Consider the following 57,671-nt stretch of genomic DNA (forward strand, 5'->3'; position numbering starts at 1 on the left):
CGGAATCTTATAAAGGAATACATGGAGTAGAATACAGCATCTCGGATATACGCTGAACTAAAAAGTACCGGGCGGTTTTTGCCCGGTTTTTCTTATTGCGATTGATCAGCGACCACATTGAATTGAAGTAACAACTAAATAAGAAGCTCATGGCCACTTCGCAAACGTTGATATGTTCGCGTTTATCTTGTGGCCAAGATTCAATTTTAAAATGAACTATTTTTGATTATATATCTGACAACAACCGCCGAGCAATTTGCTCATATTCATCTCTGCCGATACCAGGTGCAAACTCTTCAGGAATATCTTCAAAATCAGGAATTGCATAGCCTTTTGGCATGCCTTCTCTTACAATAAGTTTTTCACCACTACTTGGATTTGTCCCTTTCCAAATCTGGCGTATGTCCTTGTATTCTCCAGTATCATTCCAAGTAAATAATACATTACCGTACCCTTGATCTTCATATTTTCTTGCAGTATCAAAGACACGATTATCTAAATTGGGTATTGGTAGCATCTTTGTTAAATCAGTGCCTGTGGCCATTTCTATCGCTTTTGCATAAGCGAGTATATGTGTACCTCCCCGAACGAGCAAATAGCCAATCATTTCTCTTGCTGTTGGATGGTCTGTCATTTCATATACTCGCATTTTATGCGTTCTTGCTCCGCATTCAAGAAAGAAGTTATGCAATAGGTCAAGGACTAGATTTCCGCTAGAAAACACATAGTCTCCGCGCCATGGATTGCCCATGGAGTCTCCAGGCATTGAAGTTTGCGCATTTGCTATGAAGGCATACGTATTCCGTTTGTTAGTAGCGTCTTGTAAAGGTGTCAAGTTAGGATCTGCCGTAAATGACGTACCTTTGTTCACTATATTTATCGTGTTAGAAACCAGTTCTACGTGGCCGAACTCCTCAGCCGTAATACTTGCAACTAAATCATAGAAAGGCCTGAGCTTGCCTTTCTGCCTAAAATTAAATGATTGGTACATATAGTTATTAAGCGTCGACATTTCTCCAAACTTTCCACCCAACAGTTCCTGAACCGCAGAAGCTGCGTTAGCATCCCCGTATTCTGGGATAGGAAGATCAATCGGTAATTTATTTACACGTTTGATCAATTGATTCACTCCTCTCATTTGAATTTTTGGAATTCATGAAAGTGTAACCCATACGATTTCCTGTACTCGAACGTAAAATGGCGTGCCGCTCACTTCAATTACAACATGATCTGGCATGACTGTTATTAGTGAACCTTGTATTGGATTTTTCGTCGTGTTAATAACGATATTTTTTGACCTGAAACTTAGTAAGGTTTGATAGAAGTAAGGGTCAAATGCACTTACCATTTTGACTTCCGATTGTTGTCCATTCATGCTTTTCCCACCTCTCCTCATAATCGACCTAGTATATGGGGGAAAGCGGAACTTTATGATTATGAGAACCTGCACGCATCTCAAATTTTCAAGATCAAAAAAATAATTAAAGCGATGGGGTTTTTCGAAAAAATGAGTTGTGTAAGTTTATTATGGAAAGGCGCCATATTTTTTTGAATGGTATATAAATTTTCAAATTACACATAATACAAATGACATATTATTTGTGAAGTCAAAAGGAGTGTTTACGTGGGAATATTAAGTGGAAACTCCAAAAACGAACCAATGCATTACGGAGAAGTGATTGGAGTTTGGGCATTTATCGGAGCAAATAATGGCTTGATAAGTGCCTATGAAGTGTTTATAAATCATGCAAGTGATGAAGAATTAATTTCCTTTTTGAGGGAGTCTATTCAGATGATGCAATCTGAAACGAAGGAAGTTGGAAAGTTATTAAAAGCAAATGGCATTACTTTGCCACCTACCTTACCTGAACGTCCAAAGGCGAACGCTGATGATATCCCAGCAGGGGCCCGCTTCATGGACCCTGAGATTAGTGGAGCTATATCCATTAATGTCGGCCAGGGACTTGTGTCATGTAGTCAAGTTATGGGGCAGTGTTTACGAGAAGATATTGCAATCATGTTTGGTAAGTTTCATGTAGAAAGAGCAATGCTTGGCGGCAAACTATTGGCACTAAATAAAGAAAAAGATTGGATTATACCACCACCTCTTCAAACGAGTCCTTCCTAAGAAGTACTCCGTGAAAAAATCAGATCAATTATCTGTTCTTTTTTCTTTGCTTTAAAAATATTGTATAATATCTTTTGTGATAAAATGGACATACAGCCACCTTCTATTAAAAGAGGGCGGCTGTTTTTGATTAATACCACGCACCATTTGGCGCATAGTGATACCATTCATGTTCGTAACACACTTTTAAGCATTTCTCTTTTCTATCGACAACTACTTTACGTATGTTCTCCAGTGAGTGTTTTTCTTTTTCTATTTGCCCCATCGTTGCAGTGTGTTTCGCATGCACTCTCAAGAGTAATTCTTTTGTTTTCTGATGCAGGTTATCCATCAGATTTCCTCCTTTTTCATAAAGCAACACAAAAGCAACACAAGGTCTAACAAAAGCTACATCTATAAGAGTTTTGACCTTATTTGCACGTCTACCTGGGACGTAAGTAATTGGGCGATAAAGCCCGATATAAACTGCCTACCGGCGAGGGAGCCCCCGAAAGAGTCGGGGGGCTTGATTGAAGGGTGGCGAGGGGAAATTTTTCCCTCGTGGGTTTGGGCAAAGCCTAAAGTCTTTTCTTTTGAAATTGGGGGGAAAGAATGTGAACCGTTGCGAGAATCGGCAAAGGTGAAAAATGCTTTTCTGTTACTAGGAAAAAAACAACGGCTGCAGGCGATTTCAAGACGCCGAAGTTTTTCGAGGCAGCGAACCGAATGGGAACAAAATGCAACACCCCCTGCGGATTATTCAGACGGAAGATAGAAATGGCAATTCCGTTACGATTGTGACAAGCTGTTTCGATCTTTCCGCGAAGGAAATTGCAGATCTTTATCGTTATTGCTGGAAGATTGAAACGTTCTTTAAATGGATGAAGCAACATATGAAAATCAAATCCTTTTAAGGAAAGAGCCAGAATGCCGTTTACAATCAAATCTGGATTACGCTCATCACCTACTGCTTAGAAGTGCTACTTCAACTGAAAGTTGGGGATACAGGAAGTTTACTGAACTTGAAAAGAACCCTGGAAACCCATCTATTTAAAGGGATTAAAGCTTTTAAAAAAGCCTTATTCCGTAAGCCTACCCGAACTTCAAACGGCCGAAGGAAACAGAATTGGCTAGCTGAGTTTAGCGTAATTGAGCAGCAATTTTCCGAAGGTGGGGTGAGCCATTTAGCCGATTTGACAAACGAAATAATTATTTATGCAACGCCACTGAGGATAGATAGAAAAAATACGCCTGAAAAGGCGTATTTTTTGATGGCTTTGAACCTTTCTTTTCTATCTTGATACTATTAAGCTTGAAAGATTTTCCGTTTTCCTTCAGCCAATTGGCCGCCTCCGTTTTTGAGATACTTCTCAATCCCTTCTGACGCCCGATAAGCCAACGCTCCAATCGTTGCGGTCGGATGATGTCCTCCGAAATGTGGAAATGCAGAACCGCCCACGACAAAGAGGTTGTCTACATCCCACATTTGCAAGTAGTTGTTCACTGCAGACGTTGCTGGATCGGCTCCCATAACGACTCCTCCCGCATAATGCCCGCCTTGATAGATGTGATCGAATTCTTCCGGGACCACGTCCTCATCGATAATATCTGCACCCATCTGTTCCATGATTTCCTTGGATTTTTGGACACCGAATTTGGCAATCGTACGATCCTGATCTGTATATTTATTCGTTATACGCAGGAGGGGGTCATTAAACTCATCTTTATACGTTGGATCTAAATCCAAATAATTATGCCACCAAGACATGATTGCCGGGGTATACCATACCACCAGATTTCGGTTCGTATAAAGAATAGACTTTTCTTTAAACTCTGCACCCCATCTTGGCGTACCTTTTGGGACATGATTACTGGCAATAGCCGCATCGCCATACTGTCTAAGTTCAATGCCCCCACCGTTAATGAAATTTAAATTCGTATGATCGAAATTATCACCTGCAAAATCACTTAATGCACCGCCTAATGCGCCTGCTCCCATATAGAGATTAAATTTGCGTTTATTAAAAAATCCTCGAGCACCCAAAAAAGTGACATTAAATTGACCGTTGAAGTTTCTTCCAATCACACCTTTTCTCGTCTTTGGATTATAAGGCTGACCGATAGTAGATAACAATAATAAACGGTTGTTCGTAAATGTAAAAGCAGCTAATACGACTACATCAGCAGGCTGTTCATATTCTAGTCCGGTGTTTGTATCAACATACAGCACACCCTTGGCTTTGCCGCCTTCGTACAAGACACGGCGGACGTAAGAGTCTGTTCTTACCTCGAAATTACCCGTCTTTTTGGCTGTTGGAATCACCGTTACCAGCGGATCTGATTTCGCTCCGAAGTCACATCCATATTGTGTGCAATAAGAACAAAACATACATTGATTCAGTACTTCACCATCCGGATTCTCGTAAGTTTGCGACAGATTCCCTGATGGAACCTGATAGGGGTGATAACCTAACTGTTTAGATGCCTCTTTAAATAAAGAAATGGCTGGTGATTCCATCATCGGCGGGTTCGGATAGTCATTTGAACGCTCTTCACCAAACGGATCCCGTTCACCGGATATGCCGGCTGTTTTTTCAAACCGATCATAATACTTTTCAAAATCAGCATAGGTGATTCCCCAGTCCTGTAGCATCATGCCTTCCGGAATCTTCTTTTTGCCATAGCGTTCAACGGTCTTGCTATATATTTCAAAATCATAAGGCATAAATCGATACGTGGCTCCTGCCCAATGGACACTACCGCCTCCTAAATCCGTACCAGCCATCATTTCATGACGCGTTCTTACAGGTAATGCGATTTCCTCCAGCGTATTACGGGAAGTAATGGTTTCAGGAGAGAGATTCTGCATCATTTCAAATCGATTTGTAAAACGTAGCTCATCTTTAACGCCCGTGTAATCCTCCCTCTCTTTATTCCCCCCGCGTTCGAGTGCGACAACTTTATAGCCTGCTTTAGCTAGCTCGGCTGAGACAATGCCGCCAGCCCAACCTGTTCCCACTACAACCACATCTACTTTTTCTAGTTTTTTTACCATGTGAACCACCTCCAATTATCCGTAAGTTTGGTAATCCTTTAAACTTTCTTGATCCATAATAATAAATTCTTTTTCTTCTATCTGATTCATATATCCCATCCGTGGACCAGGATATTCTTTCATTTTCCATCCCATCATTTCTTTATTGCCGCCATATAAAGGATCTGCATAAGCCCCTTCTATAGTGGTCTGCAAAAGTAAATTGAAAAAGGTCTGTGCTTCTATCCCTGTTAAATTGATTTTGTTATCTTCAAACATGTGTAACATTTCATCTTGCTGATCTCCTGTCGCTTCTACAAACTTCATACCGAATTTTTCCTGGGACACGCTATCGAATTTTCTTAAACCTATGATGAAAATTTCGCTTCTATTTAATCGCGTTTGGTACCTAGGAGTAGGGGTCGGAGATTGCGTTGCTGTATTAGGCCCTTGATTATCCTGATTCCTTTTACTATCTTGATACCCTTGGGCTTGAAGGTTTTGGGTGAAAGGACCTCGCATATAATCCTTGGCGTTCATTCCCCACGACCCGGCCAATTGTTTATCAATGAAGTAGGGAACACCCAATTCAATCGCACCCGGACCGTTGTCATTTTTCGGGAAAATACGTTCCGTTGCTGCAGATAATATATCAAAATCTTCTTTACGGCTGAAAAACATTCGAGCATCTTGTAAGTTTGCCATGTCTTTTTTGTTAGGTACCGTTTTTTTCTGAAACTGGTTTGTCAACAAGCCCCCAAATAATGATCCGCCAACTACACCGCCAGCAACCAATCCGCTATTTTTAAGAAATTGGCGTCTACTTAACCCCTCTTTCCCGTTCGTATCAGATGGTTTATCTGTCATTACGTTTTCCTCCTCAAAGGTAAGTTTTACTAATGTCAACTTCTATTATTTCCAACATTATCCGTAAATAAACACACTTGTTTGCCGCACAGGCAAACAACAATTAATAGAATATCAATAAACACAAAAAACCAGCGATTTATGTCATCTGCTGGTTTCTTGGTCTTTCAGTTTTTCTTCTTGTAGCTATAAATTTAAATCTGCAGCTTCAACACCAAAATCGACAATATAATCGCCAAGTGTGAAGCCTTTCATAAGCACGCTTGTCTTGATTATGATTGAATTTTTTTTCGTCTTTCTATTCTCGCAAACGCTCTAAAACTTATCAAAGTAGCCAAATATGCAAAAATACTTCCAGTAAAAAAGGGGGTAATCCCAGGGGAAATCGTAGCAATAAAATAGATGACTACCGCTGAAGCGCCTATAGCAATGACTTCAATGGGGGATGTAATTGCTATTAAGAAAGACTGTTTGATGTATTGAAAGAACTTTAAATTAAAATTTGCATAGACAGGAAAAAAAACTAATAATGTAACGACGCTTGAAATAAGTATGAAACTTAATAGAGGGAACAAGAATTGCAATTCACCGTTATTTAACTGCAAGAAATAAAAGTCGAAATACAAGAAGTAGCCAATGAGTAAGAAAATAAGTCCTAAACCATTTACTTTTAAAAAGTCAGTACGGAATAATGTCCAAAATGCAGGGAATATTTTGAAATCCTTCTCGTCATTAATCAATTTACGGATAATCGCAAACATGGCAGCTGTAGCGGGAAAAATTCCAAAAGCGATTAACCCAACTAATGTAAACAGTATCCAAAGTACATTAATATAAGCTAATTCAATCATTCTATAAGCAATTCTATTGAATTTATCCCAACCAACCAAACTTCTCACCTCTCAAAGCATAACTATATGTTAAAGCCTATCTTAATTACAACTATTTTTCCACATATAAAGGCTGCAAGAACTTCAACTATTAATAAATGCACGGCTTTAATTAAAGACGCTTTAGAGACTTGTCTCTTGTTAAGAAATAATGTAGGGTAATAATCAGTAGTCAAACAATTGCGTAAAGTCTGTCTGTTAAGTTAGTTCAGAATGATAGCTAAAAAGTTATCTTATAAGTATTTCTCTGTTTACCTTAGTAACGGAAATTTGAAGTAATAGTTTAGGGGAATGATAGCGCTTTCACTTCCGCCTTTTGACTACTACATAGAGAAAGCATGGTCTGGAAATAAGATAATGACTTCAAATATTAAAGGGGGTGGAATCATATAGTAGTAGTTAAACAGTGGCGTTGTCATTCTAATAATAAAAATTGAGAGGGGTCATTTGGATGAAAAAAATTGGTTTTTTTCTATTACTAATTTTAATGGGAGCACTAATTGTAGGATGTAGCGCAAGTGAGACTGGTGCAGGTGATAAAAAGACTAATGAAAAGAAATCAGAGGAAACAGGAAAGGAAGAGGGACTCAGTGGTGAAATAACAGTTTGGGCACATCCATTTACGGGCAATCAAGAAACTGAAGGAGCAATGTGGGATGAAGTCATTGCTTCATTTGAAGAAGAAACGGGAGTGAAAGTAAACTTTGAACAAATTCCATGGGCGAATCGTGACCAAAAAGTACTTACGGCCCTAGCAGCAAACAATGGTCCTGACGTGTTTTATGTGATACCAGACCAGATGCCACAATATGCTGATGCAGGTATGTTACTAGCATTGGATCCTTATTTAGAAGGCTTTGATATTGATGATTTTGTAGATACAGCATTAGTTTCTACTACTTGGAAAGATGAGTTATATGGACTTCCAATCTTACAAGAAGCGTACACGTATTTATATAATGTCGATGTAATCAAAGCGATTGGCGAAGATCCAGAAAATTTACCGGCAACGTGGGAAGAGTTTGAAAAGTGGGCTGAAAAAGCAAAAGACAAGGATTTTTATGCCACAAGTTTTCAAGGTGGCGGGTCTATGAATGGAACGCTATATCCTTTCTTATGGCAAGCGGGTGGAGATGTTATCACAGCAGATAATAAAGTTTTGATAAACAACGAAGCAGGAGTAGAAGCATTTGAGTTTATCAATAAGATGTATAGCAATGGTTGGATCCCGAAAGATTCAATTACAGCAATGGAACATGATGCGCTATGGGAAGGCGGAAAAATGTTAGCAGTTCAAGGTTCAGGTATTTCAGTAAGTCGTATGTTAAGCCAAAATCTTTTTGAATTTGTTATTGCTCCACCGATGAAGAATAAGGAACAATTAACTTATGGAACAACAGGTATGTTCGTAGCACCCGCTAATACGGATAATCCAGCAGCAGCAGCAGAGTTTATCAAAGTGATGACAAACTCGGAGAATCAGAAGAAATTTAATACAGTCACACAGTATATACCTACTAGGGAATCGGCCAAAGATATCTTTGGAGAGCAAAAATATCTTGCGCAGCTAGCGACTTATACTGAATTTGCATTGCCTGGGGTTATTCATCCAGAGGGACGTACAATTATGCCATTAATTCAAGCAGAACTTCAAACAATGATGGAAGGGAAGAAAACACCACAAGAAGCAGCAAATGACGCTGCAAAAGCTATCGAAGGTAAAATTAACTAATGAAATGTTAGCAAAGTAGAGAGTTTGATCGCTTATCGAACAAACTCTCTGTTACTAACTTACATATGAAAGGGTGATTACACTGAGTAAAGCATTGACTTCTAAAAAGAGTAAGTTGCCACTCGGAGAAAGAGTGAAGCGTGAGTGGAACCGCAATGCTATTGTATATATTTTTCTAATCCCTGTTTTAGGCCATTTTATTGTTTTTCAAATATATCCTTTTATATTGAGCTTTTATTTAACATTTATGGATTGGAAGGTAATTGGTGACCCGGAATTTGTAGGACTTAAACATTGGAAGTACTTTCTAAGTGATAAATTGGCTTGGAAGGCTATTTGGAACACGGTCAAGTTTTCCGCATATTATATTGTGCCAACGATGGGATTAGGGTTGATTTTGGCGTTAATTATTAATTCAGGTGTTAAATCAGCTAAATTCTTTAAAGGAATATTCTTCTTGCCCGTTGTTACTTCATTTGTAATCATCGCAGGGATCTGGGGGTGGTTATTTAAAGGAACAGAGGCAGGGATGATCAACTACTTGCTAAGTTTTATAGGTATTGAGCCACAATTATTTTTATCGAATTCCAGTCAAGCCCTAGCAGTGTTAGCGGGTTTGAGTATTTTTAAGGTTGCTGGGAGTACGATGATTTATTATTTTGCGGGACTTCAGTCAATTGATCAACAATTGTATGAGGCTGCACGGATTGATGGTGCCTCATCTTTTAAAATATTTTGGACGATAACATTTCCATTATTAAAGCCCATTCACTTTTTTGTTGCGATTACGACAACGATTGGTTCTTTTCAAATTTTCGACTCTGCTTATTTATTAACAGGTGGGGGGCCGAATTACGCTACGACAACCATTGTATATTATTTGTATGAACAAGGATTTACGAGTCTTAACTTAAGCTATGCAGCTGTACTTTCCTATATATTATTTTTTATTATCTTAGTTGTTTCGCTTATACAACGAAAGTATCTGGGCCAAGAATCCAATAATTATTAATCCTTAGATGTTGGTAGAAAGGAGACTGAAAAAATGCTTAAAAAGGTGATTTCATATACAGCGTTAATTGTGTTAGGGTTTTGTTTCCTATTGCCCTTTCTTATTATGATTTTAGGATCTTTTAAGGACGTTCAATATGCACAATTAGATCCGCTATTTTGGATTCCAGATCAACCAACAATGAAAAACTATCTCTATATAATGAGAGACGGAATATTTATGAGATGGATCCTCAACTCTGTTATTATTACCGTTATTCCAGTAGCGAGCCAGATGATATTTTGTGCGGTTTTAGGATATATTTTTGCGAAGAAACAATTCCCCGGACGAGAAATCATATTCTGGATTTTTATGGCGGTTATCATGATTCCACAACAGCTATTAATTATTCCGAAGTTCATTATGTTTTCTGGTTTTGGTTGGATAAATACATATTGGGCGTTGATCATTCCAGAATTATGGGGAATTATGGGTGTGTTTTTAGTTAGACAATTTCTACAAAGTATACCGAATGATTTAGAAGAAGCTGCATATATCGACGGTGCGAATGATATACAAATATTTTTCAAAGTAATTTTGCCACTCTCGGTTCCAGTCGTTGCGACAGTAGGAACATTTTCATTTATCTCAAATTGGAATGATTTATTTCAACCATTAATTTACTTAACGCAAGAGAAAATGTTTCCAGTTACGCTAGGTTTAGCTTCAATGCTTGGGAAAGAAGGGAACTTTGGCATTGAAATGGCTGGTTCGGCAGTTTCATTTATACCGACTTTTCTAATATTCTTATTCTTCCAGCGTTACTTCACGGAAGGAATTCAAATGTCAGGACTAAAATAGTAGCAATCGCTAGAAAGGAGTGTAGGAGAGCGTTTATAATCATCGGCGCATAAAAGCATTAGTTAACTTTGCTCTTCTTCAATAAAGCTTAAGCGATAAATACGGCGGGGTCTTCCTTTATGTGTTGCTTTTTCCTCGCCGACGATATCAACCAGTTCAGCATCCATCCATTTTAAAAGAATTCGGTTGGCGCTTCTAATGGTTACATTGAGCGTTGAAGCTAATTCTTGTGCTGTATAATCAATTTTTTTATGCCTAGAAACACGTGCCATTAGTTTTGTCATATAGGAAGCAGACATCCCAGATTTTTTGGCTTTATCTAGTAGGTGTGGATCGGTAATGGACAAATTGTATCTTTCATATTGTTTATGAGTCGTTATATCAACAGGACCTAAGACACTTCGATCTTCACGAACAATATAACAAACGTTTCCACCTAATTCCTTGGATTGCCAAAGTGCTAATCGTGCGTGATTGCCTGCTTCCGCAGCGGTCCTTCCAAAGCCAACACCAAGACTTATCGTAATGCCAAGTTTACTTTTAACATCTTGGAGTAAGGGAATAAATTTATATCCCCTTGTTTCACGTTCGAAAATACCACGAGTCGTAATGAATGAATATTCTTCTCCACCTAAATTGGTCAGATGCCCGTCAAGGAGTTTAATGTAATCAAGTAGCATTTGTTGGGTATTTAATTTTAATAATTGAACATCATGCTCGGAAGAATATTTCTCTGAGACACCTTTAAAATTATCGATGTTAATTAAGCCGAAGACAATTTGTGATTCTTTATTTCTTCGTGTATTCGTTGCTAAGAGGGCTCGTTCCAATGAAACAATCATATCTTGTTGAGTTGGTGTTACCCACTCATGGGGAATACGGAGAGTGGATAAACGATTAGCTACATCCTGAATCCCAGTGAGTGCAATTGCGTTATGTTCCTGATAATTGTCTATATGGAATTGTACAACTTCCTCAATGATTGTACTTTGTGAGGGATTTCTATAGACAAGGAGTTCATAATTATCTTCTTCAAGCTCTGACAAAATTTGTTCAACATACTTTTCTTTAACTGTATCAATGGATAAGCATTTTAAATTATACCTACTTTTAATAATAAATAATGATCTATAAAGTCCAGTACCCATTAAAGGCATATGGTGTACTGGGATTGTAAATTCAACAACTTGTTTAACTAGATTGTATGAGTGATATTCTGTAAACATTAAAACTTCGACGTCATTCATTAATTCCTTTGTTATATCTGGGGTTAAACTGCTAGGCTCGATGATTCGAAAAACGGGTTTAAAGTTAGGAAAGGTTTTCAAGGTTTCCCGTGTTTGGTCGATAAGCGCCTTTGGTCCAATTATCCCGATATTAATATCTGAATTATCCTGCAAGTTGTTTTTTCTGAGCATGAGCATGTCCCTCCTTGTCATTGTAAAAAACTAAGTTGGTAGGCAGGTGTCTCTTAATCTAATGTTTCGTTTATAATACTTTCTTATAGGAAGTCTGTCAAAAACGAGGAAATATAGCCCGGAAACATGATGAAAGCACTGTGTTATTAAAAGACCTAATTAAGACTTGTCTTTTAATATAAGTCTACATACAATGTAAGTGAATAACAATTTTGATATATCTGATAAAAGTTTTATATAAAAACAAATAGGAGTGATGAAATGAAGACGATTGCAGAGCTAGAGGACTTTATGACGAAACCATCTTCACAGTTAATCAATGATCTTAGATTAGTAGATGGTGATATCTTAATTTTAGGTATTGGCGGAAAAATGGGACCAACATTAGCTAAGATGACGAAAAGAGCGCTGGTTTGGATAAAAAAGTGATAGGGGTATCACGGTTTTCATCCGGTAGTTTAAAAGAAGAGTTAGAAGACTTCGGAATTGAAACAATCGCTGTAGATTTATTAAATGGTGACCAGCTACAATCACTACCAGATGTGAAAAATATTATTTTAATGGCGGGAAATAAATTTGGAACTGCTGGGAATGAACATTTTACGTGGGCGATGAATGCCTATTTACCTGGTAGGATTGCAGATAAATTCAAAAATTCACGCATTGTTGCATTTTCATCTGGAAATATTTATCCATTAATAAATGTAGTTAATGGTAATTGTTCTGAGGAGATAGCCGCGAATCCAATTGGTGAATACGCACAATCTTGTTTAGGAAGAGAGCGTGTCCTTACAAACTTTTCGCGCACTAACGAAACATCAATGCTCCTATTCCGACTGAATTATGCGATTGACATGAGGTATGGGGTGTTAGTAGAAATTGCCCAACATGTCTTGGAAGGTAAAGCTATTGATCTAACAATGGGGAGTGTAAATGTTATTTGGCAAGGAGATGCAAATGAATATGCAGTACGGTCATTACTACACTGTGATACCCCACCTAAAATAGTAAATGTGACTGGGCCAGAGACCATTTCAGTCCGTTGGTTGGCAGAAGAATTTGGGACGCGATTTGATAAAGAACCACTATTCCTTAATGAAGAACAGCCCACGGCATTATTAAATAATGCATCCAAAGCACATCAATTATTTGGCTATCCAAAAGTATCACTTCAACAAATGATTGATATGACGGCAGAGTGGCTGAAAAATAATGGGGAAACATATAATAAACCAACTCATTTCCAAGAGCGAAAAGGAGCATTTTAAATGTTGAGTCCTGCTGTGAAAAAACAATTACACGATGGAACAGTCATTCCAGCGCATCCGCTAGCTCTAACAGAAAATCGGCAACTTGATGAAGCTAGTCAACGTGCACTTACTCGCTATTATATTGATGCAGGAGTAGGTGGGATTGCTGTTGGCGTCCATACAACTCAGTTTGAAATCCGTGATCCGCAGTTTAATTTATTTGAAAAAGTATTAACTCTTGCGATTGAAGAGATGGAGAAGGCACAAGTTCCTGATTCATTTATAAAAATTGGTGGAATTAGTGGACCCATCGAACAGGCAATTGAAGAAGCCAAGTTCATCAAAGCGATTGGCTATGATCTTGGGTTGTTGAGTATGGGAGGATTACAAAATGCCTCCGAGGAAGAGCTTCTATATCGGACTCGGAAAATAGCAGAGATTATTCCGGTTATTGGGTTTTACTTGCAGCCAGCAGTAGGTGGGCGCATTCTGTCCTATGATTTTTGGAGAAGGCTTGCCGATATACCTAATGTTCACGGCATAAAAATCGCACCTTTTAATCGATATCAATCTTTGGAAGTTATTCGTGCGGTTTGCCATTCAATAAGAAATGAAGAAATCGCTATTTATACAGGGAATGATGACAATATTATTAATGACTTGTTAACAATATATCAAATTAATGTAGAAGGAAAAAAGATAGAAAAACAGATTGTCGGCGGGTTACTCGGACATTGGTCAGTCTGGACGAAAACAACGGTGGCCATTTTTAATAAGATAAAAAACGTTCAATCAAAAGGCGAGATTCCAAGTGGATTATTAACATTAGGGCAAGAAATAACCGATGCAAACGCTGCTTTTTTCGACCCAAATAATCAATTTAAGGGGAGCATTGCGGGTATTAATGAAGTGTTAGCAAGACAAGGACTTTTAAAGGGGCGTTGGTGTTTACTTGATAAAGAAAAATTAAGCCCAAATCAAATGGAAGAAATCAATCGTGTGTATGCCGATTATCCGCATTTACATGATGATGCATTTGTGAAAGAGAACTTAGCCAAATGGTTCAAAGAGTAGGGAGAGAATGAAATGAAATCAATTGTTGCTAGGAGTCAAAAAGTCCATGTTATCGAGCGTATGAATCCAACGATTAAACCTTCCTATTTATTAATCAAAACACTACATTCGGTCATATCACCTGGGACTGAACTTAGCTTGATTGGAATTAGTGAGGACAGAGAAATAGCATTAGGCTATAGTGCAGTGGGGTCTGTTGTTAAGTGTGGTGAAGGTGTAGATGATTATCAAATAGGTGATATTGTTGCTTGTTATGGGGCCCCATATGTAGGGCATTCTGATTGTCTATTAGTTCCAACGACATTGTGTGCAAAGGTCCCGTCTGGCGTAGAGCCGAAGGAAGCTGCTTTAGCAGGAATTGGCGCGATTGCGATTCACGCGCTAAGGATTGCAAAACTTGAATTTGGGGAAACGGTTGTTATTGTAGGCTTAGGACTGCTTGGTCAAATGATTGCTAAAATAGCCAATGCTGCTGCGTATCATGTGGTTGCTTTCGATATTGAAGCAGAGCGGGCAGCAATGCTTCATGAAGAAGCCAGTATTCGTTCGTTTTCTACTATTCCGGAGATGGAAAGTGAAATAAAGAATGGTACGAAAAACTACGGGGCAGATGCGGTTCTTTTATGTGTGGGTGGTAAAGGTTCATCACTTACAAATCAAAGTTTAGGGTGGATCCGACATCAAGGTAAAGTTGTGATTGTCGGTGATATTGAACCGGACTTCCCTCGAAATCTCCTGTTTGCTAAGGAAGCACAAATTCTTATTTCACGGGCTGGTGGTCCGGGGCGATATGACCAAGTGTACGAGGGACAAGCAATCGATTATCCATACGGTTATGTACGATGGACTGAGGGAAGAAATGTAGCAGAGTACTTACGTTTAGTAAATGATAAGCGAATTAATGTCCAACTATTTTTAACGGACGAAGTTGATTTTCGTGATGTGCCAGCTGCTTATGATGATTTGATTAATAAAAAGACAATGACATTGACGAAGATTATTAACTATTAATGAGGATATTGAAACGCATTAATAGAGTGTCGCGTACTATTCCTATCAAATTAGTTTTATCAGACGTCATGGTGACAAATACCAAGCTACTCAAGCCATTCATAGATCAAGATGAACTTGGTGAAATTTATTGTGCAAAGGCTTCATGTTTAAGAAGACTTGGTAATCCTGGTGGCTGGTTTAGAATCAGATGGGGGACGGGCTTATTGATTTAGACGTGCATATGATTGATATATGATTTTATCAACTGTGTGTAAGAAGGAAGAGAATCGACTATCACAGGTTATGACGGTCTGAAATCATTAGGGGTTTCATTGTCAGCGTATGGATCAAGTAAATTTAAAAAGACGATTTCCTTATAGACGTCAATAGGGGCACTGGTTTTCATCAATTATGATAGAGAGCTGTAGTGTCCTTTTATTGTTTAATTCTTGGAATACGCGAGGTTCTAAAACGACACAGAATCGTTTGAAACCTAAAACCCTTAATTTTGATGAATTCTTGAATATGGAAGAAATCATTTAGAAAAAAGAAGTATTAAATTCCTTTGTGTGGTAGTTATTGGATAACGTTTCGGGTTATAATATTATTAGAAGAATATTTGTATTATTTAATATGAAAAATGCTGATGTGCGTGGATTAATTGACAGTCAACGAGAACTCAGTAGTTAACTTAAAAGATGTAAAGTTGGACGAAGCAGGTTTTGCTCTAGTAAAGATATATTATAGGCAATTCCAAAATTAGTAGATCAGGAGGGGATTCACTGTAATGACCTTAAGGAATAAGATATTCATTACTTTTTCATTATTACTATTACTTCCCCTTATACTTGTTGGAATAGTTGTTCAGAATATATTTATGTCATCTAAAAGTGAGGAAGTTATTACTAAAGTTGAAAATACGATTATTCAACTAAATTATAATTTAGATTTAATGTTGGAAGATGCATCAAGGTCTACAATTTCAATATTATACAATAAAGAACTAGTTGGTATTTTAAAGGGATATGATATGAACACCCCAATAAGCCATAAAAAGTACAGCCATGTTAAATTACTTTCATTGTTTTTATCGAGTATGACCTTTAATAAAGATCAAATCTATGGGATTCATATATTCGCAAAAAATGGTCAATTATTTAGTCATATGGATAATTATAGAATTGAAGATCATATTAATTTACAAGAGCAAGAATGGTATCTGAAAGCTAAAGAACAAGAAGGTGGTTGGATAACATATTATGATAAAAATCCTATTTATTATAAAAATAGCAGTGAAAAATATGTAAGTTTCTTAAGGTTACTAAGAGACCCAGAGAATCACAATGAGTTAGGAGTGATAAGAATTGACTTTGCACCTAAGTATATAAAGGAAATTACTGAGCAACTTGGAAGCGAGAACTGGCAAATATCCACAGCGCATGATGAACCATTAATAGGAAGCCAGAGTGATTATCTATTATCTAGCTGTCAAACAAATCAAAGCTGGATTAAGAATGAGCCATCAAATCAAAAGTATCTTTGTGTTACACATACATCAAGTAAAACTGGTTTGAAAATTAGTAATGTTATACCTAAAGATTATTTGCACAGTGAAATAAGTGAATTCAACAACTTTTTATTTTTGTTAATTGGATTTTGTCTGCTTATTTCTTTACTCATTTCTTATTATATGACGAACTATCTACTAAAACCGTTGGAATTATTAAAAATACGAATTAGGTGGTTTCAAGGAAATAAGTTATCAAATAACAATCGTATTCAGTCTAAGAATGAAATAGTTGAATTACGTACTGCTTACGATGGAATGTTATCTGATATAGATTATTTGGTTGCAGAAGTATATGAAATAAATTTGAGGAACTCGGAAGCGGAATACAAGGCATTACAGTCCCAAATGGACCCACATTTTATCTTTAATACATTAGAATCAATTAATATGAAGGCAATAGATAATGATCAGTTTGAGATATCGGACATGATTGCCGAATTAGGAAAATTAATCAGATATCGCCTGAAAAATGAAGAACAACAGATACCTTTGCAAGAAGAAATAATATTTGCGAAAACCTATGTAAATATTATGAAGAATAGATTAGAGAATGCCCTTGATGTTCATTGGGATGTTGAAGGTGAGAATGTGAATCATCTTGTTCCAAAATATATAATTCAACCACTAATCGAAAACTCAATAATGCATGGTTACAGTAATAAAGTCAAAAAAGTTGAGATACTTGTGAAAGCTAAAATGGAAGGATCTGCACTTACTATATCAGTTAGTGATAATGGTTCCGGGATAGACTACTGTAAACTATTAAAAATAAAGGAATCATTAAAACATAGTTTATTGAATAATGATTATGGGGAAAAAATTGAAAAAGTTAAAAATGGTATTGCTTTAGTGAATATCAACAGGCGGTTAAGACTTATTCATGGGATTAATAGTATGTTGCTTATTTCATCGGTAGTAGGCAAGGGAACTGAGGTAGATATTATCATTAGAAAGTAGGTGATAAGGTTGAAAAATGTCCTATTAGTGGATGACGAAAAAGTAATAAGAAAAGGAATAAAGAAGTTATTAGAGGATGTTATAACCGGTTATAAGGTGATGTGGGAAGCATCTAATGGTTGCGAAGCTCTTGAAATTGCAAATATAGAAGTACCTGATCTCGTGATTACGGACATCAGAATGCCAGAAATGAATGGTATTGATTTCATATCATACTTTAAAAAGAGGCACCCATTAGTATCAGTAATCGTAATCAGTGGTCATGATGACTTTATTTATGTAAGGGAGGCTTTGAAGTTAGGAGTGAAGGATTATTTATTAAAACCAATAAGTCGAAGTGATCTCGCAAGCATTCTCCAAAATATAAATAATGAGTATGCTAATAGTGACGATGTTATTAATCCAGGTGAGTCTATAAATATAAGTAAAATTAAAGATATTATTAGAAAGAATTTAGAAAAAGAGATAACGTTAAATTTTATTTCAAACACGCTAAATCTTCATCCAAATTATATTAGTCAACTATTTAAACGAAAGACAAATATAAAATTATCCGAGTACATAATGCAACAAAGAATAGATAAATCCAAAGAATTATTAACTCAAACTCAACTTAAAATATATGATATTGCGCATTTAGTTGGTTATGTGAATTCGAAACATTTTTCTGTAGTTTTTAAAAAAGTAGTTGGGAAGACTCCTTATCAATATAGACAAGGGATTTGAAATATCTTAATATTACAAACCATTTCTTAATACTATCCAATTATAAAGTGCTTACATTATTAGTATTATTGTAATAAGAAAAGGGGGCAAGGCTATGAAAAAGTATTCATTGATTTTTTTCAGTCTAGTATTGATTTTTCTTGTAGCATGTAGTAATGATGATTTAAAAGGTAAGAGTAAAGATGATGGAACGACTAACAGTGATGATGAAAAAGAGGACGTTGAATTGACATTTTCAATATGGGGAAATGATCAACACGCAGAAATGTATGAAGAAGTTCTAAAAGGATTTTATGATGAAAATCCAAACATTAAAGTAAAAATTGATCTTATCCCGTTTCCAGATTATCAGCAAAAGATGTCTGTACTTGCCGCTGGAAATGAATTACCAGACGTGGGTTGGGTTTCTGAAGCAATGGTCTCTCAATTTATCAAGAATGATATTTTAAGTGATATTTCTGATTTTAGTAAGGACGACAACTTTGATATGAACGATTTTATTCCGTCGACTTTAGAATTATGGAAACATGATGGAAAGCTATTAGGGTTACCGTTTTCTACACCACCTATGATTTTATATTATAACAAAAAAATGTTTGAAGAGGCTGGATTAGAAACACCGACAGAACTAGCTATGAAAGATGAATGGACGTGGGAACAATTTGAGGAAGCTGCTAAAGCATTATCGAGTGGTGAAGGAATCAATAGAACTTATGGGGCAAGGTTGTTTAGGGAATGGACTAACTTTGCAACGTTACCTTCTCATACAATTTCGTATGGTGGGTCAATCTTTTCTGATGATATGAAAGAGTTTACGTGGAATTCTTCGGAAGGGGTTAAGACTTTTGAAATGCTGAATCGTATGATGTTTGAGGATAAGTCACATGTACCACCAGGTGAGAATATTGAATATGAAGGTGGAAAAGTCGGAATGTACTCCGCCATGTATAGCTATATGACAAATGCAAGAGAGATTACTGACTTCGAATGGGATATTGCCCCATTGCCTAAAGGACCTAATGGAAGGGCACCATTACTTGGGCAAGCGGGAATTGTTGCATTCGAGGGCAGTAAGCATCCGAAAGAGGCAAAAGAATTATTAAAATTTTTGGCAAGTAAAGTAGGTATCCAGGCGCAGTCTATGTTCTTCGTTCCGGCAAGAAAAAGTGTACTAGAATCGGATGAATTTATTACCGTCCCTAATAACCCATCAAGAGAATCTATTCAGTTGGCTATGATTGATCAGATGAATGATGGCTATACGTACCCATTACATGAAGACTGGACAAAGATTGAAAGTGAAATTATCAAAGGTATTGATAAGCTGTTTGCGCAAATGGAATCACCAACTGTAATACTTGAGCAAATGGAAAAAGATATAAAACCTTTATTAAAATAAGAAAAAGTTACAAGATTAAAAGTAACGGTTTTTAATTCGTTACTTTTAATTTCATAAGGGGATATTGAAAATGGAAGCAATATTAAAAAAGATGTTATTTAGTGAGAAAATGTCTATAATCGCAAGCCTTCCGGAGAATCGTATGGATTTAGCGCAAGCTGCTATTGATGCGGGTGCAGATGGACTTAAATTTCATATTAATGTTTCACATCGGGCTAGTGGGAATAAATTCAAAGATGTAGAGTTTTATTTTGAAATGTTTGAAGAAGTAAGACGGAAATTTACCGGACCAATTGGTGCCGTCATAGGTGATGAAATTGAAAAGGTGCTTGGTGTAAAGACGAAACAGTTAAAGGATCTAGGCTTTAACTATTATTCATTATATGCAAAAGATATCGGGTCGAAACTACTACTTCAGAATGACTTGGAGTGTACAGTAGCAGTTAATGATAAGTTTTGTTACGAACGGGTACGAGTCATTGAGTCATTTAATATTCAGGCAGTTGAGCTGTCAATCGTGAAAAAAGAGGATTATGGAAGAACATTAAACTTTGAAGACTTAATTTCTTATAAAAGTTATCGAGATAATACGAAGCTACCACTTATTGTACCTTCTCAAAAAAATCTTGTGCCGGATGATTTATTGATGCTTCAAGAAATAGGCATCAATGCAGTTATGCTGGGAGCAGTAACAATTGGTAGTACAGTAGAATCTATTTTTGAAACGATTTCACGATTTACAAAAAAATAGAATGATTATTGAGGGTGAGATAAAATGCTTAGACACCTCACTAAAGGAAAAAAACTTGGTTCAAAATGGAGTGACAATATAGCAGGTTGGTTATTTGTCTCGCCTATGTTAATAGGATTTACACTATTTATGTTCGGTCCTTTGCTATATGCTTTTTTTATAAGTTTGAATGATTGGCCACTACTAGGAGACGAAACCTTTATAGGAATAAAAAACTACGAAACCTTGGCTCATGATCCTATATTTATAAAATCCTTAGTTAACACATTATTATTTAGTTTAGGTTTAGTCCCTTTCAATATAATATTAGCAATCTTTTTAGCATCATTGTTAAAAAATAAATTCTTCGGGATTGGCTTATTCAGAACCGCTATATTTGTACCAGTAGTGACGTCATTAATTGTATGGTCAATTGTTTGGAAGTATTTATTGGCCACTGAATTAGGATTTATAAATCAAATGTTAGCTTTGATTGGCATAGAAGGACCTTCATGGCTTTTAAGTATACCAACTGCCTTACCAGTAGTTATTTTTGTGAGTGTCCTTAAAAATGTTGGATTAAACATGATTTTATTTCTAACTGCGATGCAACAAGTTCCAGCAGAATTATATGAAGCTTCTGAGCTTGATGGTGCATCTAATTTCAGGAAATTTAGAAGCGTAACATTGCCATTAATTACACCAACAGTATTTTTAACTATGATTATTACTACAATCGGTGCTATGAAGGTTTTTGGTCAAATCTACGTTATGACCCGTGGAGGGCCAGTAGATAGCACGAAGGTTCTAGTGTACTACATTTGGGAAACTGCCTTTAAACATTTCGATATGGGCTATGCTTCAGCGTTAGCATTTGTATTGTTTTTTATCTTATTAGCATTTACTATTCTATCTTGGATTGTTAGAAAGAGGTGGGTTTTCTATGAGGAATAAAGGAAGTAATCTATTTAAGTATATTATACTTTTAATAATAACATCGTTAATGATCGGTCCTTTGTTATGGATGATTTCTACCTCTTTAAAGGAACCCGCCAAAACTTTCACACAATTTTTTCCTAATCCGATAAGATGGGCAAACTATGCTGAAGTATTAGGGAATTCGACGTTTTTGAAGCAGTATTGGAATAGTATTTATATCTCTATATTAGTAACGTTATTGGTTTTGTTGTTCTCTTCAATGGCTGGGTATGCTTTTGCTAGAATAAAATTTATTGGTAGGAATGTTATTTTTCTATTGTTATTAAGCGTAATGATGATTCCAGCAGAAGTGACTATTATTCCATTATTTTTATTCATGCGAGAACTTGGACTTATTAACACTCATCTTCCATTAATTTTACTGCCTACATTTGGTGCTTCGGGTGCATTTGGTGTCTTTTTAATGCGACAGTTTTTTATAATGATACCAAAAGAATTAGAAGAAGCAGCGATAATGGATGGTTGTTCAAAGTTTAAGGTTTATTGGAGAATTATGTTGCCATTATCTGTTCCAGCTCTATCAACATTGACTATATTTACATTTTTGGCAAATTGGGATGAGTTTTTGTATCCGCTGATATTTATTAATTCACGAGAGCTCATGACATTACCTATTGGATTATCACTATTTACTGATGAAACAGGTACAGCATGGCACCACTTAATGAGCGCAACAACACTAGCTACAATACCATTATTGATAATATTTTTCTTTGCTCAAAAGAAATTTATAGAAGGAATGACAGCAGGGAGCATTAAGTGAATTCAAAAGTCAATAGGGGCAATAATTATTTCTTGAGAAAGGTGCTGATCATAATAAATAAAATCATTTATTGGGATAATCACGAAACAATTTTGTTCGCTGTTGAAGAGTTGAGAAGGTTAATGAGAGAGGCGGGGGACGAAAGTACAATTGGTGGTCAAGCTTCATTTACTAAGCCCGATGAAAATAGTAACAGAATCATTTTACTAACAACAAATGACTATCATTCTTTGATGGATATGAAAAAAACAATCACAGTGAATGATGATGGTTTTGCATTGCTTAAATCAGAAAATGATATGTGGATTATCGGAAATGAACCCCGTTCGATTCTTTATGGCGTTTATATGTATTGTAAAAATCAATTTGGCTACCAGTGGATTGATCTGGACAAAGAGATAATCGTTAACTCTCATTCACCAACGATAGAAGAACGATATATTCATGAGCCTATGTTTGCAAGGCGCGGAAATATTATTGAAACAATTAATGATCCAAACTATATCAATTCACTCATTGATTGGGGAGTTAAAAATGGTCAAAATGAATATTTTTTCACGTTTTTCCTATGGGATGAAATTAAATCGTACGTGACGCCTGCACTACGAAAACGGGATGTTCATGTAACTTTAGGGGGGCATAGTTTAAGTTACTTGCTAAAAGAGATACAGAAAGACACGAGTGGGGACATTCTTAAGCAAGACGAGAAACTAAAGTTTTTTGCTGAAAATACATATCTTCAGGATAAAGTCATTCATAAAGTAGTCGCTATCTGTTTGGAGAACAAGGTGATTACTAGAATCTCGTTGTGGCCTGAAGATATCGGAATTGATGAGAAGAACGCGAGTGGATTTTTACCGACATATATTCGATTTACTGAAAAACTGAAAGATGCACTTGATAAGGAAAATTTACACGTAGAGGTAGAATATATTGTGTACAATGCTGGTTTGTCTTGGAACATGTTAGAAAGGGAAGATCAAACAGAAGCATCTGATAAAGTCGATGCATTATATGCCTATTGGGGAAGGGATTATTCAACTGCTATTGATTCAAGTGATTCTAGGCAAGCGAGAGCCTATCAAACATTACAGGATTGGAATGAGCAAACAAAAAAAGGTGAAAAATCGTTAACAGTTCTTGAGTACTATAGTGATCATTTCATGTTAACGGAGCTATTCCCACCACTTCTTACGAGAATTCAACAGGATTTATATGATTATAAACAATTGAATATAAACGGTGTTTTAAATTTAATTGTCCCAATACATCAAAAACAACAAGGCTCAGAGATAGGGGTCAACTATCCTTGGAAATGGATCCACCATTATAATAATTATGTATACTCAAGGATTGCTTGGGGTGAAAAATATGAGGTGATTGTCGAAGACTATTTCACTATTTTTAATGAGGATAAAGCAGCATTTCGCGAGATGATTGACGAATTAGAAAAACTTGTTTCACAACATACGAAATGGAATGCCCCACTATTTCCTGCCAGAGTAGTTGATCCGGAAAAAGTTCATAAGCCGATGAATCAATTAATGATTCCATCCTATTTACGCGAAGTGTATGACCATTTATCGAAGTGGGATATGACGGAGACCAAAACATTGTTAGCAATTCAGACACAGGATAATTTTAAATCATTTACAACAAAAGAAATGATGTTGATTTATTTTTATTATCTTAAAAAAGGAACTGAAATTTATTCGGAAGCATGGGCATTAAAAGGTGAACAATAATTCAAACAGGATATACGGAGGTTTTACTAATGGATTTTAGTAATCTGCATTATTATGTGCCGGTAGAAAAAGTTGGCAAACCGACGATAATTGAAAAAAATCTAATTATATACGGAGGTACACCTGCCGGTATAACGGCAGCTATTCAAGCAACAAGAATGGGCATCACTGTCGCAATCGTTGAGTTTAGCAAAAATATTGGTGGGATGACCGCGAGTGGATTAGGAGCTACAGATCTTGGAGCGGAAGATGCAGTTGGTGGTCTTTCGAAAGAATTTTATCAAGAAATTGCGAAGTACTACCGAAAAGAGAAACAATGGAAATTTGAACCACAAGCAGCTCAGTATGTGTTTGATAAATGGATAAAAGACTATGATATTCCGGTTTATTTGAACCAGCATTTAGAAGAAGTTATCAAAGAAAATGGAGAAATAATTGAAATTATAATGGGAAATGAGAATCGATATAAAGGTAAAGTCTTTATGGATTGTAGTTATGAAGGTGATTTATTAGCTAAATCAGCTGTTACTTTTTTTGTTGGACGGGAGTCGAATGCAACATATAAGGAAATTTACAATGGCATCCAGTTTGGTGCGCCTCATCATAAATTTGAAAAATGGATTGATCCTTATGTTGTTGAAGGTGATCCTAAAAGTGGTATCTTGCCGGGGATTACAAAGGATGATTCTAAACAATTAGGCTATCAAGGGCAAGGAGATCACCGGATTCAAGCGTATAATTTCCGGATTTGTTTGACGAAGGATAAGGGAAATCGTATTCCGTTTCCTATGCCACCACGTTATGAAGCAGATCGATACCAGCTTCTACTTCGCTATATTCAAGCAGGAGTTTGGGATGCGATGAACCTTCACACAATGTTGCCGAACGGAAAATCCGATTTAAATAATTATGGTGCGGTATCGACGGATAACCTTGGGATGAATTACGACTGGCCGGAAGGTAGTTATCAAAGGCGCGAGGAAATTTTTCAAGATCATCTGAATTATGATCTGGGAATGTTGTACTTTTTAGCAAATGATTTACGTGTACCAGTGGCTATACGTGAGGAAGTAGCTACCTGGGGGTTACCGAAAGATGAGTTTGAAAAAACGGGGCACTGGCCACATCAGTTGTATATCCGTGAAGGAAGAAGAATGATTTCTGATTATGTCATGACAGATCATAATTGTCTAAAACAGGAATTTGTCGATGACCCAATTGGTTTGGCGTCATTCCATATGGATTCACATAACTGTCGACGCGTCGTGATTGATGGTAGGTGTGTGAATGAGGGAGATGTTCAGGTTCCAATAGCTCCTTATGAGATTTCGTATCGTTCCATTCGCCCAAAATCTGTGGAATGTACAAATCTACTTGTCCCCGTTTGCTTATCTAGTTCGCATATCGCTTATGGTTCGATTCGAATGGAGCCGGTATTTATGATTCTAGGGCAGACGGCGGGAACTGCGGCAGCCCTCGCCTATAAACATAAAATAGCTGTTCAAAATGTAGATTACGAAGAATTAAAACAGGAACTTCTAAAGGCAAATCAAGTTGTCGAATGGGGCGACGATAGGGTAGACAATCCGATTAAACGAATGGAAGAAACATTCGGTAGAGTATGAAATACAACAAAAAACGACTAAATTAGTGGAGGGGTTAAGGTGAAAATGATCTCTTGGAATCGTAATCGATTGGAGGAGCTAGTAGAGTTATGGAATAAAGAATTAGCCATTGATTTTCCGATGCGTGAAGAGTTGTTTGTCCAAAATAGTTTTGATGATGTGAACGTCTCTTATGACAGTTCTTATATCGCAGTAGACGATGAAGACCGTGTAATCGGATTCGTAGTCGCCAAACGATGGCAAGAAGAAATAGATGTGAAAATGGATCCTAAGAGGGGCTGGATTCAAGTGCTTTTAGTAGACAGTGCTTATCGTGGAAAAGGCATTGGTACAATTCTACTCGAACGCGTAGAAGCAGATTTAAAGGGAATTGGTGTTGAAGAGATGCAATTAGGTGGAGACCCCTTTCACTATTTCTCAGGCATACCAGTTCAATATAAGGAAGCACAAAAGTGGGCAGAAAAACAGGGTTACAATAAAAGAATAGACACCTATGATTTGATTAATCATCTGGATAAAACATACGACTTACCTACTAATACCTCAGTCACATTTTCAATTCTAAAAAAAGATGAAGAAGTAGAATTGATTTTATTTTTGGAAAGATGTTTTCCTGGAAGATGGGTGTATGAAGCAATTAAGTATTTTGAAATGAATGGGGATGGCCGGGAATTTGTCATCATCAAAAAGGTGGATCGAATTATCGGATTTTGTAGAATTAATGATGCGGACTCACCGTCGATTGCTCAAAATGTTTATTGGAGCCCCCTTTTCGAACAACAAGTCGGAGGAATCGGGCCATTGGGAATTGATGCAAATGAACAGAAGCAAGGCTATGGATTAGCGATTGTTCTAGTTGCGATGGCTTATTTACAAGAACGAAACATCGAAACAATTATTATTGATTGGACAATCTTAGTGGAGTTTTATGAAAAACTCGACTTTAAACCATGGAAAACATATGGAATTTATTTAAAAGATTTAAAGTGAAGGTTTTAAAGAAAGATTATTAGATAGTCTGAATCGGAGGTGGAGTGTAAATGGGATATATACTTGCTGCTGATATAGGCGGGACAAAGCTTGCAACAGCCCTGTTTAGCAAAAATGGGACTGTATTGCAAACCCTTGAAATAGTAAGTGAAAAAATTGACGGAGAAATACTGTTCGGGTCACTGATTGAATCTTTCAAGTCCCTTTGTATGGGTGCGTCTGTGAATAGCGATGATATAAACGGGATTGCAGTTGGTATACCAGGAATTGTTGATGTGGAAAAAGGGATTGCAATCTTCCAGAACAATTTACCTTGGAGGGATTTTCCACTAACAGGAAGGCTTGTCGACGCGTTTCCTAAATCGCAAATTGTCGTAGATAATGATGTGTATATGGCGGCGTGGGGAGAGTATACAACCCGTGGATTCTCCCAGGAATCTCTTGTGTATTTAACGCTTAGCACAGGTATCTCCTGTTGCTCGATTTATAAGGGGCAGTTTTTAAGAGGGGCCGGCATGGCGGGAGAAATAGGTTTTTGTCTGATGGAAGCATCGGAAGCGTCACTGGAATCATTCGTTTCCGGTCCTGCACTGGAATCACGAGGCCGAAAAGAATGTAGTAATCCCGAACTGACATTGAAGGAAATGATGACGTTTTATTATAAAGGCAACGAGCGGATTGGAGCGATTGTAAACGAAGCAATCATTGCGCTAGCAAAAGAAGTGTATCACATCCTCGTTTACTCGGATCCGCATTGTATTGTCCTTGGAGGCGGCGTGTTCAATCATCATCCAGAACTTATAGAGGCAGTGCGGAAAGAAGTTAAACTGTATTTACATCATCCTTTGTTACAAGGCAAGGAGAAGCGGATTGAGGCAAGTATTTATAAAGGGGAGTCGGGATTACACGGTGCGGCTTCTAGGGTGTGTGAGTAAATAAAAATGCACCTCACCCTAAATTGTAGGATACAAATTGAGGCGATATTTTACAAGAACCATTCGAGAAACAGTGCAAATAGCTATATATCACTATTTATAGTGAGGGAGTGAAGATTAGTGGGGAAAACATTGTTGATTTCAAGTATTATAATTGCGGAGTCAACGAAAGGTAGTATGTTTGGGGATATTTTTTTAGAAAATGGGAAAATTAAAGAAGTTGCTGCATTTATAAAAAAAGATGCGGATATTCGAATTGATGCCACTAATAAGAACTGGATTGTAGTCCCAGGGTTTATTGATGTGCATATTCATGGTTCATACGGTTTTGATGTAATGGATGCAACACCAGAAGCATTAAATGGTTTGGCAGGTTCACTTCCTCGTGAAGGAACGACAAGTTTTTTAGCAACGACCATGACACAGTCAGATGAAGACATTTGTAAAGCGTTACAGAATGCGCGTATTTTTAATGCAAATGAGAAGCAAGCTGAAATGCTTGGTATTCATTTAGAAGGTCCTTTCATTTCTCCTAAAAGGGCGGGTGCACAACCAATCAAACACATTTTGCCTCCCTCATTTTCATTATTTGAAAAATGGCAAACAGTGAGTGGAAATCGTATCAAACTCGTAACTGTTGCCCCTGAAATGGATAACGGTATTGCATTTATTGAAAAGTTGACTGCGAATGGTGTGATTGCATCTATTGGACACACTGATGCAACAGTAGAAATAGTTCGCGAAGCGGTTATAGCGGGAGCTTGCCATGTGACACATTTATACAATCAAATGAGCCCTTTTCATCATAGGGAACCTGGGGTAGTGGGGGCAGCTTTTTTAGAGGAGCATTTGACAGTTGAATTAATTGTCGATCTGATTCATAGCCACCCAAAATCAATTGAACTTGCTTTTCATCAAAAGAACTCAAGTCGAATCATTTTAATTACAGATGCAATGCGTGCGAAAGGACTTGCGCACGGCATTTATGATTTAGGGGGACAAGATGTTGAGATTACTCATAAGGGGGCACGACTTTGTGATGGAACACTTGCAGGAAGCGTATTAACGATGGGAAATGCAGCGAAAAATATGAAATCTGTTACGAATTGTACGTTAGCTGAACTTGTTGCAATGACTTCTACAAATGCTGCAATACTGCTTGGACTACCTAATAAAGGAATGATTATGCCGGGAAAAGATGCAGATCTTACAATCATCGATGAAGAGTGGAATGTTCAGATGACAATTTGTAGGGGAAATATCGCATATACAAGGGAGGATATTTAGTGAAGTTGGATAAAAATATAAGTGAAAATTTTCCTGCATCATTTTTGTGGAACTACGATAATGTCACGCTTATTGTTAATCGGGATGCATATCAGCTGGTTCCATAACGCTATGCATGAGTGGGAAGATGAAGTGAAAGGTCTGTGGCGTAATATACACATTGAATAGTAAAAACCTTGGTATATAAGAGGTTGGAAATTCTTTTTTAGTATTTTGTGGGAATCTATAAGTAATCAATTTCAAAACGAAAATCGCTATGCTATAGTGGGAATGATGAAAGAAGGTGAGCGTAATGCGAACGAAATACGGTAGACTCCGGAAAACGGAAAATATAATCGTCTTCCCAGGAACATTTGAAAGACTAGTTGAAAATGGATTAGTAGCAGTCGAACAAGAAAATTTTCCACAGGCAGTCAAAGCGTTTGACGAAGCTATTCAATACGAACCCGATTATCCGGAATTTCTAGGTCCTTACGCTGTCGCCCTATACGAAACGAGAGATTTTCAACGAGCAAAGGAAATTGCGGCAAGGCTCCTCCATAGTGGCAAGACCGACTACATTGATGCGATGGAACTCTATTTGACAATCAGCATCCAGTTGCAAGAATATGAAGAAGTCGAAATGACAATTGGAACACTACTAGACGAAGGTATCATACCACAAGACATGTTGACTAAATTCAACTACATTCGTGAATTAAATGAACGTCTTTCTAATCGTTATGGTACAGAAGAATACTACACTCAACAGCAAACTTTCACACTAGAGGAATTCAGAAAAATGAGTGCTAGAAGTCAACAGGTTACGCTGGCCTCATTGGAAGGAACTGACTTATCAGAGATGACACTGCTCCTTCAAGAAATTGCGGAAATGGAAGATATGACACCACTCGTTATTACATTTGCATTGACACTCCTTCATCAAGTAGAATTGAAGGATGAAGTCACGGTTCGTAAATTCGGTTTGGAAACGAAGTGTATACCAGCAAATATGACGCTACCCGGACAAGACGAACTTACGAAATATGTGAAAGTACTACTTAACCGATTATTAAGCAAGGACCCTTCGCGGCTCGAGATGGCGCACAGCCTTGTTGAAAAATTTGCAATCACGGCGTTCCCATTCAATTGGGGGGAATCCAATGCAGAAGAAGTCGCCACTGCTTATGTGCACTACATAGAATGTCTGTTTTCAGGCAAGGAACTGCCTAACACGAAACTCAACATACTGATTCAACAAACGGACATGGATTTAGACTTTTAACTAGAATGAAATCAGTTGAAAGATGAAGAGACTATGATATACTGAGATGGTTGTCAATGGAGCATATGAGTATGAAAATATATTGGCCAAATGATTCGGAGGGTTTTAATTATGTCAGTTAAATGGGAAAAGCAAGAAGATAACAAAGGTACGTTAACAGTAGAAGTTCCAGCAGAGGTAGTCACTGCAGGCATTAACAAAGCATTCAATAAAGTTGTTAAAGACGTACAAGCACCAGGATTCCGTAAAGGGAAAATGCCACGTCAAATGTTCGAAAAAATGTACGGTGTAGAATCACTTTACAATGATGCACTTGACATCATTCTTCCGGAAGCATATACAAATGCTCTCGATGAATCTGGCGTAGAGCCAATTGATCGTCCGGAAATCGACGTTACGCAAATGGAAAAAGGGAAGGCACTTATCTTCACAGCGCTTATCACTTTGAAACCTGAAGTTAAACTTGGAGATTATAAAGGCCTTGAAGTGACACGTCAGGAAACTGAAGTTACAGATGAAGAAATTGAAGTGCAATTGAAAGAACGTCAACAAGCATTCGCTGAATTGGTCGTTAAAGAAGAAGGCGAAGTCGCAAATGGTGATACAGTCAACTTGGACTTTGAAGGTTTCGTCGATGGTGAAACATTCGAAGGCGGTAAATCTGAAGGATACGATCTTGAAATTGGTTCAGGTTCATTTATCCCAGGGTTTGAAGAGCAGTTAGTCGGTCTAAAGCAGGATGAGGAAAAGGACGTTGAAATTTCTTTCCCTGAAGAATATCACGCAACAGAACTTGCGGGTAAGCCAGTCGTATTCAAAGTGAAAATCCATGAAATTAAGTCAAAAGAGATTCCTGAACTAAATGACGAACTTGCACAAGAAATCGATGAAGAAGTTGAAAGCGTTGAAGCATTGCGCTCGAAGATGAAAGAAGCAACGTTGGAAGAGAGGAAAACTGCATCTGAAACAGCACTTCGCGACGATCTCGTAGAAGCAGCTGCAAGAAATGCGGAAATCGATATTCCTGAAGTGATGATCGACACAGAAGTCGACCGAATGATGGAGGAATTTGCACAACGTCTTCAAACGCAAGGTATGAACTTGGATCTATATTTCCAATTCTCAGGACAGGATAAAGAAGCACTTCGTTTACAAATGAAAGAAGATGCACAAAACCGCGTGCGTGTTTCACTAGTCCTCGAAGCAATCGGCAAAGCTGAGAACATTGAAGTGAATGAAGAAGATATCAATATTGAACTTGAAAAAATGTCCCAGCAATTCGGCATGGAAATCGAGCAGATTAGAAAAACGCTTGGTGGAACTTCAGCTCTTGAAAATGATCTTCGATTTACTAAAACAGTTGAATATCTTGTTGAAAATGCAAAAATCACTGAATAATAAAGTGGAATAAGGACAAGGTACGGAAGACCGTGCCTTGTTTTTCATAGAATGGGGAACAGTATCCCGCCAAAATAGGAACGAATTCTAATTAGTTGATAAAAATCGGGTAATCTTGTAAGATTGTCACTTAAATAGGGGTGAGCATATTGTTCAAATTTAACGATGAAAAAGACAACTTGAACTGTTCTTTTTGCGGGAAATCCCAAGAGCAGGTTCGTAAGCTAGTCGCCGGGCAAGGCGTCTATATTTGTGATGAATGTGTTGAACTTTGTGCAGAAATTGTTGAAGAGGAAGTCGGGCTTGAAGAAGGATTTGAGCTTAAAGACGTTCCGAAGCCGAAAGAAATACAAAGTATACTTAATGAATATCTAATTGGGCAGGACCGTGCAAAAAAATCTCTTTCTGTCGCTGTCTATAATCACTATAAACGCGTCAACTCCAACAGTAAGATTGACGATGTAGAGCTTTCGAAGTCTAATATCGTCCTAATTGGACCTACTGGAAGCGGGAAAACATTACTTGCTCAAACGCTTGCTAGAATTCTTGACGTACCATTTGCAATCGCAGATGCTACCTCGTTGACAGAAGCCGGATATGTCGGAGAAGATGTAGAGAATATTTTGTTGAAATTGATTCAGGCGGCGGACTACGATGTTGAACGTGCTGAAAAAGGGATCATCTACATTGACGAAATTGACAAGGTTGCACGGAAGTCTGAAAATGCATCCATTACACGTGATGTATCAGGGGAGGGTGTCCAACAGGCCCTTCTGAAAATTCTTGAAGGAACGGTTGCGAGCGTACCACCACAAGGCGGTCGTAAACACCCGCACCAAGAGTTCATTCAAATTGATACGACAAATATTCTCTTCATTGTCGGGGGAGCTTTTGATGGCATAAATGATATCATTAAACGCCGCATTGGACAAAAGCTAATTGGATTTGGTGCAGATCCGAATATAGTTGAAGAAAAGGATTCCATGCTTTCAAAGCTGATTCCAGAAGATTTACAGCGCTTCGGTCTGATTCCAGAATTCATCGGCCGTCTTCCAGTCCTTGCAAGTCTAGAACCGCTGGACGAAGACGCACTTTATCAAATTTTAACGATCCCGAAAAATGCAATTGTCAAACAGTATCAGAAGATGTTTGAATTAGATGATGTCGTGCTGCGATTTGAGGATGAGGCGCTACTTGAAATTGCGAAAGAAGCGATTGAACGAAAAACGGGTGCCCGTGGACTACGTTCTATCATTGAGAACATCATGTTGGATGTAATGTATGAACTGCCATCTCTCGACGAAGTGACGGATTGTATCATTACAAGAGCATCTGTTCTCGGGAAAGCGAGTCCTACCCTTTTGAAGGAAGACGGCTCATCTATAGATCTTAATGATGAAAAAAATTCGGCGTAACGCCTGAAGGATGAAGCTGACTCCGACGACGAGCGTGCATTTGCGCTCATCGGATGTCAGCTTTTTCTACTTATAGTGAGTGATAAAGTTGGATATACATACTTAAATGGAGGTGACTTCCGCATGCCGAAAAAGAAGTTGAAGAATATACCACTGCTACCACTTCGCGGGCTACTTGTTTACCCGACGATGGTCTTACATATTGATGTCGGGAGGGAACGCTCTGTATTTGCCATTGAACATGCAATTGCGCAGGACAATCTAATTTTTCTCGCTACCCAACGGGATATCAGTAATGAAAATCCGGAGCCGGAAGATTTGTATACTATCGGAACGTTGGCTTTGGTGAAATCAATGACCCAGTTACCAAACGGAACAAACCGGATATTAATTGAGGGTGTCGAACGTGCTGAATGGTCAAACTATGAAGAAGCGGATCTCTATCCTGTTGTCGAAGTGACTAGTTATCCGGATAGTGATGAGAAGGGCGCGGAATCTGAAGCTTTGATGCGAACATTGCTTACCTACTTCGAGAAATACTCAAAAGTTTCAAAGAAAGTGACGAAAGAGACGTATGATTCTGTCGCTTCGATTGTCGAACCGGGTAGACTTGCTGATATGATTGCTTCTCATTTGCCGCTTAAACTGATAGCGAAGCAGGAAGTTCTTGAAATGACGGATGTTAATGAACGGCTTGAGTGGTTGATCAGTAGGCTGTACAATGAACAGGAAGTTCTTAACCTTGAGCGAAAAATCAATGAACGTGTGAAAGAAGCGATGGAGCGGACGCAAAAAGAATTTTATTTGCGCGAGCAGATGAAAGCGATTCAGACCGAACTGGGTGATAAAGACGGAAAAGGGCTTGAGGTAGCGGAGCTAACGGTGCAGATTGAAAAAGCCGGTATGCCTAAAGAAGTTAAGGAAGCTGCCTTGCGTGAACTTGACAGATATGAAAAAATTCCATCCGCTGCTGCGGAAAGTGGTATTATTCGGAACTATATCGAATGGCTTATCACATTGCCATGGTCTGACGCTTCGGAGGAGCAGCTCAATATAAATCGTTCCGAAGAGATCCTCAACCGGGATCATGATGGGCTCGAAACTGTGAAAGAACGTATCCTGGAATATTTAGCCGTACGTCAATTGACGAATTCCTTGCGTGGTCCAATTTTATGTTTAGATGGCCCGCCGGGTGTTGGTAAAACTTCGCTGGCTAGGTCGATTGCCGAGTCCCTAGGGAGGAAATTTGTACGCATTTCCCTTGGTGGAGTGCGCGATGAATCAGAAATACGCGGGCATAGACGAACTTATGTAGGTGCGATGCCGGGCCGAATTATTCAGGGGATGAAAAAAGCGGGGACGATTAACCCTGTCTTTCTTCTTGACGAAATCGATAAGATGTCCAATGATTTCCGAGGAGATCCATCTTCCGCGATGCTAGAAGTGCTTGACCCTGAACAGAATCATTCTTTTAGTGACCATTACATTGAAGAAGCGTATAATTTATCAAATGTCCTGTTCATTGCAACGGCGAATGATTTAAGTGTGATACCAGGTCCACTCCGTGATCGTATGGAAATTATCTCAATCGCAGGCTATACAGAGATTGAGAAATGCTCTATCGCAAAAAATCATTTAATTCCAAAGCAGTTAAAAGAACATGGATTGACGAAATCACAAGTTCGTTTCGGCGATCCGGCCATTTTGGAAATTGTGAGGTATTATACACGAGAAGCGGGTGTACGTGGGTTGGAACGGCAAATTGCAGGAATCTGCCGGAAAGCTGCGAAGATAATCGTCACAGGTGAGAAGAAGAGCCTTTCAATTAGTCCGAAAACATTGGAAATGCTAATTGGGAAGAAGAAGTTTAGATACGGCCAGGCTGAGACCGTGAATCAGATTGGTGTAGCGACAGGGCTTGCCTATACACAAGTTGGTGGGGATACGTTACAGATTGAAGTTTCGTTATCGCCAGGAAAAGGACAACTCTTGTTAACGGGTAAACTGGGAGATGTCATGAAAGAGTCCGCCCAAACCGCATTATCCTATGTCCGTTCGAAAACAAAGGAATATGGAATCGATCCGAATTTCCACGAGACATGTGATATTCATATCCATGTTCCCGAAGGTGCGACTCCGAAAGACGGACCATCTGCAGGCGTTACAATTGCGACAGCACTAGTATCTGCATTGACCAAACGACCTATCCGTCGAGAAGTAGGCATGACCGGTGAAATCACACTTCGCGGGCGAGTTTTACCAATCGGCGGCTTGAAAGAAAAATCATTAAGTGCTCATCGGGCGGGCTTGACGACCATCATCCTGCCAAAAGATAATGAGCGCGACATCGAAGATATTCCGGAAAGCGTCCGGGAGCAATTAACATTCAAACTCGTTTCAGACGCAGAAGAGGTCCTCGAAATTGCATTGGAGGAAAATTCTAAATGAAAGTCCATAACGTTGAAATGATCATGAGTGCTGTAAGACCTGAACAATATCCGACAGAAGGATTCCCGGAATTTGCACTTGCAGGCCGGTCCAATGTTGGAAAATCATCTTTCATCAATAAGATGATTGGCAGAAAGAGTTTGGCGCGTACGTCGTCAAAACCGGGTAAGACACAAACATTGAATTTCTATAAAATCGAAGAGCAATTATTTTTCGTCGATGTCCCGGGGTATGGCTATGCTAAAGTGTCAAAGTCGGCTCGTGAAACATGGGGTCCAATGATTGAACAATATTTTATAACAAGTGAAAAATTGCGCGCTGTTATCCAAATTGTAGATTTACGACACGCACCATCCGTAGACGATTGTGCGATGTATGATTTTCTTAACCACTATAATATCCCTGCGATTGTCGTTGCGACAAAAGCGGATAAGATTCCAAAGGGGAAGTGGGACAAGCATAAGAAAATCGTGCGTGAAAAACTGCAAATGCGTAAAGAAGATCCATTGCTTATCTTTTCGGCTGAAAAGGGAATGGGCATGGATGAGGCTTGGGCAGAAATCGAGAGTAGAATGTAATAGGAAATCCGGTTGACGATACGTCGTCTCCGGATTTTTTTATCGCTGGCATTTTAAATGTTCGTCATCAATCGCTAAGTAACCACGTAGAATAAGAATGATTTTTAAAATAGTTTTCTGATCTATTATAGTCATACGTTGTTCACATATTATTCCTAGAAATAGTATATGGTATGGTATAATTGAGGGCATGAAATAGAACGTGAGAGGTGTGAAAACCCGGTGCATACAATCGTAGTCGGTGTCAATCACCGAACGGCATCTGTTGAAATAAGGGAAAAGTTATCTTTTGTTGAAACAGAACTGCCGCAGGCGATGCAAACATTACAACAGCAAAAAAGTATATTGGAAAATATAATCCTATCGACATGTAACCGAACTGAAATTTATGCGGTTGTCGATCAGCTTCATACAGGGCGTTATTTTGTCAAGAAATTTCTGGCTGATTGGTTCGACATGCCCCTGGATTCGATAGCAGCGCATCTGATTATTCATGAAAATGACGGAGCGATTGATCATCTAATGCGGGTAACTGCCGGTATCGATTCTATGGTGCTGGGTGAGACACAGATCCTAGGTCAAGTGCGTGATAGTTTCTTGAAAGCTCAGGAAATCGGTACGACAGGTACGGTTTTTAATGAACTCTTCAAACAGGCTGTTACATTAGCCAAAAAAGCGCATTCTGAAACAGCAATCGGTGAGAATGCGGTGTCCGTTTCCTATGCAGCTGTGGAACTCGGGAAGAAAATATTCGGTTCATTAAACCATAAGCATATTGCGATTCTTGGTGCAGGTAAAATGGGTGAACTTGCGATTAAAAACTTGCATGGAAGCGGTGCGGGAAAAGTGACGGTCATCAACCGGACACTGGCGAAAGCGGAAGAACTTGCGGAGAAATTCGGTGGCGTTGCAAAATCTATCCAGGAGCTGCAATGTACACTTCTTGAGGCAGATATCCTGATTAGTTCGACTGGAGCAACTGGTTTTGTTATCGATTATGAACTCATGCAGTTTGTCGAGAAGCTCCGTAAAGGGAGACCCATCTTTATGGTTGATATTGCAGTACCGCGCGATCTAGATCCGCGTATTGGCGATTTGCCAAATGTGTTCCTTTACGATATTGATGATATGCAAGGGATTGTCGAGGCAAACCTCGCTGAAAGAAAGCGTGCTGCTGAAGAAATCGGCATTATGATTGAACGTGAAATTATGTTATTCAAAGAATGGGTTGCAACACTTGGGGTCGTACCAGTCATTTCAGCACTCCGTCAAAAAGCGCATCGCATCCAATCAGAAACGATGGCCAGTATCGAAAATAAGATGCCGGATTTAACAGAACGCGAGAAGAAAATATTAAGTAAGCATACGAAATCGATTGTCAATCAACTTCTGAAGGATCCAATCCTGCAGGCGAAAGAACTGGCCATGGATTCGAAAGCAGTTGAAAAACTGGAGTTGTTCCAGCAAATTTTCGGCATCGATGAAGAAGTATTGCTCGAGAAAGAAACGCTTGAGAAACAGGCGAAAGAACGATTGAGGGTCAGAGCGGAAAAAAATGCTACGGCACAACCGGGTTTGACATATTGAATGCTTGTCAAAGAGGCGTTTCCGCATCTGTATGGTAGGATATACAATGGATGCAGGGAGACGTTCTTTTTGTCTTAGAAAGGCAGAGAGGTTATCATGGCAGATATGACGATGGCGAGGCTGCATGAAGTGATGGTTATTCTATACGCAGTGAGCCTCGTCTTTTATTTCATCGATTATTTGAATAAAGACCGAGTAGCACATCGAAGCGCTTTTTGGACTTTGTCTGTTGTCTACCTAATGCAAACAATTTTTCTCGTCATGTATATCTTCGAAATGAAAAGATTTCCGGTGCTATCCCTTTTCGAAGGAATCTATTTTTACGCATGGCTTCTCATTACATTATCAATCGTACTGCATCTCTTTTACAAAGTAGGCCATGCAGTGTTCTTCTTGAATGTCATCGGCTTCATTTTTATGACGATTCATACATTTGCACCTATGCAAATAGAGCAATCGCCGATAGGGGATGCACTCATTTCTGAACTTTTATTCATCCATATCACATTCGCTATTCTGTCTTACGCAGCTTTTGCGATGTCGTTTGTATTGGCGATTCTCTATCTTCTTGTCTACAAGATTTTAAAGGAGAAGAAGTGGTCAAAACAATTCAATCGACTTCCATCACTTCAACAAGCAGCTACAGGCATCAAAGCGTCACTCTTTATCGGGATTCCTTTCTTGCTTATAAGTCTTATTTTGGGTGTGCAGTGGGCCCATGTAGCCTTGGACAAATGGTCGTTTTTTGATGTGAAAATCCTAGGTTCATTTTTCATTCTAGCTGTATACGGTTCTGTATTATTTCTGCAACGAAGTGGTAAACTGACAGGGAATGACTATGCTTGGGCGAATGTATTTGCTTTTCTATTTATCATAATTAATTTTTTCCTCGGTAGTAAATTATCCGAGTTCCATTTTTGGATATAGGTATGTGTTCGTTTTGATTTCGGTTTGAAAGGAAGAGTTAATTGAGAAAAATCATAGTAGGTTCTAGAAGAAGTAAACTTGCGTTGACACAAACAAACTGGTTCATTGAACAGTTGAAAGCTACGGGTGTACCATTTGAGTTTGAGGTAAAAGAAATCGTTACAAAAGGTGATCAAATTGTCGATGTTATGTTGTCGAAAGTCGGAGGTAAAGGGCTTTTCGTTAAGGAAATCCAACAAGCCCTGTTCAATAGAGAAATCGACTTTGCTGTACATAGCATGAAGGATATGCCGGCAGTTCTTCCCGAAGGGCTTGTAATTGGCTGTATTCCACCTCGCGAAGATGCCCGCGATGCATTCATCTCAAATGGTCATGTAAAACTCATGGATTTGCCGGTAGGTGCTGTTGTCGGGACTTCGAGCTTGCGTAGGAGTTCACAATTGCTTCTGTTGCGTCCAGATTTAGATATCAAATGGATTCGCGGCAACATTGATACACGTTTGAAAAAGTTACACGATGGTGAATACGATGCAATATTGCTTGCGGCCGCAGGTATGAAGCGTATGGGCTGGAGCGAGGATATCATCACAGAATATATGTCAGTTGAAGATTGTATTCCAGCTGTAGGTCAAGGTGCGTTGGCGATTGAATGTCGTGTAGACGATAAAGAACTACTCGTAGAACTGGCGAAATTAACGGATGATAAAACATGGAAAGAAGTCGAAGCTGAACGAACATTTCTGTCTGAAATGGATGGTTCTTGCCAAGTGCCGATTGCTGGTTTTGCACTGTATGATGGCACTGAAGTTGAACTAACGGGTTATATCGCTGCACCGGATGCGACGGAAATATTCAAGCAAACCTTCAAAAATATTGACCCGATTGAAGTAGGGAAGGCAGTCGCAAAAACATTGCGTGACCAAGGGGCTTCTAAAGTGATTGAGAAAGTGAAGGCGGAAATGGATGCGTAACAGTCAACCGTTACAAGGTGAGACTGTTATCTTTACGGGGACGCCAAAATCGGATGATGTGTTCGAACTTGTGAAACAATATGGCGGTTCGCCGGTGTCGTTACCCCTTATCCAGGTTGCGGAGTTGAGAGAAACGACGGATGAACTTCGTCTACAAGCCTGTCCGACGTATGACTGGCTCATCTTCACAAGCCAGAGTGCTGTCACTGCGTTTGGTGCAAAGCTTGTACGTCATAATGTTTCTCCAGAATTTATTGCGAGAAAAATTGCTGCAGTAGGTTCGCGCACAGCTAAAGCGCTTGAAAAACTGGGATTTACAGTCGATTTCATTCCCACGGTGTTCAGTGCGGATACGTTTGTTAAGGAATTTAATCCAACTGAACAAAATCTGCGTCGTCTCTTATTTCTTCGCGGATCCATTGCGGGGACTACGATTAAAGAGGAACTTCCTTTTGAAGTCGATGAATGGACGGTTTATACGACGGAGCGAGCAGGTGATTCCATCGAGTCACTCGTTGATTTAGTGCAACAGAAAGAGCGTTTAAATGTCTTGTTCGCAAGTCCTTCGGCGGTGGACGTATTCGCCAAAGAAGTCGCTCCACATACAGGGTGGGACGGTTACACGATTGGTGCAATCGGGCATATGACGGAACAGGCACTTTTTGAAGCAGGTGGCCCGGTTCACGTCATACCCGATACATATACACTTGTAGATCTCGTCAAAAAATTGGCGGGACGGAAGGAAGGATAACAGTGGATAATTTACAATTTCGACGTAATCGCCGTCTACGTAATTCAGCTACTTTGCGTTCAATGGTACGAGAAACTGTTTTACGGAAAGAGGATTTAATTTACCCGGTTTTTGTGGTCGAAGGGGAAGATGTGAAAAATGAGGTTTCTTCGATGCCTGGTGTTTTTCAACTGTCACTGGATCGACTGGCCACTGAAATTGATGAAGTTGTATCACTGGGTATTCCGGCAATTATCCTGTTTGGCATCCCGACTGAAAAAGATGCGGTGGGTACAGGAGCTTATCATGATCACGGTATCGTACAACAAGCAATCCGTTTTGTGAAGGAACATCATCCGGAGCTTGTCATCATTGCAGATACTTGTCTATGTGAGTATACGGATCATGGACATTGTGGCGTTGTGGAAGGCGAAAAAGTGTTAAATGAGCCGTCACTTGACCTCTTAACGCGTACAGCAGTGAGCCAAGCGGAAGCGGGTGCTGACATCATTGCACCTTCGAATATGATGGATGGATTTGTCGCCGCAATTCGCCAAGGCTTGGATGCGGCAGGATTTATCGATATTCCAATCATGTCCTATGCAGTAAAATATGCTTCCGCATACTACGGACCGTTTCGTGATGCTGCGGACTCCGCTCCTCAATTCGGAGATCGGAAGACGTACCAGATGGATCCAGCAAATCGGATTGAAGCGATGCGGGAGGCAGAATCAGATGTCATGGAAGGCGCGGATTTCCTTATCGTCAAGCCTGCACTTTCGTATCTCGATATCGTGCGCGATGTGAAAAATTCATTCTCGTTGCCGGTTGTCGCTTATAACGTAAGTGGCGAGTATGCGATGGTGAAGGCGGCAGCCCTAAACGGTTGGGTTGATGAAAAAACGATTGTTCTTGAAACGTTGACAAGTATGAAGCGTGCAGGTGCGGATCTTATTATGACGTACCATGCAAAAGACGCCGCGCGCTGGTTGGGGGAGAAATAAATGGATAGACGTTATGATAACTCAAAAAAGGCTTTCACTGAAGCTGTGGACCTTATGCCAGGCGGCGTGAACTCGCCTGTTCGTGCCTTTAAATCAGTGAATATGGATCCGATTTTCATGCACAGTGGAAAAGGGGCCATAATTACAGATATCGATGGCAATGAATACATCGATTACGTCCTGTCATGGGGACCGCTCATTCTTGGTCACACGGATCCAGACGTCGTTGAAGGTATCAAGCGTGTCGCTGAAACGGGCACAAGCTTCGGCGCACCCACGTTAGCTGAGAATGAACTTGCACAGCTAGTCATTGACCGCGTGCCGTCAATCGAGATGATTCGTATGGTATCGTCCGGAACAGAAGCGACAATGAGTACATTGCGTTTGGCACGAGGCGTTACAGGGCGCGATAAAATCTTGAAATTCGAAGGTTGCTACCATGGCCACGGTGATTCATTACTCATCAAAGCGGGATCGGGCGTTGCAACACTTGGATTACCGGATAGCCCTGGCGTACCTGAATCTGTGGCGAAAAACACAATCACAGTGGCTTACAATGACTTGGAGAGCGTTAAAGTCGTATTCGACCAACATGGGGCTGACTTGGCCGCAGTTATCGTTGAACCTGTCGCAGGCAATATGGGAGTTGTCCCTCCTGAGCCAGGATTCCTTGAAGGATTGCGTGAGTTAACTGAGAACAACGGCACACTCCTCATTTTCGATGAAGTAATGACTGGCTTTCGCGTGGGCTACAACTGTGCACAAGGTTATTTCGGCGTCACACCCGATATTACATGCCTAGGTAAAGTAATTGGCGGCGGACTTCCTGTTGGCGCGTACGGTGGTAAGCGTGAAATTATGGAACATATCGCACCTGCGGGAACGGTCTATCAAGCAGGCACATTGTCGGGAAATCCACTTGCGATGACAGCCGGAATCGAGACGCTGAAAAAACTAACACCTGCATCCTACGACCACTTCATCAAGCTGGGTAATCAGCTTGAAGCCGGTTTCCGTGAAGCAGCTTCGAAATACAACATCCCGCACACAGTTAACCGTGCAGGCTCAATGATCGGTTTCTTCTTTACAGACGAAAAAGTTACGGATTATGATAAAGCAAAGTCATCTGACCTCAAGATGTTTGCAGAGTACTACCGCTTAATGGCGGAAGAGGGCATTTTCCTCCCGCCCTCACAGTTCGAAGGAATGTTTTTATCAACCGCACATACAGAAGAGCACATCGCGACGACAATCACCGCGTTCCATACAGTATTTGCAAAGCTCACTAACTAATTCTATAGAAGAGAGTGCCATTCGTCGATAGTTGACGGATGGTGCTCTTTTTTGATGGGGAGTGGGTGGTTTTCATACATTTAATGGCAAGGCGGTGATAACCAGTGGCAAGGCGGTGATAACCAGTGGCAAGGCGGTGATAACCCATGGCAAGGCGGTGATAACCCATGGCAAGGCGGTGATAACCCATGGCAAGGCGGTGATAACCCATGGCAAGGCGGTGATAACCCATCACAAGGCGGTGATTAAACCACGCCCCCCGAAAACTATCCAATCAATCTCCTCTTCTACTTGTCCGCAATCGTGCATACACTTATTTGTGAAGGAATAGAAGGAGGGGACGAATATGGAGAAAAAACAGTGGGAAATGCAGGAGGATTTTATTTTCCCGGAACAGGCAGGTCTACCTGCCGGAACAGAATCGATTACCGTCACACCGCGATTTACAGAAGAGCGAACGGAGGATGCAGTTCGTCTTACAGGTATTTACCATATTGCGGCAGATATTGAATTTGAAGAGGGGAAGCGGGTAGAAGGATACCAGGATACGGCTGTCCTCATCGATGATGTCGAACTGAATGAAAAAGTTGGCTATTTTGAGTACGCAGTCCCGCTGCATATTGACTTACCGCCTGAAGTAGAAAGTCCGTTACAAGTTGTGACCACTACTGTAATAGGTGAACCGGACGGACAAGGTGCTTTCAGCGTCGTCTGGAATGTAGAATGTTCATATAAACAGTCAGTTGCCTTAGATGACCCGATTGTTCTAGACAAACCCATCGTCCAAGATGCACTAGTCGTTCAAAACGAACCCGTCGTTCAAGATGTTCCGGGCATTCAAAACGAACTCGTCGTTCAAGATGATTTGGGCGTTCAAAACGAACTCGTTGTTCAAGATGATCCGATTGTTTTAAATGAACCTGTCGTCCTTGTGACGAACGAAGTTGCCCAAGCTGTAATCGAGACGCCAATTGCGACATACGACAGCACTTCATTCAACGAAACGGACGAGGTACTGTCATTCATTGCAGGGCTGGAAGATGGGGTAACGACAAAAAGCTTTCAGCTAAATGATGTTCTTGTGCAAAATAAAAGCTAAACCACAAAGCAAACAGAGTAGCAGGAAATCACCTGTCGTGGGGAAAAATAGTAACCGCAGTAACTCGAAAATACAAATCGGGATAATGATTCCTTTGCAATAAAATCTGCATTTCCGCAGCCAGGGTGGAAGTAAATAAGGGTTATATCCTTTTCTCATGTCACAATCCTTTCGTAATGTACTTGACGCACGATTCGCTATTCAGTTACAATTGTAGCAACTGAATAGTGATGCGATGAATGGGATAGTAAGTAAATTTGTTTATTGAAGAGAGGGCGCCGGTGGTGAGAGGGCCTGTAAACGATTTGCCGAATGTCACCCACGAGCAGTTTTCGTGAAAAGGCTGTTTTCAGAATGAAAAGCAGCAAAATGTTTTCGGCATTTGGAAAACATTTTTAGTAGCGAAAGCCGGTTTGAAACCGTTAAACAAGTATGAGGTGCATAGTCTTTTCTATGCACGAATAAAGGTGGTACCGCGAACAGCTCCTTCGTCCTTTAAGACGACAGGAGTTTTTTCTATGCCCAAATTTAAAGGAGGAAATACCATGTCAAATGAAGAATTGTCAATGCCAACAAAATACGATCCACAGGCAATTGAAACAGGTCGTTACGAATGGTGGATTCAAGGGAAATTTTTCGAAGCACAGCCTAAAAGTGATAAAGAACCGTACACAATCGTCATTCCACCACCGAATGTGACAGGGAAATTGCATCTCGGTCATGCATGGGATACAACTTTACAGGATATCATGACGCGCATGAAACGTATGCAAGGCTATGATGCATTATGGCTTCCAGGGATGGACCATGCAGGAATCGCAACCCAAGCACGCGTTGAAGGTAAACTGCGTGAAGAAGGGATTTCACGCTATGATCTCGGACGTGAAAAGTTTGTTGAAGAAACCTGGAAATGGAAAGAAGAGTATGCAGGCCATATTCGTGCACAATGGGCTAAGCTCGGTTTAGGCCTTGATTATTCACGTGAGCGCTTCACATTGGATGAAGGACTTTCAAAAGCCGTGCAGGAAGTATTCGTAGCACTTTACAATAAAAAGCTTATCTATCGTGGCGAATATATCATCAACTGGGACCCTATGACGAAGACAGCTCTTTCGGATATTGAAGTCATTCACAAAGACGTGCAGGGTGCATTCTATCATATGCGTTACCCACTAGCAGATGGAACGGGCAGCATCGAAATTGCGACGACACGTCCAGAAACTATGCTGGGCGATACGGCAGTCGCTGTTCATCCAGAAGATGAGCGTTACAAGCATCTAATCGGCAAAACGATTAAACTGCCCATTGTTGGTCGAGAAATTCCAATTGTTGCAGATGATTACGCCGACATGGAATTCGGAAGTGGCGCAGTGAAAATCACGCCTGCACATGACCCAAATGACTTTGAACTCGGTAACCGTCATAATCTACCGCGAATCCTTGTGATGAATGAAGACGGATCTATGAACAATCTTGCAGGTAAATACGAAGGAATGGATCGCTTCGTATGCCGTAAAGAAATCGTCAAAGATTTGCAGGAGATGGGTGTTTTATTCAAAATTGAAGAGCATTTACACTCCGTGGGTCACTCCGAGCGTAGCGGTGCTGTTGTGGAACCGTATTTATCGACACAATGGTTTGTCAAAATGCAACCTCTTGCTAATGAGGCGATTCAGCTTCAAAAAGGTGAGGATAAAGTTACTTTTGTTCCAGAACGATTTGAGAATACTTATTTACAATGGATGGGGAATATACGTGATTGGTGTATCTCGCGTCAACTATGGTGGGGCCACCGTATTCCGGCATGGTACCATAACGAAACAGGTGAAATACATGTTGGCCATGAAGCGCCGGTCGATAGCGAAAACTGGACACAAGATAATGACGTTCTCGATACATGGTTTTCATCCGCGTTATGGCCGTTCACTACGATGGGCTGGCCGGACGTCGACAACGAAGAATTCAAACGTTATTATCCGACAGATGCACTCGTTACAGGCTATGATATTATCGCTTTTTGGGTGTCCCGTATGATTTTTCAAGGACTTAAATTTACGGACCAACGTCCATTCAAAGACGTACTCATCCACGGTCTTGTACGTGCTGAAGACGGTCGGAAAATGTCGAAATCACTCGGAAACGGCGTTGACCCGATGGATGTTATTGAGAAGTATGGCGCAGATTCACTTCGCTACTTCTTATCTACAGGTTCATCACCTGGGCAAGATCTTCGCTACTCGAATGAAAAAGTGGAAGCCATCTGGAACTTTGCCAATAAAATCTGGAATGCCTCCCGTTTTGCATTGATGAATATGGACGGCATGACTTATGATGAAATAAACCTTACAGGTAAAAAATCCGTGGCAGATGCATGGATTTTAACACGGTTGAATGAAACCATTGAGCAAGTGACGAAGCTTGCCGATAAATATGAGTTCGGTGAAGTGGGCCGTGCACTCTATAACTTCATCTGGGATGATCTCTGTGACTGGTACATCGAGATGGCGAAACTACCATTGTACGGGGAAGATGAAGCGGCGAAGAAGATGACGCGTTCTGTCCTTGCCTATGTGTTGGACAACACGATGCGCTTGCTTCACCCATTCATGCCATTCATTACAGAAGAAATCTGGCAGAACCTACCGCATGAAGGAGAGTCCATCACTGTCGCAGCTTGGCCGGTGGCGGATGCATCACTCACGGACAAATCCCGCGCAACCGATATGAAATTGCTAATGGACATTATCCGTGCTGTACGGAATATCCGTGCGGAAGTAAATACACCAATGAGCAAAAAAGTTCCACTCTACATTTCCACAAAAGACGATGCAACAGTCGCCGTGTTAGAATCAAATCGAATGTACATCGAGCGCTTCTGTAATCCCGAAACGCTTACACTCGGAAAAGGCATCACTGCACCAGGTAAATCGATGTCAGCAGTTGTTACAGGCGCAGAATTATTCCTGCCATTAGAAGGATTGCTCAATATCGATGACGAAATCGCTCGTCTTACGAAAGAGTTGGCAAAATGGCAAAGTGAAGTGAAACGCGTTCAAGGTAAACTATCGAACGAGCGATTCATGTCAAAAGCACCTGAAGCCGTAGTAGAAGAAGAACGCGCCAAAGAAATGGACTATCTAGAAAAATACGCAGCAGTCGAGCGTAGTATGCAAGAATTGAAGGAAATCTAATTTACAGAAGAAAACCCCATCGTGTGAGTGATGGGGTTTGTTTTTATATGGATTGACCGAGTGAGTATGGGACGACCATTTAACTGTGGAAACGACCATTTAAGTGTGCCAAGCGACTGAATACTTGGAGAAGCGACCGATTCCATATGCCGAGCGACTGTTTACTTGGAGAAGCGACCGATTCCATATGCCAAGCGACTGTTTACTTGGAGAAGCGACCGATTCCATATGCCAAGCGACTGTTTACTTGGAGAAGCGACCAATTCCATATGCCAAGCGACTGTTTACTTGGAGAAGCGACCGATTCCATATGCCAAGCGACTGTTTACTTGGAGAAGCGATCGATTCACCGACCAAAAACCTTCCCCAAAACAAACCTCATCAATTTTTCCGCAACTGAAAAATCATGCGTGGCATACAACGACCGCGCGCCGACAGGGTCTTCGATTTCATTTAACATCCATCTTCCATCAGGCAATAGAAGGAAATCGATGCCGATATAATCACTCTTTACGGCCTTGGCAATTGTAATCGCGTCCTGTGTTTGCGAAAAGTTAAGCACATACTTTTCCGCGGTGCCACCCAACGTATAATTCGATTTGAACGAACCATTTCCCGTGCGTTTCACCGCACCAAGCACCTCATCACCAAGCATGAAGACCCGTACGTCCTGCGCACCTGACTCGATGAAGGGCTGTACAATTAGCTTGTGACTTTCAAACTGTCGGAAAAACACTTTCGCCTTGGCTTCAGATGTACATAGAAACACTTCATTGCCACCATGACCATCTACCGTTTTCAACACACAAGGATAAGTGGAAATCTCCTCAAAGTGCCGAATTCTCTCCGTCGGCACTGCCGGAACGCCAAGAACAGCTGCCAGCTCGAAAGTCATTAACTTATCGTTCGCAATCCGATTCACTTCAGCTCTGTTCAATAAAGTGAAACCGTCCATCTCGAATTTTTTCGCCAACTCGGGATTACGATTACGGAAAAGGATGAAATCAGCATCGGTATCCGGCTGTTCATCCTCAATGAGCAATTTTAAATCAATCTCAATCCTCTTCGCTTCCATCTGTAAATCTTCAATAAACGCCTGATTTCGACATGATTCTATTTTAGAATAATAGACATAGCCCTTCATCCTAGTTTCCTCAAAATATATGCGATCATCGCATCCGCAACGTTGACACCTGTCACGTTATAGATATTTCTGATATGGGCTGCAGCATTCACTTCACAGACGAGTGGCTCTTCGTTTGCTCCAAATAATAAATCAACACCCGCAAACTCAGCACCAACTGCTTTCGCCGCTCGAATCGCGAGTGCTTTCTGTTCATCCGTCAACTCGACAACAGAAGCCACGCCACCATTCGTAATGTTCGCTCGGAAATCGGTTTCGGAATAGCGATACATCGCCGCAACAATTTCCCCACCCACGATATTCACCCGGATATCACGCCCTCTGCTCGACGCAATGAACTTCTGAAATACATAGTCGACCCCGCGCAACGCATCCGTCTTGTCGTAAAACTGTTCTTCCGTTTCAATCAAATATACTTTCATGCCGAATGAACCGTGACCTTCTTTAATAATCATCGGAAGCTCAAGACGCGCAAGAACTTGTTCATAGTACCCAGAATCCCGAATTGTGAATGAAGGATATACTTTTGGTGCGATAATCGTTTCTGGCATTGAAATTCCATGCTTCGCTAGTTGGAGATATTGTTTCGCTTTGTTATCACACGTTTCAATAACAGCGGGATCGTTGAATACTGGAATCCCGGCGTTCAGTAGGAACTCTGCCAATAAAATATCTTTATCAAGAAAAACGACGAAATCTGGACGTCCTTCAAGTGGGGTAGTCAAATCCATCATCACATCATAATTTTTCTTTAATAGGGCATGCAAACCTGCGCGTTCCGCCGCTTCCTTCAATAGTTCCGCCTGATCTTTGAATTTATCGCTTGTTAAACTTCCATTATAAATCACCCAGCAAATTTGCAATTGAGATTCCTCCGGCCATGTTATACTTTTCATAAACAAATTCTATCATACGGGGGACTTAATTTGATTCCAAAATTGGACGTTTATAAAAATAGATGGGAAATAGAAAGCGATGATTCTATTAAACCGGGGCTGGAAGCAGTTCAAGATGCACTCGTGAAATTGGGGAATCCCGAAAAACAGTTAAAAATCATTCATGTCTCAGGAACAAATGGCAAAGGATCAACAATCGCTTTTATGGAAGCAATTCTAAAGGAAAACGGGTTTTCCACGGGTGTTTTTTCATCGCCTGCAATCATCGATATTCATGACCAAATTCGCCTTAATGGTCACCCGATTTCTGAAGATGAACTACATGCATCTTTTAAGGAAATGAAAGAAGCTGGCTTAAGTGGTTTACTGACAGACTTCGAATTATTGACTGTGGCCGCCTTTTGCACGTTCAAGCGACTTGCGCCAGATTATGCACTGATTGAAACAGGGATGGGTGGGACGCTTGACAGCACGAATGTTGTGACACCGCTCATTTCTGTGATTACATCCATTGCACTCGAACACACGGCATTTCTTGGAACTACGTTAGTTGAGGTTGCCGACCACAAAGCAGGAATCATAAAAAAAGGAATACCAGTCGTGATTGGGCCTATGCAAGAAGAATCACTACAAGTTATACGACGTGTAGCAATGGAAAAGGAAAGTCAGCTAACTATCTACGGAATGGATTTCAGGATGGATAACACAGATAGTGAAGTATTTAAAGGGGCTGAAACGTATCGTTTGACTAGTCGGAAGATGAAAGGGCCACATCAAGCTATGAATGCAGCAGTTGCGATAGAGTCGCTCTTGGCGGCTGGTATTGAGCTTTGTGAAAAAGGGGTTGTCAACGCTCTTGCTACAGTCGAACTTGGCCATCGCTTCCAAGAAATTTCACCTGGTGTTTTCGTGGATGGGGCGCATAATCCCGCGGCTGCAAAAGTATTGGCAGAAACGATTCGAATGGAATTTCCGGGTGAAAAAGTAGATTTCATCATTGGTATGTTGAAAGGAAAAGACATTGAGAACACACTGAACGAACTTGTACCTGTCGCAGCATCTTTCACCTTTTTAACATTCGCCCATCCACAAGCTGAGGATGGGAAAGAAATGTTAAAATATTGCAATCACAATAAAAAAAGGGTGACAAATCATTTGGATGATACTATGATACTATTAAACGAAGAGAAAACAATGAGGATAGTAACAGGGTCGTTATATTTGGTGTCAAGTCTAATGAACCAACAGGGGGAATAATTAAAAAAGTAATAGGGAAATATGACAGACTTAGTTTTCTTTGATGAAGTTTATATTCGTTCTATTTATTTCGACTTATAAGATTGGGAGCGGATTACTTAATGGGAAGTGTAAATAGATCGACTATATGCTATTTCATTGTATGGTTATTTATCGTTCCGCCTGGATCGATTTATGTGTTTGTGAATTTTCCATTAGGGGAAGTAAACTGGTTTCAGGTAATGATTTTTATATTCTGTGGTTTTTTAACGCTCTATTTCCCGATTATGAGAAATGGAAAGCCCGTTTTTCTTGTCATGTGGGTGACGGTGCCTGTTTTTTTAATGCATGGACTTTTCGTCGAAATCATTACAATGCAAATCTCACTTTTAGCTTTTTTTTTAAATAGTCCGAACCTATCATCAATCATACGCCGACTTTTTCTTAATTCCATATTGTTTTTCATATTATCTATCACTGCAGCCTTTTTCTTTGATCTCGTAGGCGGAGAAGTTGGACTAGTTGATTTTTATTCTGTTGTCTTAGCTGTTTTTTGCTATCAGCTTGTTCACAAAGTCTTCAATGATTTATTGTTGAAATTATATGCAACATATAGAAAAAAGACGACCCCTTTTAATTCAAAAGAGTTGCTGGCTGAATATGCAGTTGTACTAATCGTTTTACCGTTGTCCTTGACATTTTACTTTTTACTCCAATTGGTTGGAAGTGGTGCTTTTCTTCTACTGGGCATTCCATTCTTTTTTATTACGTTTGTTGTTCGTCTTTATAGTAATTCCGAAAAAATTAATGTTTACTTACAGCAAGCAGGCGATATTGGGACTGAACTATCCGGTCTGTTGTCAGAACAAGAAGTTATCGAGCAGTTTGTCATAAAAGTTTCGGATATGTTTGATGCAGAATATGCTTATCTTTTCGATCATAAAGAAGGATGGCTTGAGCTCGTCTGTTCTTATGAACATAAAGAACTCATTGACATTGAATTCGGCTTGTTGTCAGTTGGTCAAGGTATTGCGGGGTTCGTTCTCAAGAAAAATCACTCGGTCATCTATTCAAAAAGGAAAGAGTGGGAAATGATTTCAAAAGACAAAGCACCGGGCGATATGCAAAGTATCCTATGTGTCCCTATTACAAGAAATCAAAAAATAGAAGCTGTCTTGTTACTTGCTTCTAAGAAAAAATCAGCCTTTGCAGACTATCAATTAAAGATTTTAGATTTGCTCTGTTCATATTTTGCTGTGTCGGTGGAAAAAGTAAGATATATGGAAGAAATGGTGACGAAAAATGAACGTTGTGCACTAACGAAACTTTATAATTATAGATATCTAGAGAAAAAGCTCCATTACGAAAAGGACCGTTTGAAAAACAATATGATTACAAACTTATCCGTCGTGATGCTCGATATCGATCATTTTAAAAAAGTGAACGATAATTATGGACACCAATGCGGAAACGATATTCTTTGTCTGTTTGCAAAGAAAATAGAAAAAGCACTTCCAGAAGGAGGAACGGTCGGTCGGTATGGTGGTGAAGAGTTCGTCTTTATATTACCGGATATGGTGAAAAATGAAGCAGTCGAATTCGCGGAAAAGCTCCGTGCGAAGATCAGTAAGCATGCATTTACAATAATCCCGGATCTTTCCGAAGATAAGTGTCCACTTGTTGTACAAATCACATCTAGTATTGGTGTTTCATCTATTCCAGAAGACACAGACGAAGTGATGGCGTTACTGCGTAATGCGGACCGGGCACTCTATATTGGTGCAAAACAGGCTGGGAGAAATCGGGTAGCGGAATATGTAAAATAAAGTATTGTTGGGAGGTGGGAGGATTTGTTGGATTTAAAAAAGCAACGTTTCATCGTTTTTTTTTCATGGATTCTGGTTGCTCCTTTTGGATTTTATAGTGCGTATACTTACTTCCCTTCTTTGGAAATTGAATGGGCAAATAGCGCTTTTCTATGTGTCGTTCTATTCATTACGATGTTCCTCCCTCTCAGATTCCGAAACGTTACAATGTCATTAGAAAGATGGATTACATTTACGGTATTCTTTCAATATGGTCTGTTTGCTGAATTGGTTTTCACGCAAATTGCGATGTTTATTTTACTTTTCAGCCGAAAAACTGAAACACCAATAAGTCACCGTTTTCTTGTGAATTCCTTACTTTTCACACTCGTATCTTTAGCGAGTGGGGCCATTTTCCACTCTGCTGGGGGCATAATTGGTACATTGAATTTTATGCACATATGCCTGTTTGGCCTTCTATATGCAGTGAGTTACACAGTTATAAATAGTATTTTGCTACAGGCATATTTACATTTTGAATTTGGAACCTATTCATTAAGAGAGAAATTTGTAGCGTGGGATTTTATTTCAACAATTTTTTTACTGCCGTTTAGCATCTCTCTTTATTTTTTGTATAACCATTTCGGAAATAAATCATTGCTGTTGATTGGTATACCATTTTTACTCGTTTTGTTGATTACAAGAATGTATAATCAGTCGAATAATTTGAATGATAAATTGTCTTCTGCAACGGTAATTGGTCGCGAACTCGCGGATAGGCTTGGATTCGATGATGTCCTTAAGACTTTTATCGTCAAATTGAAAGATGTTGTCCCCTTTGATCAAGCTTATGTGCTGGATTATTTGGAGTATGAACAGCTTATCATATTGATGGGGTATGAGGATGATGTTGTTTCAAAAGTAGTGAAAAATTTCTCGATTGCTTCGAAAAAATTTGAAGATGATGGCCTTGATGCTAATATCACAAAAATTTTTGCGACTAAAAAGGAAGCTAATGTATTGAAATACTTCGCATTCCCACAATCGGTGGAAAGCGTCATGACTTCGCCTATTAAACGAAATCAGAAGACGGAAGGTTTTCTCGTCCTTGCTTCAAATAGAAGAAATGTATTCCAAGCACTTGAAATGAAAATCATCGATGTCTTGACAGGTTATTTGGCAACATCGCTTGTAAAAGCACGTTATTATGAAAATACCGTCAAACAAAGTGAAACTTGTGCATTGACGAAGGTACATAATTTCCGTTATCTGGACGAGAAATTAGATGAGGAGATGATACGATTTCATACAGGCGAAATTCAATCTCTTTCCATTATCATGATAGATATCGACCATTTCAAATCGATTAATGACATGTATGGGCATCAAAGCGGCAATGATCTTTTATTTGCGCTTGCGAAAAAACTTAAGATCTATGTAGGATCGAATATCACGCTTGCAAGATATGGGGGAGAAGAGTTTGTTATTCTTTTACCTAATTATAGGAAATGTGAAACCGCTACGTTTGCTGAGCAGATCCGGAAAGAAGTAGCGTCATCCGCATTTCGTATCATTCCTGACCTTTCCGAAGCGAGGGAACCTGTTCATGTACAAATGACTGTTAGTATCGGTGTCGCCAATGTTCCTGAAGATGCAAAAGACGCAAAAATGCTGTTGCGAAATGCTGATCGAGCATTATATATTGGAGGCAAACAGGCAGGACGGAATCGGGTTGGCGTTTATAGGGATTGATTGATCAAAACGCAATAATAATAGAATTGACTAAAATAGATCGAGAAGTTGGTCTGTTTTAGTATCTTCAATACTAATTTTAATTTAATATTAATTATCTGCCTAATATGCCATAAGTATTACGAATGGCATATTAAGCAGATAGGAAATGGGCGTTTAGTAAAATTAAATAACCAGGGTACACAGGACATAATTCTCCTACCCCAAAATCGATTGGATTTAGGTCGGAGATGAATGCTTATTTGTATTTTATTTTCCAATCTAGTAACTAATCAAATGTTCTGTTATAATAAAATTGGAGAACGTGTGATTGGTAGGTGGGGTGGATGATGCGTGTGATGAAAATGCCGTTTCGAACGGGTAAGCTCATGTTTGAGCGCTTGTTCGAATGCAATCGGGTAGCGGGTGAAATCTGGAATCGATGTCTTGACCTTGCAAAGGATACCGATAACCCGGAAGAAAAGAGTAGGCAGAAAACCGAAGTGGAGTCGATGAAAATGATGGTCTTATTCGATACATTTTATCATCCAAATCTGGTCAATCTGCAACCTGAAGCATCAAAAAACGATGCACCACTTTTGGCAAGAAAAAATAATCCGACGCCTTTCAATTCAGGGATTGAAAACAGGGGTGCATAATGACAATCGTCATCATGACTTTGTTTTTCCTCTATGGCATTGTTTTCGGTTCTTTTTTCAACGTTGTCGGTTTACGTTTGCCGAAAAAGGAATCAATCATTTCCCCTCCTTCCCGTTGCACGACATGTGACCGGAGGCTTGGGGTGTTTGACCTCGTGCCGGTTTTTTCATATTTATTTCTAAAAGGCAAATGCAGAGGCTGTGGATCAAAAATCAGTGCGGTTTATCCGTTTATGGAGTATGTAACTGGCGTTTTGTTTGCGTTGTCATTTTACATACTTGGATTTAGTGCGGAACTCGTTGTTGCTCTATTATTCATGTCGCTTCTTGTCATCATTACGGTATCGGACATAGTTTATATGCTAATCCCAGACAAAGTGCTTTTCCCGTTCGCTGTGGCGCTCTTCGGACTTCGTCTATTAATTCCCCTTGCTCCTTGGTGGGACAGCCTCCTTGGTGCGGTAGTGGGCTTTGGTGTACTATTTATCATCATGGCAGTGTCGAAAGGTGGCGTGGGTGGTGGAGACGTTAAATTATTTTTTGTCCTTGGACTCGTACTCGGTACCGTGAAAGTACTCTTAACGTTGTTTTTAGCATCTGTTATTGGATCCGTCGTGGGTGTGGTTTTTTTAAAGAGCAGTGGTCAAGGACGTAAAACGCCAATTCCATTCGGTCCTTCCATTGCTTTAGCGACTATCATTTCCTATTTCTGGGGTGCTAATTTTGTCGCTTGGTATGGAAATCTGTTCTTTTAAGTCAATAAATTTCCTTGGACAAGGCGACATACGTCTTGTTCTTTTTCATTTTCATTCTGCTACGGTTGTATTAAAAGCGTAAGCGCCTTAGCGACCCCCCTAAATCTGGGGCGCTTAGTTCAGGGGCTACGGGCATAAGTTAGTAAAGGGTGTCAACCTTGGTTCGCTGCGACCTGTAGCAAGGGTGCATCTCTGGACGAAGAGGCGCTCTTTATCTCATGTAGGAGGAATGTAGTTCAATCTCTCCTAGTAGGCTTATGACCCTGAGTCTCTAGGCGCTATGGCTGGATAAAGCGGGGTGGTTAGTAATGAAGTTCGGAAAACGTTATTCAAAAGTAACTGTAGTTATGGCAATGCTACACGGTGTTCTTATTGGTGTTTCGGCAGTCGCAATCATCGGCCTGTTGCTTGTCGGGATGAAAGGGAAGGGAGATGTCGGTACAGCCGAAGAGGAGCTGGCGATATCCGGTCCTGCACCGATTAAATCACCTGCACCTGCTACAGAAAAACCATTGCAATTATTTGCGAAGCAACATGGCGTATTTTCTACACAGGAGTCGGCCGCTTTATTCATCGCGGAAAATCCTTCTCTTTCGAAGGCGGCAGTTGTCCAAGCGAATGCCCATTACTTTGTTTGGTCTGCAATTGGCTTGACGGAAGACGAAATTGAAGTGAGTAAATATGAGGGGACATATCGTAAAGCTTTTACAGTTGATATGACCTCTTGTGGAGCAATCGGTGCTGGGAAACTGAGAGACATTATGACCGAAACAGAAGTTTCCAAAATAAAATTATTGGTCAGTCCCAAAAAGAAGGGGGAAGAGGAGGGTGATTTGAAAGAGTTTAAAAAAAATATTGCTACTATCACGGCGTTTACAGAGGATTTACAGATTATCAGACTCCATCTATTATCACACTATTCCCGTTCAGATAAATGCGTCAAAATTACGTTTTAGTTGCTGAAAAGTGCTGAAATTTAAGTTATCACGTTTTTAGCGCAATTTTCACCTTGTCTTTTATTCGATATGATTAGGCGAAGGGGGAATTTATGATGAATTTTAAAGTTGCAAAGCGGGTCATCTTAGCTTCAGCTTCACCACGCAGGAAAAAACTACTAAATATGATTGGTATTCCGTTTACAGTTGTACCAAGCAACGTTTCAGAAGAACTCGAGTTGGAGGGTGGGGATTTTGCTGCATATGCACGAAGTCTTGCATCGAGAAAGGCAGAAGCGGTTGCGAGTATCCACCCAAATGATATCGTGATTGGAGCTGATACGATTGTTGTACATGAAGGGAAACTTTATCCGAAACCTAAAAGTAAAGAACAAGCAAAACAATTTTTGAATGAGCTTTCAGGAAAGACACATTTAGTAATAACGGGCGTCGCAATGTACATCAATGATGGAATTGGTGTTTTCTCAGTTGAAACTAGTGTCACGTTCCGTGAATTAGATGCTGTTCTGATTGATGCCTACGTCGATTCAGGGGAGCCGATGGATAAAGCCGGTGCGTATGGCATCCAGTCGGCAGGTGCGCTCCTTGTCGATAAAATTGATGGGGATTATTACAATGTTGTTGGTTTGCCTATTTCTAAGTTGACAGAACATTTACGACGCTATGCTTTCATTGCATTGAAGGACGGTGATCCTTTCATTGACTATTGATCTTCAGCCTAAAATGATGATCCGTGATGTACATATTGCGGATCGGCCCCGTGAGCGTTTGATTAGCCAAGGAGCTGGTAGTTTATCCAACCAGGAGCTCATAGCAATTTTGTTGCGTACGGGTACAAAAGAGGAATCTGTACTTGTTCTTGCTAATCGAATTCTTTCATCCTTCGATAAAATTCAAGACTTAAAAGATGCGACAATTGAAGAGATGATGTTAGTCAAAGGTGTTGGTCAGGCAAAGGCAGTTCAGTTGTTGGCCGCCGCCGAAATCGGTAAGCGACTGTACCGGAAACATTCGGCGGGGCGATACACAATTCGTTCCCCAGAAGACGCTGCTTCGTATTTAATGACGGACATGTCTTCTCTCAGCCAGGAACATTTTGTCGTATTATTTATGAATGTCAAAAATGAAATCCTTCATAAACAAACAATTTTTATAGGGAGTCTTAATTCTTCCATTGTTCACCCGCGCGAAATTTTTCGCGAAGCAGTGAAACGCTCTGCTGCATCGATTATAGTCGCCCACAATCACCCTTCTGGAAACCCATCACCGTCCCCGGAAGACATCGAAGTGACAAAGAGATTAATCGAAGCTGGGTCGATTATGGGCATAGAATTACTTGATCATGTCATCATCGGTGACCATCGATTTATAAGTTTAAAAGAGAAAGGGTACATGTGACACTGTATATTTGTTCTCCTATCCGTTATAATGTGGTGTATCATTTCATGAAAGCCGCAGTTATGCGGTTAAGGAGAAAGGAAGAACAAATTTGTTTGGATTTGGAACGAGAGATGTCGGGATTGACCTCGGCACAGCAAATACATTAGTTTTCATAAAAGGAAAAGGCATTGTGTTAAGAGAGCCTTCGGTTGTAGCGAAAAATACACATACAGGTGAAATTGTAGCGGTCGGAAGTGCTGC

Annotated in this window: 51 protein-coding genes, 2 pseudogenes and 1 other annotated feature (1 of these 54 running past the window's edge); of the genes and pseudogenes, 42 read left to right on the plus strand and 11 right to left on the minus strand. The window is 39.8% G+C overall.

Translation table 11 applies throughout. The annotated features are described in order from the left end of the window. Positions 1–226: 226 nt before the first annotated feature. On the minus strand, positions 227–1,120 hold the full coding sequence (locus H4683_RS07870) for a manganese catalase family protein (RefSeq protein ID WP_192598308.1): 894 nt from the start codon (positions 1,118–1,120) through the stop codon (positions 227–229). A 33-nt stretch (positions 1,121–1,153) separates the two neighbouring features. Further along, the gene (locus H4683_RS07875) at positions 1,154–1,375 is read right to left on the minus strand and encodes a YuzF family protein (protein WP_192598309.1); all 222 of its coding nucleotides are present in this window, start codon (positions 1,373–1,375) and stop codon (positions 1,154–1,156) included. A gap of 249 nt (positions 1,376–1,624) precedes the next feature. Between H4683_RS07875 and H4683_RS07880 the strand changes: the two genes are divergently transcribed. Beyond that, positions 1,625–2,128 (plus strand): DUF3231 family protein, encoded by a 504-nt coding sequence (locus H4683_RS07880; RefSeq protein ID WP_192598310.1) that lies wholly within the window; start codon positions 1,625–1,627, stop codon positions 2,126–2,128. A 130-nt stretch (positions 2,129–2,258) separates the two neighbouring features. Here H4683_RS07880 and H4683_RS07885 read toward each other — a convergent pair whose 3' ends face one another. Both H4683_RS07885 and H4683_RS22595 read right to left on the minus strand, forming a co-directional pair. After that, entirely contained in the window at positions 2,259–2,459 is a 201-nt protein-coding gene (locus tag H4683_RS07885) for a hypothetical protein (RefSeq protein WP_192598311.1), read from the minus strand. Positions 2,460–2,685: 226 nt separating this feature from the next. After that, positions 2,686–3,051: a hypothetical protein gene (locus H4683_RS22595; RefSeq protein WP_476715136.1), complete on the minus strand. Its 366-nt coding sequence runs from the start codon at positions 3,049–3,051 to the stop codon at positions 2,686–2,688. A 78-nt stretch (positions 3,052–3,129) separates the two neighbouring features. Here H4683_RS22595 and H4683_RS07895 point away from each other — a divergent pair, with 78 nt between their 5' ends. Next, positions 3,130–3,408: a hypothetical protein gene (locus H4683_RS07895; protein WP_192598313.1), complete on the plus strand. Its 279-nt coding sequence runs from the start codon at positions 3,130–3,132 to the stop codon at positions 3,406–3,408. Between the two features lie 5 nt (positions 3,409–3,413). Here H4683_RS07895 and H4683_RS07900 read toward each other — a convergent pair whose 3' ends face one another. The 3 genes from H4683_RS07900 to H4683_RS07910 form a co-directional block, all read right to left on the minus strand. After that, entirely contained in the window at positions 3,414–5,162 is a 1,749-nt protein-coding gene (locus tag H4683_RS07900) for a GMC family oxidoreductase (RefSeq protein ID WP_192598314.1), read from the minus strand. Between the two features lie 15 nt (positions 5,163–5,177). After that, positions 5,178–6,008, minus strand: coding sequence for a gluconate 2-dehydrogenase subunit 3 family protein (locus tag H4683_RS07905; RefSeq protein ID WP_192598315.1), 831 nt, complete (start codon positions 6,006–6,008; stop codon positions 5,178–5,180). 272 nt (positions 6,009–6,280) lie between these two features. Next, positions 6,281–6,907 (minus strand): YesL family protein, encoded by a 627-nt coding sequence (locus H4683_RS07910; RefSeq protein ID WP_338062427.1) that lies wholly within the window; start codon positions 6,905–6,907, stop codon positions 6,281–6,283. Positions 6,908–7,349: 442 nt separating this feature from the next. Between H4683_RS07910 and H4683_RS07915 the strand changes: the two genes are divergently transcribed. The 3 genes from H4683_RS07915 (at position 7,350) to H4683_RS07925 (ending at position 10,482) form a co-directional block, all read left to right on the plus strand. Next, positions 7,350–8,630 carry a sugar ABC transporter substrate-binding protein gene (locus H4683_RS07915; protein WP_192598317.1) on the plus strand — a complete coding sequence of 427 codons (1,281 nt, stop codon included), beginning with the start codon at positions 7,350–7,352 and terminating at the stop codon, positions 8,628–8,630. A gap of 94 nt (positions 8,631–8,724) precedes the next feature. Beyond that, a complete protein-coding gene (locus H4683_RS07920; protein ID WP_192598318.1) occupies positions 8,725–9,642 on the plus strand; it encodes a carbohydrate ABC transporter permease in 918 nt (305 codons plus the stop codon). A gap of 33 nt (positions 9,643–9,675) precedes the next feature. Beyond that, the gene (locus H4683_RS07925; protein WP_192598319.1) at positions 9,676–10,482 is read left to right on the plus strand and encodes a carbohydrate ABC transporter permease; all 807 of its coding nucleotides are present in this window, start codon (positions 9,676–9,678) and stop codon (positions 10,480–10,482) included. A gap of 62 nt (positions 10,483–10,544) precedes the next feature. Here the strand turns inward: H4683_RS07925 and H4683_RS07930 are convergent, their stop codons facing one another. After that, positions 10,545–11,900, minus strand: a complete 1,356-nt coding sequence (locus H4683_RS07930) for a helix-turn-helix domain-containing protein (RefSeq protein WP_192598320.1) — start codon at positions 11,898–11,900, stop codon at positions 10,545–10,547. Positions 11,901–12,161: 261 nt separating this feature from the next. Between H4683_RS07930 and H4683_RS07935 the strand changes: the two are divergent. From H4683_RS07935 to hemL, 26 genes and pseudogenes are all read left to right on the plus strand, one after another. After that, positions 12,162–13,168: pseudogene (locus H4683_RS07935) on the plus strand (NAD-dependent epimerase/dehydratase family protein). Continuing rightward, positions 13,169–14,224, plus strand: a complete 1,056-nt coding sequence (locus tag H4683_RS07940) for a dihydrodipicolinate synthase family protein (protein WP_192598321.1) — start codon at positions 13,169–13,171, stop codon at positions 14,222–14,224. 12 nt (positions 14,225–14,236) lie between these two features. Further along, positions 14,237–15,235 carry a zinc-dependent alcohol dehydrogenase gene (locus H4683_RS07945; protein ID WP_192598322.1) on the plus strand — a complete coding sequence of 333 codons (999 nt, stop codon included), beginning with the start codon at positions 14,237–14,239 and terminating at the stop codon, positions 15,233–15,235. A 46-nt stretch (positions 15,236–15,281) separates the two neighbouring features. Next, positions 15,282–15,470, plus strand: a pseudogene (locus H4683_RS21315) (gfo/Idh/MocA family oxidoreductase); the annotation flags it as partial. Positions 15,471–16,004: 534 nt separating this feature from the next. Next, positions 16,005–17,744 carry a cache domain-containing sensor histidine kinase gene (locus H4683_RS07950; protein WP_192598323.1) on the plus strand — a complete coding sequence of 580 codons (1,740 nt, stop codon included), beginning with the start codon at positions 16,005–16,007 and terminating at the stop codon, positions 17,742–17,744. 9 nt (positions 17,745–17,753) lie between these two features. Further along, complete coding sequence (locus tag H4683_RS07955) at positions 17,754–18,470, plus strand: response regulator transcription factor (protein WP_192598324.1); 717 nt, start codon at positions 17,754–17,756, stop codon at positions 18,468–18,470. Between the two features lie 94 nt (positions 18,471–18,564). Continuing rightward, positions 18,565–19,869, plus strand: a complete 1,305-nt coding sequence (locus H4683_RS07960) for an ABC transporter substrate-binding protein (protein ID WP_192598325.1) — start codon at positions 18,565–18,567, stop codon at positions 19,867–19,869. A 70-nt stretch (positions 19,870–19,939) separates the two neighbouring features. Continuing rightward, positions 19,940–20,620: a hypothetical protein gene (locus tag H4683_RS07965; RefSeq protein WP_192598326.1), complete on the plus strand. Its 681-nt coding sequence runs from the start codon at positions 19,940–19,942 to the stop codon at positions 20,618–20,620. Between the two features lie 24 nt (positions 20,621–20,644). Further along, positions 20,645–21,553, plus strand: coding sequence for a carbohydrate ABC transporter permease (locus H4683_RS07970; RefSeq protein ID WP_192598327.1), 909 nt, complete (start codon positions 20,645–20,647; stop codon positions 21,551–21,553). Continuing rightward, positions 21,543–22,361 (plus strand): carbohydrate ABC transporter permease, encoded by an 819-nt coding sequence (locus tag H4683_RS07975; RefSeq protein WP_192598328.1) that lies wholly within the window; start codon positions 21,543–21,545, stop codon positions 22,359–22,361. Before H4683_RS07970 ends, H4683_RS07975 begins: the two co-directional genes overlap by 11 nt. Continuing rightward, on the plus strand, positions 22,358–24,106 hold the full coding sequence (locus tag H4683_RS07980; protein WP_192598329.1) for an alpha-glucuronidase family glycosyl hydrolase: 1,749 nt from the start codon (positions 22,358–22,360) through the stop codon (positions 24,104–24,106). Before H4683_RS07975 ends, H4683_RS07980 begins: the two co-directional genes overlap by 4 nt. Before the next feature lie 29 nt (positions 24,107–24,135). After that, positions 24,136–25,731, plus strand: coding sequence for an FAD-dependent oxidoreductase (locus tag H4683_RS07985; RefSeq protein WP_192598330.1), 1,596 nt, complete (start codon positions 24,136–24,138; stop codon positions 25,729–25,731). Positions 25,732–25,776: 45 nt separating this feature from the next. After that, a complete protein-coding gene (locus H4683_RS07990; RefSeq protein WP_192598426.1) occupies positions 25,777–26,721 on the plus strand; it encodes a GNAT family N-acetyltransferase in 945 nt (314 codons plus the stop codon). Between the two features lie 50 nt (positions 26,722–26,771). Continuing rightward, on the plus strand, positions 26,772–27,656 hold the full coding sequence (locus H4683_RS07995) for an ROK family protein (RefSeq protein ID WP_192598331.1): 885 nt from the start codon (positions 26,772–26,774) through the stop codon (positions 27,654–27,656). Between the two features lie 120 nt (positions 27,657–27,776). After that, positions 27,777–28,943: an N-acetylglucosamine-6-phosphate deacetylase gene (gene nagA, locus H4683_RS08000; protein ID WP_192598332.1), complete on the plus strand. Its 1,167-nt coding sequence runs from the start codon at positions 27,777–27,779 to the stop codon at positions 28,941–28,943. Between the two features lie 292 nt (positions 28,944–29,235). After that, positions 29,236–30,207, plus strand: a complete 972-nt coding sequence (locus H4683_RS08005) for a tetratricopeptide repeat protein (protein WP_192598333.1) — start codon at positions 29,236–29,238, stop codon at positions 30,205–30,207. A 111-nt stretch (positions 30,208–30,318) separates the two neighbouring features. Then, positions 30,319–31,605, plus strand: coding sequence for a trigger factor (gene tig / locus H4683_RS08010; protein WP_192598334.1), 1,287 nt, complete (start codon positions 30,319–30,321; stop codon positions 31,603–31,605). 149 nt (positions 31,606–31,754) lie between these two features. Then, complete coding sequence (clpX, locus tag H4683_RS08015; protein WP_192598335.1) at positions 31,755–33,020, plus strand: ATP-dependent protease ATP-binding subunit ClpX; 1,266 nt, start codon at positions 31,755–31,757, stop codon at positions 33,018–33,020. A 123-nt stretch (positions 33,021–33,143) separates the two neighbouring features. After that, a complete protein-coding gene (gene lon / locus H4683_RS08020; RefSeq protein ID WP_192598336.1) occupies positions 33,144–35,468 on the plus strand; it encodes an endopeptidase La in 2,325 nt (774 codons plus the stop codon). Beyond that, positions 35,465–36,046, plus strand: coding sequence for a ribosome biogenesis GTP-binding protein YihA/YsxC (gene yihA, locus H4683_RS08025; RefSeq protein WP_192598337.1), 582 nt, complete (start codon positions 35,465–35,467; stop codon positions 36,044–36,046). Before lon ends, yihA begins: the two co-directional genes overlap by 4 nt. Before the next feature lie 222 nt (positions 36,047–36,268). After that, complete coding sequence (gene hemA / locus H4683_RS08030) at positions 36,269–37,633, plus strand: glutamyl-tRNA reductase (protein ID WP_192598338.1); 1,365 nt, start codon at positions 36,269–36,271, stop codon at positions 37,631–37,633. A gap of 96 nt (positions 37,634–37,729) precedes the next feature. Beyond that, positions 37,730–38,560, plus strand: coding sequence for a cytochrome C assembly family protein (locus H4683_RS08035; RefSeq protein WP_192598339.1), 831 nt, complete (start codon positions 37,730–37,732; stop codon positions 38,558–38,560). Between the two features lie 41 nt (positions 38,561–38,601). After that, positions 38,602–39,531, plus strand: coding sequence for a hydroxymethylbilane synthase (gene hemC, locus H4683_RS08040; protein WP_192598340.1), 930 nt, complete (start codon positions 38,602–38,604; stop codon positions 39,529–39,531). Further along, a complete protein-coding gene (locus tag H4683_RS08045; protein WP_192598341.1) occupies positions 39,524–40,282 on the plus strand; it encodes a uroporphyrinogen-III synthase in 759 nt (252 codons plus the stop codon). Before hemC ends, H4683_RS08045 begins: the two co-directional genes overlap by 8 nt. 2 nt (positions 40,283–40,284) lie before the next feature. Then, entirely contained in the window at positions 40,285–41,265 is a 981-nt protein-coding gene (gene hemB, locus H4683_RS08050) for a porphobilinogen synthase (protein WP_192598342.1), read from the plus strand. Continuing rightward, positions 41,266–42,558 carry a glutamate-1-semialdehyde 2,1-aminomutase gene (hemL, locus tag H4683_RS08055; protein WP_192598343.1) on the plus strand — a complete coding sequence of 431 codons (1,293 nt, stop codon included), beginning with the start codon at positions 41,266–41,268 and terminating at the stop codon, positions 42,556–42,558. On the opposite strand, the gene H4683_RS08060 is transcribed toward hemL, so the two are convergent. Beyond that, a complete protein-coding gene (locus H4683_RS08060; protein ID WP_192598344.1) occupies positions 42,551–42,832 on the minus strand; it encodes a hypothetical protein in 282 nt (93 codons plus the stop codon). The genes hemL and H4683_RS08060 overlap by 8 nt on opposite strands. A 72-nt stretch (positions 42,833–42,904) precedes the next feature. Here H4683_RS08060 and H4683_RS08065 point away from each other — a divergent pair, with 72 nt between their 5' ends. Then, complete coding sequence (locus H4683_RS08065; RefSeq protein ID WP_192598345.1) at positions 42,905–43,657, plus strand: hypothetical protein; 753 nt, start codon at positions 42,905–42,907, stop codon at positions 43,655–43,657. Between the two features lie 226 nt (positions 43,658–43,883). Next, positions 43,884–44,156, plus strand: a binding site (T-box leader). 46 nt (positions 44,157–44,202) lie between these two features. Further along, on the plus strand, positions 44,203–46,848 hold the full coding sequence (locus H4683_RS08070; protein WP_192598346.1) for a valine--tRNA ligase: 2,646 nt from the start codon (positions 44,203–44,205) through the stop codon (positions 46,846–46,848). 346 nt (positions 46,849–47,194) lie between these two features. Here H4683_RS08070 and H4683_RS08075 read toward each other — a convergent pair whose 3' ends face one another. Together H4683_RS08075 and H4683_RS08080 are read right to left on the minus strand one after the other, a co-directional pair. Continuing rightward, entirely contained in the window at positions 47,195–47,992 is a 798-nt protein-coding gene (locus tag H4683_RS08075) for an ATP-grasp domain-containing protein (RefSeq protein ID WP_192598347.1), read from the minus strand. Then, positions 47,989–48,855, minus strand: coding sequence for an ATP-grasp domain-containing protein (locus tag H4683_RS08080; protein WP_192598348.1), 867 nt, complete (start codon positions 48,853–48,855; stop codon positions 47,989–47,991). Before H4683_RS08080 ends, H4683_RS08075 begins: the two co-directional genes overlap by 4 nt. A 63-nt stretch (positions 48,856–48,918) precedes the next feature. Between H4683_RS08080 and H4683_RS08085 the strand changes: the two genes are divergently transcribed. From H4683_RS08085 to H4683_RS08125, 9 genes are all read left to right on the plus strand, one after another. Next, positions 48,919–50,145: a bifunctional folylpolyglutamate synthase/dihydrofolate synthase gene (locus H4683_RS08085; RefSeq protein ID WP_192598349.1), complete on the plus strand. Its 1,227-nt coding sequence runs from the start codon at positions 48,919–48,921 to the stop codon at positions 50,143–50,145. Positions 50,146–50,246: 101 nt separating this feature from the next. After that, the gene (locus tag H4683_RS08090) at positions 50,247–51,950 is read left to right on the plus strand and encodes a diguanylate cyclase (protein WP_192598350.1); all 1,704 of its coding nucleotides are present in this window, start codon (positions 50,247–50,249) and stop codon (positions 51,948–51,950) included. 24 nt (positions 51,951–51,974) lie between these two features. Further along, the gene (locus H4683_RS08095; RefSeq protein ID WP_192598351.1) at positions 51,975–53,681 is read left to right on the plus strand and encodes a sensor domain-containing diguanylate cyclase; all 1,707 of its coding nucleotides are present in this window, start codon (positions 51,975–51,977) and stop codon (positions 53,679–53,681) included. A 329-nt stretch (positions 53,682–54,010) separates the two neighbouring features. Then, positions 54,011–54,319 carry a hypothetical protein gene (locus H4683_RS08100; RefSeq protein WP_192598352.1) on the plus strand — a complete coding sequence of 103 codons (309 nt, stop codon included), beginning with the start codon at positions 54,011–54,013 and terminating at the stop codon, positions 54,317–54,319. Next, positions 54,319–55,074 carry a prepilin peptidase gene (locus tag H4683_RS08105; protein ID WP_192598353.1) on the plus strand — a complete coding sequence of 252 codons (756 nt, stop codon included), beginning with the start codon at positions 54,319–54,321 and terminating at the stop codon, positions 55,072–55,074. Before H4683_RS08100 ends, H4683_RS08105 begins: the two co-directional genes overlap by 1 nt. 308 nt (positions 55,075–55,382) lie before the next feature. Beyond that, complete coding sequence (locus H4683_RS08110) at positions 55,383–56,030, plus strand: hypothetical protein (RefSeq protein WP_192598354.1); 648 nt, start codon at positions 55,383–55,385, stop codon at positions 56,028–56,030. Between the two features lie 95 nt (positions 56,031–56,125). Then, entirely contained in the window at positions 56,126–56,740 is a 615-nt protein-coding gene (locus H4683_RS08115) for a Maf family protein (protein WP_192598355.1), read from the plus strand. 16 nt (positions 56,741–56,756) lie between these two features. Further along, positions 56,757–57,428, plus strand: coding sequence for a RadC family protein (gene radC / locus H4683_RS08120; RefSeq protein ID WP_192598427.1), 672 nt, complete (start codon positions 56,757–56,759; stop codon positions 57,426–57,428). Between the two features lie 91 nt (positions 57,429–57,519). Next, on the plus strand, positions 57,520–57,671 hold the beginning of the coding sequence (locus H4683_RS08125; protein ID WP_192598356.1) for a rod shape-determining protein. It continues 865 nt past the right edge of the window; 152 of the gene's 1,017 nt are visible here — the first part of the coding sequence; it begins with the start codon at positions 57,520–57,522; its stop codon lies beyond the right edge, outside the window.

This window comes from Sporosarcina limicola, assembly GCF_014873855.1.
GTDB classification, from domain to species: Bacteria; Bacillota; Bacilli; order Bacillales_A; family Planococcaceae; genus Sporosarcina; species Sporosarcina limicola.

What these genes read in the sequence shown, in the direction of transcription:
- H4683_RS07965 (WP_192598326.1), top strand. Translation starts at nt 19,940, where the DNA reads ATGGAAGCAATATTAAAAAAGATGTTATTTAGTGAGAAAATGTCTATA.
- hemL (WP_192598343.1), top strand. Translation starts at nt 41,266, where the DNA reads ATGGATAGACGTTATGATAACTCAAAAAAGGCTTTCACTGAAGCTGTG.
- lon (WP_192598336.1), top strand. Translation starts at nt 33,144, where the DNA reads ATGCCGAAAAAGAAGTTGAAGAATATACCACTGCTACCACTTCGCGGG.
- H4683_RS07885 (WP_192598311.1), bottom strand. Translation starts at nt 2,459, where the DNA reads ATGGATAACCTGCATCAGAAAACAAAAGAATTACTCTTGAGAGTGCAT.
- H4683_RS08070 (WP_192598346.1), top strand. Translation starts at nt 44,203, where the DNA reads ATGTCAAATGAAGAATTGTCAATGCCAACAAAATACGATCCACAGGCA.
- H4683_RS07900 (WP_192598314.1), bottom strand. Translation starts at nt 5,162, where the DNA reads ATGGTAAAAAAACTAGAAAAAGTAGATGTGGTTGTAGTGGGAACAGGT.
- H4683_RS08110 (WP_192598354.1), top strand. Translation starts at nt 55,383, where the DNA reads ATGAAGTTCGGAAAACGTTATTCAAAAGTAACTGTAGTTATGGCAATG.
- H4683_RS08115 (WP_192598355.1), top strand. Translation starts at nt 56,126, where the DNA reads ATGAATTTTAAAGTTGCAAAGCGGGTCATCTTAGCTTCAGCTTCACCA.
- H4683_RS08035 (WP_192598339.1), top strand. Translation starts at nt 37,730, where the DNA reads ATGGCAGATATGACGATGGCGAGGCTGCATGAAGTGATGGTTATTCTA.
- H4683_RS08045 (WP_192598341.1), top strand. Translation starts at nt 39,524, where the DNA reads ATGCGTAACAGTCAACCGTTACAAGGTGAGACTGTTATCTTTACGGGG.
- radC (WP_192598427.1), top strand. Translation starts at nt 56,757, where the DNA reads ATGATCCGTGATGTACATATTGCGGATCGGCCCCGTGAGCGTTTGATT.
- H4683_RS07905 (WP_192598315.1), bottom strand. Translation starts at nt 6,008, where the DNA reads ATGACAGATAAACCATCTGATACGAACGGGAAAGAGGGGTTAAGTAGA.
- H4683_RS07985 (WP_192598330.1), top strand. Translation starts at nt 24,136, where the DNA reads ATGGATTTTAGTAATCTGCATTATTATGTGCCGGTAGAAAAAGTTGGC.
- H4683_RS07925 (WP_192598319.1), top strand. Translation starts at nt 9,676, where the DNA reads ATGCTTAAAAAGGTGATTTCATATACAGCGTTAATTGTGTTAGGGTTT.
- H4683_RS08090 (WP_192598350.1), top strand. Translation starts at nt 50,247, where the DNA reads ATGGGAAGTGTAAATAGATCGACTATATGCTATTTCATTGTATGGTTA.
- H4683_RS08105 (WP_192598353.1), top strand. Translation starts at nt 54,319, where the DNA reads ATGACAATCGTCATCATGACTTTGTTTTTCCTCTATGGCATTGTTTTC.
- H4683_RS07945 (WP_192598322.1), top strand. Translation starts at nt 14,237, where the DNA reads ATGAAATCAATTGTTGCTAGGAGTCAAAAAGTCCATGTTATCGAGCGT.
- H4683_RS08100 (WP_192598352.1), top strand. Translation starts at nt 54,011, where the DNA reads ATGCGTGTGATGAAAATGCCGTTTCGAACGGGTAAGCTCATGTTTGAG.
- H4683_RS07940 (WP_192598321.1), top strand. Translation starts at nt 13,169, where the DNA reads ATGTTGAGTCCTGCTGTGAAAAAACAATTACACGATGGAACAGTCATT.
- tig (WP_192598334.1), top strand. Translation starts at nt 30,319, where the DNA reads ATGTCAGTTAAATGGGAAAAGCAAGAAGATAACAAAGGTACGTTAACA.
- H4683_RS07875 (WP_192598309.1), bottom strand. Translation starts at nt 1,375, where the DNA reads ATGAATGGACAACAATCGGAAGTCAAAATGGTAAGTGCATTTGACCCT.
- H4683_RS07960 (WP_192598325.1), top strand. Translation starts at nt 18,565, where the DNA reads ATGAAAAAGTATTCATTGATTTTTTTCAGTCTAGTATTGATTTTTCTT.
- H4683_RS07915 (WP_192598317.1), top strand. Translation starts at nt 7,350, where the DNA reads ATGAAAAAAATTGGTTTTTTTCTATTACTAATTTTAATGGGAGCACTA.
- H4683_RS08065 (WP_192598345.1), top strand. Translation starts at nt 42,905, where the DNA reads ATGGAGAAAAAACAGTGGGAAATGCAGGAGGATTTTATTTTCCCGGAA.
- H4683_RS07990 (WP_192598426.1), top strand. Translation starts at nt 25,777, where the DNA reads ATGATCTCTTGGAATCGTAATCGATTGGAGGAGCTAGTAGAGTTATGG.
- H4683_RS07930 (WP_192598320.1), bottom strand. Translation starts at nt 11,900, where the DNA reads ATGCTCAGAAAAAACAACTTGCAGGATAATTCAGATATTAATATCGGG.
- H4683_RS07995 (WP_192598331.1), top strand. Translation starts at nt 26,772, where the DNA reads ATGGGATATATACTTGCTGCTGATATAGGCGGGACAAAGCTTGCAACA.
- yihA (WP_192598337.1), top strand. Translation starts at nt 35,465, where the DNA reads ATGAAAGTCCATAACGTTGAAATGATCATGAGTGCTGTAAGACCTGAA.
- H4683_RS07975 (WP_192598328.1), top strand. Translation starts at nt 21,543, where the DNA reads ATGAGGAATAAAGGAAGTAATCTATTTAAGTATATTATACTTTTAATA.
- H4683_RS08005 (WP_192598333.1), top strand. Translation starts at nt 29,236, where the DNA reads ATGCGAACGAAATACGGTAGACTCCGGAAAACGGAAAATATAATCGTC.
- H4683_RS08075 (WP_192598347.1), bottom strand. Translation starts at nt 47,992, where the DNA reads ATGAAGGGCTATGTCTATTATTCTAAAATAGAATCATGTCGAAATCAG.
- H4683_RS07950 (WP_192598323.1), top strand. Translation starts at nt 16,005, where the DNA reads ATGACCTTAAGGAATAAGATATTCATTACTTTTTCATTATTACTATTA.
- H4683_RS07970 (WP_192598327.1), top strand. Translation starts at nt 20,645, where the DNA reads ATGCTTAGACACCTCACTAAAGGAAAAAAACTTGGTTCAAAATGGAGT.